Raw genomic sequence first — 56,974 nt, 5'->3', positions numbered from 1 at the left:
TCCCAACCGCCGGGAACGGCTTCTTCGATGGCTGCGGAAATCAGCTTGGCGATGTCGCGGCGGCAGATCGTCAGCCGCTCCTTCATGCCGCGCAGCATCTGGCGGTCGGCGGCGATATCAGCCGCCATCGTCTCGATCTCGCCGGCGCGGGCGAGAAGCGGGGCGAGGCTGAAGCCGTAGGCCTCGTCGATCCCGCCTTCCCGGCCGCGGCGCACATATCGCTTGCCGTTCGGGCTGTCCTTGCGGGAGATGAGGCCGGCTTCGACCAGCACGGCGAGATGCCGGCGCAATGTCGCGGCGGCCATTCCGCGGGCTCTGAGGGAAAGCTGCGCGTTGGAGGGAAAGACCACCAGCGGCTTTTCGCTGAAGAGTTCGTCCTCGGGATAAAATGTCAGCAGCGCATCGAGCACCGTCAGCGCCCGGTCCGTCACCTCGAGCCCTGCCCGCGCCTCGCAGACCGCTCGGAACAGTTTCCATTTGTTGCGCGTCGTTCCGGCCGCGATTGCTTCGCCGCGCCGCTGTTTCAGCAGCATGGCAAGCGACATCGGCCGCCGCCCGAAGGGCGTCGTCACATAGTCACTCTCCATTTCCTTCACCTCTCATCAGGCAAAAGAAATCCGCTCACCGAAACGATGCGAGGAAGAAAAGTGCCGCAGCATCACTTACGCGTCTGAAAAGACGCGGAGGCGCTGCTGGACTCTTGACTGGGATTCGTGAAAATGCGATTCTCTGTCTTGCTTAAGGATGTGAGAAGGGCTTCCACGACTCGTTCGTTTGGGGGCCTTTTTCTTTTGCGGTTTCAGTCTCCTTGTTTGCCCTCCTCGGCGAGGAATTGCTCATAGAGCGCATCCAGCCTGCCGGAGAGAAATCCCCCGAAGCGGCCGGCATTTTTCGCCTTCATCGAGAGCGAGAACGCCTTGCCGTCATTCTTCATTTCCGCCTGCACCGCCTTGTCTAGCGGCTGCCATTTCACCTTCCTCACGGCGACGGTTTTCTTGACCGGCCGCGCGCTTTTGTTGAGCGCCGCATGGAGCGCTTCGAAACGTTTGTCGGAAGGTAGCTGATGAAAGTTGTCGTCTTGCAGGACTTTGGCGACACTTGCCGCATTGGCCGATTTGCCGGCGAGCAGCGAAAGCTCCACCCAGCGCTCGCGGCCGACGCCGGGCGCGGGGCCGATCGCCTGGACGACCTCCGGCGAGATGCGGTCCATGACCGACAGCATCTTCGAGACCGAAGCCGCATTGGCGGCGAGCGCCGTCGAGACGACCTCCCTGTCGTAACCGAGTTCTTCGAGCCGCCTGGCAAAGAGCGCCCGCTCGATGAAGGTGAGGTCGGCGCGGGCCGAATTCTCCTGACCCTGGGCGATGACATGGGTCCGGTCGTCGATCGCCTTGACGACGGCGCGGACATTGCGGCCGAGCGCGCGGGCGGCGCGCAGGCGCCGATGGCCGAAGACGACCTGATAACGCCCTTCGATCCTGGCATGAGGACGCACCAGGATCGGCGTGTCCTGGCCGCGCGCCCGGATCGCTTCCACCAGCGCGTGAAAATCCTCGTCATCCTCGGACAGACGATCCTTGACGAAGGAGGCCTCGACGAGATCGGGGTCGAGATCGACCACCGCCTCGCCCTCCAGGAATTTCTCCGCCTGCTTGGCAAGTTCATCCAGCGAGCGGACGAGCGACCGGCCCGCGCCGCGCATCGGATAATTCGCAGTGCCCGCGTTCTCGTCGGGCATATCGGCCAGCCCTTCCAGCAGATTCTTCCGTGCCATCAGCGTTCTCCGATTGCGGTCATTGCATTGATTTGCTTCAAGGAAACGGCAAATTTGTCAGCCGACAAATTCACCGCCCCCATGCCTGGTGGATGAGGCCGGCGATCTCCGCGTTGACCGCGTCCATCGCCTCCAGAGCGCGATCATAGGTTCCCCGGTTCATCGAGGCGCGTTCGACCTCGTAGAGCGTCTGCTTGGTGATGCCGGCATCCGAGATCGCCGTCGATTTGACCATCTGGTTCTTCAGCATGAATTCGTGGAACATCGTCGACATGAAGCCGACCATCTGCGCCTGCGGCACGTCGGTCGGCTCGTAGCGGGTGATGAGATAGCGATACCAGGAGAGGTTCACCTCGGCGCCGGCGGCGCGGATCGGTTTCAGGATGCCGCCGAGCATGAGCAGGAACTGGCCCATCGACATGACGTCGAGCATCTGCGGATGGATGGTGATCAAGACGCTCGTCGCCGCCGTCAGCGCCGTCAGCGTGAGATAGCCGAGTTGCGGCGGGCAATCGATGACGACGACGTCGTAGCGGTCGTCGACCTCCGCGAGCGCGCGCGAGATGCGGGTGAAGAAGGTCTTGCCGTCATTGCTCGATTTGTCTGCCATGGCGAGCGGCGTATCGTATTCATATTCCTGCAGGTCGAGATTGGCCGGCACGATATCGAGGCCGGGAAAATTCGTCTTGTGGATGATCTCGGAAAGCGGCTTCTTCTCGCCGTCGTAGCGGATCGCTTCATAGAGCGAGGCGGCCTGGTCGAATTCCGGCTGGAAGCCGTGCAGGGAAGAGAGCGAGGCCTGCGGATCGAGATCGACGGCCAGCACGCGATGGCCGGTCAGCGCCAGGTGCTGGGCAAGATGGGCCGCTGTCGTCGTCTTGCCCGAGCCGCCCTTGAAGTTGACGACGGCGATCACCTGCAATTTCTCATGGCCGCGGCGATGGGGCACATACATGCGGCTTTCGGAGCGGCCATGCGCATCGAGATAGCGCCTCAGCTCCAGCATCTGCTCGGCGCTGTAGGAGCGGCGGCCGGAGGGCGAGGTCCGGGGGCAGGGGCCTTTGCCTTCGAGATGCAGTTTCTTCAGCGTGCTCTGCGACGCCCCGACGTAATTGGCGACCTCGGCGAGGGAAAAGCTGCGCAACGTCTTCTTCGCGTTCGGCGGAAAGCGCTGCACGCGGAGCAGATGCAGCTTCTTCGAAATCACGTCGCCGTGCTCGAGAATCTGATCCTCGAAATGCAGCGGCGCGGCCTTCAAGGCGTTCGAATTAGCGTTCATCGGCAGCAATCTCTCGGATAACGATTTTCGGGCTCAAAAGCCCCTGTAAACGTTATTATCCGCGATTCTCCGATACCGGCCAAGAAATTTAAGGTTAACGCATATTAACCTTTTCGGTGCTCGTTCAAGCACTTGGCGCTTGCTGCATGATGTCTGGAATGACCGGGAATTTGGGCCGGGGGCGCTGATAACGCGCCCCCGGCGGTGCCCGGCCGAAGGGGAGGGGTCATTCGGCGGGCTTAACTCAGCGGCGTTTCGCCTGTCGTGATGCGCTGCTCGTCGGCGCCGAACAGGTGAACGGTGTCGTGACCGGGCGCGATCCGCAGCACGTCGCCGGGGGCGGCCCTGATCCGCTCGCGGAAGACGCAGGTCAGCGTCTGCCCTCCGAGCCGCACGAGCACGAGCGTTTCCGAGCCGGTGGGCTCGACGACGATTGTCGTCACCTCGATGCCCTCGGGGTCGAGCATGATATGTTCGGGACGGATGCCGTAGGTCACGGCATCTTTCGGCCGGCGCTCGCTCGGCAGCAGCAGGCCGTCCTCGGTGCGGAACCCGTCCTCGGTCATCGTGCCCTGGATGAAATTCATCGCCGGCGAACCGATGAAGCCGGCGACGAACAGATTGCTCGGGCGGTCGTAGAGTTCGAGCGGCGAGCCGGACTGCTCGATCAGCCCGTCCTTCATGACGACGATCTTGTCGGCCATGGTCATGGCCTCGATCTGGTCGTGGGTGACGTAGATCGTCGTCGTCTGTAAGCGCTGGTGCAGCTCCTTGATTTCCGAGCGCATCTGCACGCGGAGCTTGGCGTCGAGGTTCGACAGCGGTTCGTCGAAGAGGAAGACGGCGGGATCGCGCACGATCGCCCGGCCCATGGCGACGCGCTGCCGCTGGCCGCCCGAAAGCTGCTTGGGATAGCGCTCCAGCAGGCTTTCCAGCCCGAGGATCTTTGCCGCATTGCCGACCCGCTGATCGATCTCCGATCTCGGCATGCGCTTCATCCGCAGCGAGAAGCCCATGTTCTTGGCCACCGTCATATGCGGATAGAGCGCGTAGTTCTGGAACACCATGGCGATGTCGCGATCCTTCGGCGCAAGCTCGTTGACGATGTGCCTGCCGATCTGGATCTTGCCCGAAGTGATGCCTTCAAGGCCGGCGATCATCCTGAGAAGCGTCGATTTCCCGCAGCCGGATGGGCCGACCAGCACGACGAATTCGCCGTCGCCGATATCGACCGACACGCCTTTGATGGCTTTGAACGCGCCGTAATCCTTGCGCGCATTGCTGACCGAAACATGGGCCATGAAACTCCTCCCGAATTCGCCGTCAAAGTCCGTTCAAGACACTCTTGAGATAATCGAGGCCGAGACGCTCGCCCTCTTTGCGGGCGGCCAGGTCCTTGCCAGGCCAGCCGTAAGCGGCATCCTCGTGCTCGATCGACAGCGTGCCGTCGAAACCGTAGCCGCGCGCCTGCCTGAGGAAACGCGGCCAATCGAGCAGACCGAGCCCCGGCAGCTTGTATTGCCACCAGCCCTTGCTGTGATAGCCGAGCGCCTGCAGGGCCTCGGCGTCGATCGCCGTATCCTTGGCATGCAGAATGGCGATGCGGTCCTTGAGCGCCTCCAGCGCCCGATAGGGATCGACGCCGATGCGGATGAGGTGCGAGGGATCGAATTCGAGGCCGAAGCGGCGGTCGGTAATCCGGCGGAAAAGCTCCTGCCATCCCCTCGGCGTCGTCCCGATGAAATTATCTCTGGGACCCGGCCAGTTCTCGATGGCGAAGGTGAGGCCGCTTGCCTGCGACTCTGCGATCAGCCCGTTCGCGAAATCAGCAAAGTCGTCGTAGTTGGCTTCCTCGCTCGCCGTGTCGTCCCGGCCGGGGAAGATCACGAAGATCGGAACGCCGGCGCCGGCGATCGCCTTGGCAAATTCCGTAGTTCTCGCCCGAAGCTCCCGGCGCTTGTCGCGGTCGGCATCGAGCTGGTTGCCGAAAAAAGTGATCGAGGAGACGAAGAGGCTGCGGCTTCTTGCCAGCGTAACGGCGTCCTCCACCCGGTCGGGCGTCTTGATATGGCCGCCGACATCGATCTCGATCGCTTCGAAACCGGCCGAGGCGGCGAAATCCACCACTTCCTCCAACGGGCGGTCATTGAATGTCGAGGTATAGAAGCCGATCTTCACCATATCCTCCCGGGCCTTTCGGCCGTTTCAACTGTTCAGTCGATCCATATTCTTGAGTGGCGAGCGGGTGCGTTGGGCCACATCAGCCGACGCGAGCATCAGCGCTGCCGCCATCGGCATAGCGGCCGCGCCCATGGCCGAAGCGTCCTCGCCGATCGAGGCGCGATGCAGCGAGGGCAGGTTCGTGTCCTCGGCGTCGAGATGTTCGTGCACATAGCGCAGCAATTCATCGACGATGCGGATCGGCAGCCGGCCGCCGACGAGCACGGCATCGGGATCGACGATCATGGCGATATGTTTGACCGCGACGGCCAGATGCGCGCTCATTTCCTTCAGCCATTGCGAAACGAGGCGCTTGCCGCGCGCATCGAGCGTCAGCAGATCCTGCGGGAAATGCACCTCGACGCCGTGCTTTGCCAGGAAATCATAGAGGAAGAACAGCGAGAAGATCTCGCCGAGAAGCTGGACCTTCTGCGCCCCTCCGTCACCATCGGCGATCGGAAGCCAGCCGATCTCGCCGCTGAGGCCCATGGCGCCGCGATGGCCGTTGCCGTCGAGAACGAGGCCGCCGCCCGGGCAGGCATTGACGGCTATATAGAAGAAGCTGCTGCTCTCCGCGCCGAGGCCGTAATCCAGTTCGGCAAGGGCTGCGGCATTGGCTTCGTTTTCGATGAAGACGGGATGCTGCGTCAGGTTTTCAAGCGCTGCGCGCACGTCGAATTCCGTCCATTCCTGATAGGCGTCAGGCTTGCCGAGCAGCGAGATTTCGCCCAGCCAATCCGGCATGGCCAGGCCGATGCCGGCAAGGCGCGCATCGTCGATCAGCCGGCTGCGCTGGAAATGCGAGATCGCATCTGATGTCAGCTGCATGAATTCCGCCGGCAGGATGAAGCGTTTCTCGTGGTGCACGCGGGCGCGCACGTTGCCGACGGCGTCGACGGCGAGGATCGTCAGATGATCGCGGTCGATGTTGATGCCGATCGCGAAATAGGCGTCCGGATTGATTTCGAGCTCGATCGCCGGCTGGCCCCTCAGCCCATGCCGCCGGCGGGCTTCCATGATCAGGCCCTCGTCGAGCAGACGATCGACGATGCGGGCGATCGCCGGTTTGGTGAAGCCGGTACGTCTCGCGATCTCGGCCCGCGAAATCGGCGCCTGGCGGTGGATGCAGCGGAGCACGACGGCCCTGTTGTGTTCGCCCGCGTCTTCGACATTGGCGCCCGTCAGATCGGGAGAGAGCCTGGCGCCGAGTGTCTGGTTCATGCGTTCAATCCTTCCGCATACGTGGAGAGTGAAGCAGACCTCTTCATCCCTTCACCGCGCCGCTGGTCATCGCGCCAAGGATCAGCCTCTGGAGCGACAGGAAGGCCACGATCGCCGGAACGACCGAGATCAGGCAGGCGGCGGCAAGCAGCTGGATGGACGAGTCGGTCTGCATGCCGCGGAAGTTAAAGATTCCGACGCCGATCGGCATCAGGTCATTTTTGGTGAGCAGCAGGAAAGGCACGAGGAATTGCGACCAGCCGGCAATGACCGTGATGATGAAGACGGAAGCGATGCCCGGCGCCGACAGGGGAAGGATGATGCGCCAGAAGACCGAGAAGCGGTTGCAGCCGTCGATCATCGCCGCCTCGTCGAGGCTGCGTGGAATGCCGTCGACCGTGCTTTTCAACAGCCAGGTCGCGAGCGGAACGCCGAGCGCGATATAGACCATGACGACGGCGAAATGCGTGTCCAGCAGGCCGAGGCGGTTCATGTAGCGATAGAGCGGCACCATGATGACGAGCGGCGAGATCATCTGGAAGAGCAGGAGCCCCATCATCGACAGGCCCTTGCCGCGGAACTGGAAGCGGGAGAAGGCGTAAGCCGCGGGCAACGCAACGATCAGCACGCCGAGCCCGCTCAAGGCCGCAAGCTTGAGGCCGTTCCAGAGATAGATCGGGAAATAGCTGTTGTTGAGAACGGTGATGAAATTCTGGATGGTGGGATTGTCGGGAATGTAACGCGCCGCGCCGCGATAGACCTCGCGCTTGTCACGCAGCGCCATCGACAGGAGATAGGTGAGGGGGCCGGCGAAGAAGACGAACATCACCAGCATGAAGAGATAGCTCATGGCATCGCCGAGCCGGCTTCCGGTGCGTCCGCTCATTGCTCTTCCTCCTTCGGCAGGAACGACGCATAGACGAAGGCGAGCCCGAGGCTGATGATCAGCATCAGCACGGAGAGCACGCTGCCGCCGGAGAGATCGTAGTTTCGGAACACGATGTTGAAGACGTAGAGCGAGATCACTTCGGTCGCGCGCCCCGGTCCGCCGCCCGTCAGCGTGATGATCGCATCGAAAGTGTTCACCGTCTGGATTGTGATCAGGATCATGTTGACGAGGATGGCGGCGCGCAGCTGCGGCAGCGTGACGAAGAAGAACTGCTGCGAGGCGCTGGCGCCGTCGACCTCCGCCGCTTCGTAGAGCGAGGGGTCTATCGATTTCAGCGCCGCATACATGACGACCATCGAAAAGGCCGTGCCGCGCCAGATGTTCGAGATCAGCGTCGACCAGGGCGCCATTGCCGGGTCCGAAAGCCAGGCGACGGTCGGCATGTGCATCAGCCTCAGAATGCTGTTCAGCGCACCGTAAGGCGCTTCGGAAAACAGCATCTGCCAGATGATGCCGCCTGCTATGCCCGGCACCACCCAGGCGACGAGCGCTGTCGTCCTCAGGATCGTGGTGCCGAACAACCCGCGCTTTTCGCCGCGAATGACGGTGACGGCGACCGCAAGGCCGAGGATCTGCTGGCCGATGACGCTGCCGCCGACGAAGATCAGCGTCGCCCAGAGAATGTCGGGCAGTTGCGGCGAGCTCAGCGCATTGGCGATCGAGCCCAGCGTATAATCCTGGGTGTCGCCGATCAGCGTCGCATTGGTGAAGGACAGCCGGAAAACATCGATGACGGGATAGAGGTAGAATATGCCGATGACGATGATCACGGGCATGATCCAGGGCAGCGGCGCACCGGCGAACCGGCGCATGAACGTTCTGCTTTGAGGCGGGCTGTCAGCCTCGATGGCAATAGGGCTCATTGGCTTCTCTGTCCCCGTTCGTGCGGATGGCTGCCCCTCACCCTAACCCTCTCCCCGCTCGCGGGGAGAGGGGACGTTGCCCCGCGAGAGGTGGATGGGAACGGAGAGCTTGCGGCATGTTCCCTTCTCCCCGCAAGCGGGGAGAAGGTGGCGGCAGCCGGATGAGGGGCAAGCCGCGATCCCTAACGTCACAGACGCTTGTAAGCCTCCATCGCCGCGCTGAATGCGGCGTCCAGGGCTTCTTCGGGTTTCTTCGTTCCCGAAAGCACGTCGCCCATCATGATCTGGATCTGGTTCGAGATCTCCGGATAGATCGGCACGCCCGGGCGTGCCTGGCCGTCGACCAGCGCATTGGCGAAGGTCTTGTTGGCTTCCGTCGAGAAGACCTCGTACTTGTCGAACAGCGACTTGCGGGTCGGCAATTGCTGCTGCAGGGCGTTGGCCGGTCCCATATAGACCTCGCGCGCCAGGTTGGCGCACATCTCCACCTTGTCCTTGTCCTTGCTGAAGGAGGCGATCGTCCAGCCGCCGGTTCCTGTCGATTTCTGGTCGGCGGTCGGGCCGGGGATCGGCGAGAAGGTCCAGTTCTTGAATTCCTCCTCGTCGAGCGTCGACTTCAACTGCGCATATTGCCAGTTGCCGCCGATGAAGAGCGCCGTCGTCGCGGCTGCCGCCGCCGCGTTCATGTCGTCGTAGTTGGCAATGGTGGTGACGCGCTTGGGGGCCGCGCCGGAATCGACGAGATCCTTGAAGTAGTTCAGCGCCTTCAGGAATTTCTCCTTGTTCTCGCCTTCGCCGAAGACCGGCTTGCCGCTGTCGTCGACGAGCTTGCCGCCGAGCGCCCAATAATTGGCGAGCCAGTCGAAGGTCGTGCCTTCCCATCGCCCGCCGTTGAAGAGCACGCCTTCCATGCCTTCCTTGGTGGAGGCGAGCGCAGCCTTCTTCAGGTCGTCCCAGGTGGCGGGCGCATCCGCGACGACAGACTTGTTGCGGTAGAGCACGCGAAGGTCCGTATCCCACCACCAGGCGCGCACCGTCTGGTCCTTGTCGGTGATGCCGCTGCGGATGAAGGGGAAGAGATCGTCCACTTCTTCCTTGGAGAAATAGGGCGTGAAATCGGCCAGCACCTTGTTGACCATGAACTGCGACAGCACGAAGGAATCGACGGCGGCGCAATCCGGCGCATTGCCGGCCTTGGCCTGCTCCAGCATCTTGGCCTGTTCGGTGCCGATGTCGGAGGACATGAATTGCATCTGCAATTTCCAGTCCGGATGCTTCTTGATGAAATCGACGAAGAGCTTCTGGTAGCCCTCGGCGATGGCGGGATCGGAATTGTTCGGGCTGTCGTTCGTCAGGCGGACGACGAGGGTTTTGGCCGCATCGGCAAGGCCGATCCGGTCTTTGGTGGCAAGTTCCTGGGCAAAAATCGTCGATGCTGAAAATAAGATAGTGCTCAGCGCCAATGCGCTGACGGTTGCGCTCTTCATGATGGGTCTCCTCCCCATTTTGAACGAATACAGCCTGGCGGTCGGTTGACCTCTCCTCATTTCCGTGCTGCATTAATTAGATTAAGTTACTTTGATTTGATGTCAAGCCAGAGCTTGGGAGGTTGAGATGCTGGCGACATTCAACAGCAGCTAGCGCGCGTCCCGGTTTTCGGAAGGGATACGCGCCAAATTAAAGTGATGGGACGTCCAGCAGAGACGCGCGGCGCATCGCCCCCGCAATTTTCCTGAAAAGCACGAGCGATCGCGGATGGCCGCGATGGCGAGGTTTGGTTTTGCCCGGCTGCATGCGGCCGGAAACTGTCCATGGAGGAGAAGATGCGTTTACTCATTCTCGGCACCGGCGGCATGGCTAACCAGCACGCCGCGCGCTTCAAGGCGATCGAAGGCGTCAGCGTCGTCGGCGGCGTCGATGTCGTCCCGGAGCGGCTCGCCGCTTTCTGCACCGAACACGGCATCGCCAACCATTTCACCTCGCTCGAGGAGGCGCTTGCCTGGGGCGAATTCGATGCAGTGGCGAACGTCACGCCCGACAGCATCCACCACCCGACGACGCTTCAGGCGATTGCCGCCGGCAAACATGTCTTCTGCGAAAAGCCGCTCGCCACCGATGCGGTCAAGGCGATGGAAATGACCGAGGCGATCGAGCGGGCCGGCAAGGTCGGCATGGTCAATTTCACCTACCGCAATTCGCCGGCGCTGCAGAAGGGCCGGCAGATGGTGCTCGCCGGCGAGATCGGCGCGGTGCGCCATGTCGAGGCATCGCACCTGCAAAGCTGGCTGGTCGGCCGCCACTGGGGCGACTGGAAGAGCGAAAGCAAATGGCTGTGGAGGCTGAGCAAGAAGCACGGTTCGAACGGCGCGCTCGGCGACATCGGCATCCATATCGTCGATTTCGCCTCCTACGGCTCCGGCCTCGACGTCGCCCATGTCTTCGCGCGGCTGAAAACCTTCAGCAAGGCGCCTGACGATAAGATCGGCGACTATGATCTCGACGCCAATGACAGCTTCACGATGAATGTCGATTTCACCAATGGCGCGATCGGCACGATCCAGGCGACGCGCACGGCGGCCGGCCAGATGGATCAGCTGCGCCTCCGGGTCTACGGCGAAACCGGCTCGATCGAGATGATCTACGATACCGGCAAATCGACGCTGCGCGCCTGTCTCGGCGAAGACGTGCACACCGCGACCTGGCGCGACGTGCCCTTCGATCCCGTCGAGACGAACTACCAGCGTTTCGTCCAGGCCGTGCGGGCGGGCAAGACCCAGGAGCCGTCCTTCCGCCGCGCGGCCAACATCCAGAAAGTGCTCGACAAGGCGCTCGCCTCCGATCTCAGCCACGCCGACGAGGTGCTGACTTGATCATCATGCAGAAGCCGGCGGCAGCAGCAGCGTGTTGAGGAAGGGCAGGAGGGCAGCACCCAGCGCCACGCCGCCGCCGCTGAAGCTTGCCGGCCGCATCGGCGAAATCCACGGCGTCAGCAACGGCCGGGTCGAGGTGTCGCGCCGCTCGACGGAGAGCTGGTGGATCAGCGCTTCGATCACGCCCTGCGGCAGGTCGCCGCCGATCATCACGACGCTCGGGGCGATGAAGCCGGCCATGGCGATGATCGGGTCGAGCAGATGGCCGGCCGCCTCGCGTATCCATTGCGACAGCGACGGCGAGGAGAACTCCTCGCCCTTGAGCAGGCGCGCGAAGTCCTCGTCGCCGATGCGTGAGCGCAGGGAGGAAAAACCGACGACGGTGTTGAGCTGGAGATTATCAGGCCCGGTCAGCATTTCGCCGATGCTGCCCGCCCGTCCATGCACGCCGGAATAGGGAATGCCGCGAATGAGGAAACCGGCCTGCACGTCGTCATCGATGATGATCATCGCGAGCCCGCCCTCCGGCGTCGAGCTGCCGATCGTGCGCTCGGCAAGCAGGCTCGCCGTGCACTCGTTCTCGACGTAGAGGCGCGAGATCGCCGACATCGCGGAGAGCTGCTCGCTCAGCGCATCATTCCAATCGTTGGCGGCGATCCCGAGCCCGACAATCGGCAATGTCGCATGGCGATCCGCCATGTCCCTCACCGCCGCGTGCACCGCGCCGACCCCGTCTTCCGGTTCCACGTCGAAATAGACCCGGTCATGCACCTGGCCGCTGAGATCGATCAGCACGATCTCGCCGCGCGTCCGGCGAAGCTTGACGCCGATCGAAAACGCGCCCTCCGGCCGCAGCGCGAATTCCGTGGCCGTCGCCCCGCCGCCAAGCCCGTTGCGCCGGTTCGACGTCACGAGCTTCTCTTCGGCGAGCCGCCGCAGGATATTGGTAATGCCAGGCCCGGTCAGCCCGCTATGCCGCCCCAGCTCGGTGCGCGTCAGCGGCCCATGCCGGCGGATGGCCTCCAGAATGACGCGAATATTCCGGTCGGCGATCTCCCCCGACCTCAGACCCACCGTTTTGGCGCGCGGCGCGCCCATCTCCTGCGTGTGAAGCCGACGCGGCCCTGACCGAAGATACCGCATGACTGTCTTTCCTAGAGCAACATTTCGGCTGTGTAACACGCTTGTCGGTGTTCGTAACGATTTTCCAATAGACGTGAAGCTAACTAATTCCGTTGGCTGCTTCAGGAGGTCAGAATGGCATCCATACCGACTACGGCCGAGTTGATGTCAACGATCGTTCGCTTAGAGCAGCGTTATCGTGGAGACGATAACGCTGCTCTTTTCGCCGTCTATGAAAAGCTATGCGAGCGTTTCGAAGAAGATTTGACGGAGGAGCGCGATGTCCTGCTCAGCAAGGCGGCTGCATTGATGGTGATAAAATACTGGGTCGAGCAGGCGTCATGAAATGGTTTTCTCATCTGAAACGAGACCTAACCTAAAGATCGATTTCAAACATGACCGATGAACATTCTCCCGCCGCCGGCGACCCGAACACCACCCAGCCAATTCTGGTATTGCGAGGAAGCGTCAGAGCGCTCTTCATGGTCCTTGGCGTCATGGCACTCATTTTCGTCTACCTCGCACTGATCGCCCTTGGGCAGATCGAAATGAGCAGACCTACGAGCGGTGTCGGAGAGGGCCTGTTCGCGATCGTGTTCCTCGGCGTCATCGTTTATGTTGCGCTAAAGGCTCGGCAAGTGGACTTCACGAAGCCCACAATGGTGATCGGGCCCGACGGCATCGCTGGTCAAAGGCTGCCGAAGCTCATCCCTTGGTCAATGATCGAACGGGTCGATATCCCAGAGACCGGGCAGGCGGGATTTATCTATCTGACTGTGAGCAAGGAGGCTGAACCGGAGATGCTTGAACAGTTGCGCAAGCGGCAGCCTCTTGAAAGGACCGTCGCGATACCGCACAAATGGGTGTCGGGGTTCAGTTCAAGCGAAGTCAAGGACATCGTGTATCGCTATTTTGAACGCTCACGACAGAGCTGAGGCGGGATGAAATTTCCGCTTCCGACAGATCATCTCCTGAGCTCGCCGTCGAGCAGCCGTTCCCTCTAATAGCTGCAAGGACGATCGTTGCCGAATCCGGAGCGGCAGGCCGGCCGGAGCGAAAAGTCGGCACTGCCATATCCGACCGAACCGGTCTGAACCCGATCGCTTGAGCTCGTCGTGCAGGATGATAACGACACGGCAACCGCGATGACGGTCGCCACGGCTGCCAATGATTTGCGAATCTGAAGCATCCCACCCTCCCCATCGATGCCCGCGTAATTGCTGGGAAATAGGGCCGATGCGGCGATCCGGTAACTGTCGTTGCCGATCAAGATTTCGTTATTCTTTGAAAGGCCAGTCCGTAGTCCAAAGCAATCATATTTGTCAGGGCACATCTCAAGAGAGCGTTGTCTACAAAGAAGTTCAATCCGCAACCGAATTGAGCAGAATGCTGCTTGACTAGATTTTAACCACCAAGCGCTTTCCCCCAATTCTTAAGCCCGAGCAGCAGCGCAAAAAAAATCGCAATACCCAAGGCCACATGGTCGCCCAATTTGCTGATGATCTGGATAGGAACGGTGTCGATAAGTCGTCGGAGCAAACTGTCCCGCACCCCGCTGGCTTTGAATACCTTAAAGCCCAGGCGTTGCAACTCGCAATAGGCGGAAAATGGATCGGAAGGATCGCCGAGCCATCTCCCGCCTGTCAGCTTTTTGATCTCATCCCAGTTCGGATTATTGGGAGCCATGTATGTAGCGCATTCCTCGCAAACATGGCCGATCAGCACGCCGTTTCGGGTGTTCTCCAATATATCATTGTAGTCAAAGATGCATCCTCGCGAAGGCATATGGGAGCGAGGGGCACCAAACGCCTCGGCAATGCCCTGCTTTATGCACATGTCGACGATGAATTCGAGTAGAGATGGCGGCGCGAAGTATCTCCTCCACGAACCGACCATCATGGTCCGTATTTTGTCGCCGGGTTTGAAAAGATATACCCCGCTTTCTAACTCGCAGTTGCAAAGTGCCAAGTATCGGTCGCAGGGAGTCTGGGGTATGTTCTTGAACAATTCTGATGGCCGCTGCACAATTTCTGCCTCGAAAGACATTATGGCTTGCTTGATGTACGAAGTCCGCACGACACCGCCGTAGCGTGTGCGAGCAACAAACTCGTGGTCCTCAGGAACGTCATACACAATTTCGTATTCGACGAATGATTGAGCAGTGTTGAGTTTCAAAATTGCGTATCGCAGCGCCTTACTATCGTATTCTCCAAGGCAAGCGACGATCACTCCAACTCTTGGCTTTTTCCGATTCAAAGGTGGCGACTTCTGTTTGTCACTCGTCACCGAGGATGTCGTCTCAGTCAAATTGCTTTGCTTCTTGGTCACTCCGCAACCTCCTCTTATCTCGGAATAGACTGGAAATGTCCTCAAAGCGTTCATTCGACTGGCTCTTTCCTACGCCAAACGCTTTCGGCGGACCTGTCAAATTCCGTCAGCTGACCTGGACCTTTTCCGGTTTTTTTCCAGCGCCGCGGACGTTCATGAATTTTGACAGTGTGTCGAACCAGAACGGTGCTCCCAGTGACAGCGCCACGGCCGTAAATAGCCAGCCTATAATCTTGCTGAACATGAGCGGCATGTCGTGGAGGATTGCAGTGAGGTTTCGAGACGAGTCCTTGGCACTCTCCACGGGCGCAGCGGTGGTCCAACCAATGGGGAAGGGACGAGCGGCCGACAAAGCATCGTTCATCGTACGGAGTTGGCAATTCAAATCTGACGCCGCCTGTTTCCCGGCATCCTCAGGCGTCGTCTTTCCCCCGCTATCAGAAGCCCCGCTAGCAGCGGGTGTCTGACCTTCGATATCCTGTTTGGGAGAAGTAGATGCGGCATCCTGCTTGCCAGGATCGGCAGGTGATTTTTGCCCATCCCCGACAGGGCAGGAGACTGGTTTGTCGTTTACATAACTCTCAGCCGCGCTGGCGAGCTGCTGGCGAAGCGCTTGGTCTTTCCAGAGCCTCGTTGCTACATCGACGCTATCGACATTTAAAAGGATGGCGATAAATAGTCCGACGCCGAAGGAAATCCATTTGAGTTGACGCTTGTACTCGCCGCTCAATCGATCCATCGCATTATCAAACCAGGACGCCACTTCATCTCGCAATGCGGTCATATCTTTCGCGCCAGCAGTCAACGCAGCTGATAAGACGTCCTTGATTCCACCTGGAAGATTCGCTGATTTCAGGCTTTGCTCAATGTCTGTGACGGCTGGCACCGGCTTGTCCGGATCTAGACTCCCCAGAAGGGCCATCGCGAAACTCCGGCTATCCATATAGGACGAGTGTCCGTATTTCGTCGGAACACCTGCGACCGGGGCTTTTTTCCATTGAGACGCCGAAATAGCGCCTTTGACGAGACCATTTGCGTAGAACCTGTCGATCAAATCCTGGTTTTCAAGGATTTTGGCGACGCTGACGCTGAGGGAACGACTTCTCAATTTGAGAAGCGTTGCGATGGATTCACATAAGGAGGTGCAAACCAAGCTGATTAAGAGGTACAGAAAAATTAGGCTGACTACGATATCCAGGATGCCGTTGAATGATAGTCCCATCGTATCCCCCAGTCATTATGTCGACGTTTGCCAGGATGCCTGCTCAAAGCAGATGCATGAGTCGCGGTCCGGATAGTTTCGGCGAGCTGTGATCTGCTTTGCTCTCGGTCATCGCGCCTGGAATGCTTGCGAACCCCTTCAAACCCTCGATGGCGGCAGCCGTAACGGACGAGCCTCAAGCGATAAGCGTCTGAGCGATCTTAAAACGCTTCTCAGTCTCTCCTGGCTTGTCCGCAGGCTTCTCGAAGTTGAAGACAAAGATCTCGACTGCCTCATGCAGATTGGCAGTAGCCAAGAAGCGGGCACGGCTTTTCTTCAGGTAAGGCTTCTGGATCTCATCCAGCATGATCTCGATATTTCGATCGGGATCCAGAAGCTCTGCGTCGCTATGACCAGTGCCAACGCCGCCGTTCTGATTCAATTGAAAAAGACCGAAGCTCCGCTCTCCGCGCAGGTTGGTGCTTGAAGGATCCAGCTTGGATTCCCGTATAGCATTTGCGATAGCCGCAATCTGCTGCAGGGTTCCGTATCCTCGCACTGCGAACTTCTCCGCGATCTTCCGTGCGATTGGTTCGCGGGACTTCGGGATCTTGGGCGACGAGAAGTTGATGTCACCGACGGCCGTCGGGGCGAGGTCCGTCAGTTGACGCAGCTTCTTCATGAAGAGCTCGATTTGTTCGCTGATGATGACGTCCACCGATGTGAAGCTTTCATTGAGCTTCGCTTCGATGACTGCCAACATATCTTTGACCGTCGAACCTGTGAGAAGTGCTGCGTCTCGGTTCGTGAGGTTCGAAAGGTCGATACGATCGGTCTGGGCCTGGGCAGGCGTAATGGCTTTAACGAGTGCGGCGGCGTTTTGCTCGTCGTTGCCAAGAGCCTGGCGAGCCGCGATGAGGCCAACGGTTTGGGCGAGCAGGAGCTTGACCATCGATATATCAGTCCCCAGCGCATCACTTAGGGCATCTGCCATCTGAGCTGCCATGATCGCAAAGAGGGTACATTGCGCCCGCCAATCGCGGATCTCAGGTAGGCCATAGGCGATCTCATACTCAGGATGGCTGGCGTTCAGGATCCATTCTTGATCGGTGAACGCGAACAGCCCGCTGGTCTGTAGGCCCTGCACGTCGATAATGTTTGTACGCATCTGTGCGATGGTCATCAGGTAATAGGCATTGCCGCCGTAATTTGCGGCCAGTTCCACGCATTCCGCGGCTACGAGAAGCTTGTCGAGAGGGCCGATGGTGTCGCTGGTCTTATCGATGGCCTCGTCTACTACCCATCCTTTCTCGCCTGTCGCGTCGATAAGGATTTCAGTGAACGGAAGCTTTTTGTCGTCCAGAACCGTAACCTTGGTGCCGGCCGGGACCGATCTCAAGACTGTCGCATCGAGCGACGGTTTATCCCTCAGTACACGAGCGACTTTCATCACAGCCATCGGAATGTTCCCTGGTCGGTTTCAAGTTTGGGCTATTGACTAAGTTTGCCAACAGAGTAGGCGTCAGGGACACCCCGTTCCGCGCACGTCTTTCCTGGGCTTAGTTCAGCGGTAGCCTTCAAAAGCCGGATGTCTGATTCATTGATGCCGCCGGCGGCCAGCACGTCGTTTCTATTATCGCCCCGGCCTTTGTAGAAATCCCGAATTGCTTGACGCGTGGTTGGCCCGAGTGCCCCATCGGCGGGAGCAACGCAAAGAAGGGTTTGAATTGTGCTCCAAGTAACCGGGCCAACTAAGTCTTCCGCCGTCGATTTTTTTGCGGCGCGCCCCCCGGGAAGCGGCCCGGTCACGCTGGGAGGTCGTTCAAATGCGGGAGGCGGCGGCAAATTACCCTCGCTGGCGATCCTGAGGTCGACCCCAGAGCCGCTGGTGGTGGGGCTGGCAACAGCGACTGCCGAGCCGACATGCTCGACAAGTTCACCTTCGATCGTCGCCGGAAGGCACAGGTCAAGATATCCGCGGACATAGCCGTAGGCGGCAGGGGCGCTATCAATGCTGCTCTTTTGCTTCGCGGTGCCATCGCGATACGCGCGAGTGAGTTCACCCACGAACTTTTTCGTCGTTGCGGGAGGGAGTTCATAAAGATATGTGCCCGCGACGACGTCAGTAAGGTTTGACGCCAACCCAAAGGCCTGTGCCACGACGGTCATCGAGAGCTGAGTGGCACCCGTGACGCCAAGAATTGCATTTGTCGTCTGTCCAAAAGCGGATATCCCAGACTTCGTAGCTTCGCGTTGGCGGTTCAGCCTGAAGAGCGAGTCAAAATAGGTGGAGCACCGGTCGTCGACGTAGTTGAAGCCTGCCAAGGTTACGTCATACCAATTCGGCGTTCCGCCATAAGCATACTCAGCGTCTGCTCGAAGCGAGTTCATGATGCTTCGGCGGTCCACGGATTTTTTGGCAACATCACCTGCATTGAGGGTAGGCTCGACAGCCACGGGCGCCGTCGCAGTACAGGAAGTAACCAAGCCGGCGACAATCAGAGTTACGACGAGGTGAAGCCGCGTCCTGATGTGTTTACTTCCTGTCTTGAACCCAACTGATATTTCCATAAGCTACCCTCTGAGGCGCAGGTGTTCCGCTTGCGGAGGTAACAATATCCGCGATCTGTAATAGAGACCGTTTGTATAAAATTCCCACGGTAATTTAAGTCGTGCCAATGACAAGCAATGCCTGCACAGCTACGCCACGGTGTACGGCTGTGGATGAAAGCAATATCAGTGTGTATTTCCCTCTTTTTGGACGGTATTACACGATATAGTTGATTGCAAGATCAAAAAAAGCAATAGCGGCGATAATGAGGAAGATATCAAGATTCTGCATTCCGAAAATATTCTATGATGAGATGATTTTTATTTTCGAAAAGGAATCCGTGTTGTGTCGGAGGCAATTGATGCGCCCATAGAGTAAGCCAAATTCGGATCATCGTAATCCTCTTCTCAGGAGGTATCATCATTTGGCGGGCAGTTTCATTGAACTTCTTCTGCGCGACAACCAAGCATCTAAATAGCCAATTTGAGTGATGACCTTGCGAGCTTTTGCTCGAAGAACTCGACTCTGTCGCTTATCTCTAGGCCGAAGCATACGAGGGTTTTCGACGGCTTTCACGCCTGCGGGGAAGAGTCTTGCTGCGTTCAACCCCCTGCGATCCGCCGCGCCTTCGGCCGCGTTCTAGACGTTTGCTGGCCCAACCGTTGAACGGCGATCTTCAGCTTTCTGGACTGCCAGCTCGGCTATGCGACGTGCCATCGACGCCTCAGCCGCGAGCCTGAGGTGCGCCGAGGAATGCGGTAAGCGGCACTTCTGGAACAAAGCAGAGGCAAAATGGAAAACACTTTGGGGCATCGTCGTATCCGCCCCGCGATGACTCTCTTCCGCACTTGACGCCAAATCAAAGTTACTTAATCTAAGCGTCAGCCGGACCCGCTGGGAGGAGGGGTCGGCATTTGCGATCCCTGTCGCACCATCTTCATCTCCCAAAGCCATGATTCCGGATCGCGCGCCGCCGATTTTTGAACAGGATAAGCCATGCCGCTCACCATTGCCCAACGCCTCGACAGCCTGAAGGTCCGTATCGCCGAGCTCGCGCATTGGCGGGACCGGTACAGCAGCCCGATCGACGGCTGGACCTTCGAGGGCGAGCCGATCGCCCATCATCAGGATTGGCCGCATCGCCAGGGCGTGGTGCATTTTGCCGTCAGCGCCGAGGCGCCGGCGAACTGGCCGCTCGAAGATATCCGCCTGCAGCTCGATCTCGGCGGCGAGAGCCTGATCACGCTGAGCTACCCCGGCGGCGAGAGTGAAACATTCGGTCTCGATCCCTATCATCAGGAATTCCCGGTCAAAGGCCGCCGGTTCTCGATTGCGACGGAAAGCGTCGCCCGCTTTCCGTTCGGCGAGCCGAACCGGGCGCCACGGCTGAACAAGGCCCGGTTTATCTGGCTAGACGGCCCTGCTCATCGCCTGCATCTTCTGTTGAAACAGGTTGTCGAGGCGATCGGCGTACTCGGCGAGCATGAGGTCGTGCCGCATCTGATCGATGCCGCCGAGCAGGCCCTGCGCAGCCTGGACTGGCCGTCGGATACGGCGGCTTACATCTCCCGCACATCAGGCGCCGTGATGCAGCAGAAGATCTGGGAGCTGCCAGAGCTCGAGGCCAACCCGGCGGGCCTCTCCGACGAGCAGAGCGCTTCGGCGGCTTCCGCTTTCGAGGCGCTGACGGCGCGGTTGAAGGAGCTGCAGAAGCGCTTCCCCCCGAATGGCGAACTGCTGCTGACCGGTCATGCGCATATCGACCTTGCCTGGCTCTGGCCCTATCGCGAGACGCGGCGGAAGATGCGGCGCACCTTCAATACGGCGCTGTCGCTGATGGAGCGCTCCGACGATTTCCGCTTCAACCAGTCGACCGCCCACTATTACGCGCAGATGGAAGAGGAAGATCCGGAGCTTCTCGACCGCATCAAGGAGAAGGTCGCGGAAGGAAAGTGGGAAACCGTCGGCGGCATGTGGGTGGAGCCCGACACCAATATGCCCACGGGCGAAAGCCTCGTCCGCCAGGTTCTCTACGGCCAGCGTTATTTCGAAAAGACCTTCGGCGCGCGCCATACGGTGTGCTGGCTGCCGGATTGCTTCGGTTTTTCCGGCGCCCTGCCGCAGATCCTGAGACAGGGCGGCATCGACAGCTTCTTCACGATCAAGGTCAACTGGAGCGAGACCAACCACATCCCCTCCGATCTCTTCTGGTGGAAGGGCCTCGATGGCAGCCAGGTGCTGACCCACACCTTCGACAATCCGATGCAGGGATATAACGGCTTCGTGCAGGCCGACTGCTATGTGCCGACATGGAAGAATTTCCGCGGCAAGGTGCAGCACGATACCTCGCTTCTCGCCGTCGGCTATGGCGACGGCGGCGGCGGCGTGACGCCTGAAATGGTGGAGCGGGAAGTGCAGCTGCGCGATTTTCCGGCGATCCCGCAGGCCCGTTGGGGCACCGTCAAAAGCTTCTACGAGCGGGCGCACAAAACCGCTTCGGAGAAGAAGCTTCCCGTCTGGGACGGCGAAATCTATCTCGAACTGCACCGCGCCACGCTGACGACGCAAAGCGGCGTCAAGCGCAAGCACCGCCAGGCCGAACGCGCGCTGATCACCGCCGAGACCCTCGCGTCGCTCGCCCATCTGCTCGGCGCCGAAAAGCCGCAAAGCCTGGAGGCGGACTGGCGCGTGGTGCTGAAGAACGAGTTCCACGACATCCTGCCGGGTTCGAGCATCCGCGAAGTCTATCAGGATGCGGAGCAGGAGCTCGGCGGCGTCATCGACCATGCCAAGGCCGAGCAGGCCAAGGCCTTGCTGGCGCTGTCAGCCAATCTGCCGAAGGGCGGGGTCGCTGACGCCCTCATCGTCGTCAATCCGTCGCTTGCGGCCCGCCCGGTGAACGCCAGGCTGGCAGACGGCACGGCGCTTTCGGCCGCCGAGATCGTCGCTCCCTTGTCGGTCGCCGTCTTCGACAGGCAGGCGCTGAAGCCGGCGGGCGGGCTGAAGGCCGGCGCCGATCGCCTCGAAAACGATTACCTCTCGGTCGTCATCGGCAGGGACGGCGCCGTTGCCAGCCTCATCCACAAGGCGAGCGGCCGCGAAGCGGTCGCCGGCTCCGCCAACCAGCTCTGGGTCTATCCGGCCGACAAGCCGCGCAACTGGGACGCCTGGGACGTCGATGCCGACTATGCAGAAAAGGGCATCCGTCTCGAAGCGCCTGAGAGCATCAGCCTCGTCGAAAGCGGCCCGCACCGCGCGGCGATCCGCGTCGTCCACCGCTACCGGCATTCGAGCGTCACGCAGACCTATGTGCTGACCGCCAATGCCAAGCGGCTCGACATCGAAACGACGATCGACTGGCACGACCGCCGCACCCTGCTGCGCACCGTCAACCCGGTCGACGTGCAGGCGCGCAAGGCAACCTTCGAATGCGCCTACGGCGTGGTCGAGCGGGCGACGCACACGAACACCTCCTGGGAACAGGCGATGTTCGAGGCCGCCGCCCATCGCTTCGTCGATATCAGCGAGCCGGGCTTCGGCGTGGCCCTCCTCAACAATGCCAAATATGGCCATAGCGCCCGCGGCAATGTGATCGGCATGAGCCTGGTGCGCGGGCCGGTCTACCCCGATCCGCTGGCCGATGAGGGCGAGCAGAGCTTCACCTATGCGCTGATGCCGCATGAAGGCGCCTGGCATGACGGCGGCGTGCTCGACGAGGCGCTCGATCTCAACCAGCCGCTGGTGACGGCCGAAGCGAGCGGCCTCTCCGCCGGCAGTTTCGCACCGCTTGAAGTCGCAGGCACCCCCGTCGCCTTCTCGGGCCTGAAGCCCGCGGAAGAGGGCGAAGGCCTCATCCTGCGCCTCTACGAACCGGCCGGCCGCCGCGGCCGCCTGTCCCTTACCCTACCTTCCGGATGGAGCGCGTCGCAGCCGCTCAGCATTCTCGAAGAGCCGATGGAGCGCAAAGGCCCCGCCGATATCATGCCCTTCGAAATCAGGACCTGGAGGCTGCGGAAGGGCTGACATTCCTTTCTTGGGGATCACGCTCCGCCGCTACAGATAAAATGGGACAAACTGGACAAATTGGCCATTTGAGACTATATCAGTTCCAGGTAAGAACGGAGATGGTTTCATGGCTGGTTCCCAGATGCAGCTTGGCCGCGCTCGTCAGGCTGAGGTCGCCGATCGCGTTGCCGCCAAAGTCGCCGACGTGCTGAAAGCCGATGCCACGTTCGAGTCCGGCTCGGTTGCCTTGTCCGCCAGAATTGCGGGAGCGGCGGCTGCGGCCATTGTCGATCTTCCCGTCAGCGCGCGCCGCGAACTCAGCAGGCGCCAGGGCGAATTGGCCCGGCGCATTCGTGGCCTTGTGGAGGCTTTCAGCGATGCGCCGGATGGCGGCAAGATCGCGCTTGAGATTCCCCAAGCCGTAGAACCCTCCAGCGGCGAGGGGCTTGGGAAGATCGTCACTGCGGAGGAGGGCGAGCGATTGCTGGGCGACCTTGCGGTCGCCCGCAGGCTCGAGGATTGGGCCGGGCCGGTTGCCGGCGCAAGCGAACTCCAGCGCGATTTCGGAATTGCCCGCTCCACCCTCAATCGCTGGCAGCATGCCGGCGAGGTCATCGCATTGCTGAAGGGAACGAAGAAGCACGTCTATCCGATCGAACAATTCATCGACGGACGTCCCGCAAAAGGCATAGGAGCGATCGGCTCTCTCGTGCCCAATCAGCGGGTCGCATGGCTGTGGCTCTGCCAGCCGAATCCGATGCTCGGCGGGCGCAGGCCCATAGACCTTCTGAAACAGGATCGTGCGGACGAGGTCATCGACGCGGCTCAGACCTATTTCGCCGCGCAATGACGCTCGACAAATCAGTTCTGCAACGCCTCGCCGTCCGCGCCGATATGACCGGCTATGTCAGGATCATTGCGCGCGCCCATGCGGCGACGCCGTTGGGCATGGGCTTCGGCAAGACGCGTTTTTCAAGCCCCAAGGATAAGTTCCGGCTGCTCTATCTCGCTCAGGATCCCATGACGGCGGTGGCGGAAACGATTATTCGCGACCGGTTTCAGGGCAAGGCCGAGCGATTGATCCTGCGGGAGGAATTCGACCGCTATTCGATCGCGGCTGTGCGAAATCCCAATCCGCTTTTCCTGCTCGACCTGCGCTACGAAGGGGCAAACCTGCTCGGGGTTGCGACGGATGCCGTTCGGGCAAGGGCGCAGACGAGCGGACGCCGGCTCAGCCAGGAAATCTACGATCGCACCGATTTCGACGGCATCCTCTACATGTCCCGGATCACCAACAAGCAATGCGTTGCCGTCTATGACCGTGCCACGGCGAGCCTCGATGCCGATGGTCCCGCATTGGATCTCATCCGTTTGTCCGCACTTGTGCCCATACTGGATACCTTGCATGTTACCGTTGTAGACGGGAATTGATGTCCAATCGATGAGAAGAGGCTTTCGGCAACACGGAAGAGCGACCGCCAGCCATATCCACTTCCAGCAATCACTATCCCAATTGCGCATCCAAGTTGCGGGCGCGGGAAAAGTGAACTTTTTATTAGATTTTTATTGATCTGTTAGCCGGCTCAGGCATGGCAAAACCGTTCTCCCTCAACGGTAAGGTGATCTCGAAAAGCCGGCCGCAGATGTTTCGGTCGAATGATGTCGGCCGCCTATTCGTAGCCAGCCGGGGATATGAAGACTCCTGTTGCCGCCAAGCAGGAACTATACATGCCCGCAAGCATCTTTTCGCGCATCAGCATCAAATTGGCCACGCTTTCCGGCATCGGTATCTTCCTGGTGGCAGTCATGCTCCTGACCACCTGGCAGGGCGGTCAACACGTCCGCGAACGTGCAAAATATCAGGAAGGTCAGTTGATCGTTTCGCGCGATCTGGTCGATGCCAAGGCTTCACTGCGCGGCCTGCAGGTGGGTGTGCGCGATCTGCGTCTCGCCAAATCCACCGATGACATTGCCAAGGCGACTGACTATATCGCCGCGCGCCATCAATCGGCTATGAAGTACCTCGATGATGCCATGGCTGGGCTGCGTATGCAGGTCAACCGGGATCGGATCGTCAAGCTCAAAGCGCTGAGCGATAGTCTCTTTGCAGCGACCGGCGATATGGCCGAAATCATCAAGGGAAAGCTTGCCCTCAAAGCCGGTGACACTTCTCTCGATGCAAAGGAGAACGACGCACAGGCAAAACTGCTGGCAGTTTCGGGTGACGCGTCCAAGCTGATCGATGAAGGCGTGGAAGCAGTAAAGACGATGGCTGCCAAGGCTGAGGAGGAGGCGAATGCCGCAGCGGCTCTCGTTCTCTACCTCAATCTCGGCATCGGCTTGCTCACCATCATCACGCTGATCGCCGCCGCTGTGTTCGGCGCTCGGACGATTGCAAAGCCGATCAGCGAGATCACCGAAAGCATGAGCGACCTTGCAAAAGGCAATCTCGACGCCGGCATCCCCTTCGCCAGGAGGCGCGACGAAATCGGCCAGATGGCCCGTGCCGTTGAGATCTTCAAGCAGAACGGCATCAAGGTTCGCGAACTCGACGCCGCCGGCGCGGGCAAGCGCGCGAAGGTCGTCGAAATGCAAAGGAACGTCGATGCCGTCATCACCGCGGCTGTTGCTGGCGACTTCACGCACCGCGCCGTCGCGGAATATGGCTACGAGGATCTCAATCAATTCGCATCCGGCGTCAATGAACTCGTCGCCGCAGTCGATCGCGGTATTGCCGAGACCTGCCGCGTGATTGCCGCACTCGCCGATGGCGACCTGGGCGAAAACATGAAGGGCGAATTCCAGGGCGCCTTCGGCGCGCTCAAGGAAAACGTCGATACGACGATGAGCAACCTGCGCTCGGTGCTCGGTGAGGTGCGCGCGGCCGTCGACATCATCAATGGCGGCGCCGGCGAGATGCGGACCGCCTCCGGCGATCTGTCGCAGCGCACCGAGCAGCAGGCGGCCTCGCTCGAGGAAACCTCCTCGGCGCTCGAAGAGATTACCGTCGCGGTGAAGCATTCGACCGAGCGCGCATCGGAAGCCAGCCATATGGTGGACGAGGCGAAGAGAAGCACCGGGCAGTCGAGCGCCGTCGTCAGCCAGGCCGTTTCGGCCATGGGGCGGATCGAGCAGGCCTCGGGCGAAATCGGCAAGATCATCAGCGTCATCGACGAGATCGCCTTCCAGACCAATCTTCTGGCGCTCAATGCCGGTGTCGAGGCGGCGCGCGCCGGCGAGGCCGGCAAGGGTTTTGCCGTCGTCGCCCAGGAGGTGCGCGAACTGGCGCAGCGTTCGGCCAATGCGGCCAAGGATATCAAGGTGCTGATCAACCGCTCCAGCGAAGAAGTCCATACCGGCGTGAAGCTGGTGACGGCGACCGGCGAAGCGCTGGGCGACATCCAGGGCCAGGTCGTCAAGATCGACGAGCATGTACGCTCGATCGCCACGGCCGCACGCGAGCAGTCGACCGGGCTTTCCGAAGTCTCGACCGCCGTCAACCAGATGGATCAGATGACGCAGCAGAACGCGGCGATGGTGGAGGAATCGACGGCGGCGGCAAACCGGCTGGCGGAGGAGGCTGCAAATCTCGCCCGCCTGATTGCCCGCTTCAAGCTCGATGCCGCCCAGACGGCGCCGCGCGCCATCACATCGCAAAGCCGCCCGGCACCCTCGCCGGCGCGCGCCCTCGGCCGCAAACTCGCCGGCGCCTTCGGCTCGAAAGCAGCAACGGCGGCTGCCGCATCGTCGTGGGAGGAGTTCTGAGGAGAGGCGGCCGCGAAGACGGATCAGCGCGACAGACTGGCATCCCGGGGAAAAACCTCGGGTTGTCGACTCCCTACTCCGAGGTTCTTGCTTGACGGCTAATATACTCGACATCAGAATCGCGGGTGTCGAAGATGAGTCGAGTGCACCCGCTTTCACATCGTAGCTCGCCTCAGAAGGATGCGCCGCAGGGGGCTGATTGGCCGTGCGCCGACCAATGCCGTTGGTCGCAGGTTTGCGAGGTGACGCCGTGGGTAAAGTGTTGTCAGCAGTCGGCCTTCCTCGTGGCAGCCCACCCTGGAAGTGGAAGTTCTCATTGCAGAACAGCCGTCGCTGGCTGTTTTGGCCGGCGCTTTTCATCTTCGTTCTGCTCTTCGCAGGCATCGCTGTCTTTTATCGTGAGATCCGTCACTCCGATGCTTCGGTTGGAGCCTTTGAGGATCGGGCTGTCGACAAGACTGCCCGATCACCTGACATAGCCGTCCGCGCCGATCCGCCTGCTCCTTTGCCTCTTCCGCCGATATCCATATCGCGGCATCTGATCGAGCTGCCGAAGCTCGATTTGGCAAGTCAGTTTCTGCGGGTGTGGCTGGTCCCCGGCGCCAATATTTGCGGCGCGCTTCGAGAGGCCGGCATCGAGGTGAGCGAGTGGAAGGCCGCATCGATGCGCAATCGCGATTATGAATGTTATTTCCAGCGCATCTACGAACGAGATGAGGTGCGGCCGCTCAGTTCGACATTCCTCAGGGTTCGCGGAAACGAAATGGGCGATATCGTCGAGATCCGCGCCAAGATCGTCGGGCCGAAGGTGGATGCCGAGGGGCGCCTCGCCCCTGATGTCCTGCGCATTTTCGAGATCATCGTGAAGCACGCGTGCTGGCGTGATTTTGAAGATACGCTTGCATCGATCCGAAGCCTTCGCCATGTCGAAACGGAACGGTTCGGCTCTTATCTCAGCTTCACGCGCGAAGCCGGCAGCGAAAACAGCTTTAATTTTGCCCTTGGCCTCAGGGCGGCTCCAGGTTCGCAGGCAAGAACCAGGGCGTATTTTTCGGCAGACCGCTGGCTGGCGCCGGCAGATTCCCGCATCCCGCAAACATCATCCGCTTCGACCGCATCGGCAGGTCCGAGATCAAGCTGGAACTGTGGCTGAGCGTCAACGCCTCCAGCGTTATGAGCAAGATCAGCGCGACAGGCTGGCCGCGGGCCGAAAGGCGTCGGGCCGGGCGGCGCAGTTTTCGACGACGAAATCCACGAAAGCGCGGACCTTCCGCGAAAGCTGGCGGTTCGACGGCCAGACGAGCGAGAGCGAGCCGAAGGGCACCATGAAGGCGGTGAGGACGGGGATGAGCGACCCTGCCCGCAGGGCGGATTGCGCGACATAAACGGGCAGGTGGGCGAGGCCCAAACCATCCTGTGCTGCCCGCAGCCCCGCATCCGTGTTGTTGAATGTCAGGCTTTTCGGCAGAAGCAGCCGCTCGTACGGCGCGCTGAATGCCCAGGGCGCGACGCGGCCGCTGGAGGGGTATTTGAAGTGAATGCAGGCATGCCTGAAGAGATCGCCCGGCGTCTCAGGCCGTCCATGGCGCTCGAAATAATCGGGACTGCCGCACACGACGAAATGCTGGTCGCCGAGAGGACGGGCGATCAGCCGCGCATCGGCAAGCTCGCCGCTCCGCACCACGACGTCCAGACCCTCCGCAATCAGGTCTATGACCCTGTCTTCGAAATCCACATCCAGTTCGACTTCCGGGAAGCGCTCGGCAAAGGCCGGCAGCATCGGCATCAGCAGATGATGCCCGACGATATGCGGGACGCTGACGCGCAGGCGGCCCCTTGGGCTTTCCCGGCTTTTCGACAGGGTTGCCTCCGCGTCCTGCATATCGTCGATGATGCGCTTGTAGCGCTCGTAGAGGACCACCCCTTCCTCGGTCAGGCTGATGCTGCGGGTCGTGCGGTTGAAGAGCCGCACGCCGAGCCGGCTTTCGAGACGCGCCACCGCTTTGCCGATCGCGGACGGCGAAACGCCGGCAATGCGCGCGGCTCCGACGTAACTCTGCTGTTCAGCCGCATGAACGAAGGCGAAGACGCTCGTGAGACTATCCATGGCAAGATCCGATTGGAGACATTTTGTCCTTTATGTAAGTCCATGCACGGCGATTGATCAACATTGCGTAACAAATATCCTTTGTCTCGGAAAGCAGGACCGGGGATGAAGGAGTGGATGGCATGCGGTACTATGCAAGAGAATTGCCGGAGCATACGGCGAGATATGTCGGAGAGAACGACCTGTTCCTGGAAATCTTCCCCGGGAACGGTGGCCCGGATGAAGCCGGCCGACCGCCTCTGCTCTTTGTCCATGGCGCCTTCACCGGCAGCTGGATGTGGAGCAAATATATCCCGCATTTCATGGCGGCGGGATGGGACTCCTACTGCATCAATCTGCGAGGCCACTACAAAAGCCGGTCGGTCGATTTCACGACGGTCGAATTCGAAGACTATCTGGAAGACATTCGTGAGGCGGTCTCCGCAATCGCCGGGGGATGTGCCGCCGCTCCCATCGTGATCGGATTCAGCATGGGCGGAATCCTCAGCCAGAAACTGGCCGAAAGCCTCGGGATTGCCGGACTGGTGCTGATCGATTCCAGCATCTCCAGGCAAGTGCATGACGAAGTGCCCTATCAGGATCTAGCGCCTGAGGCGCCCGGCCTCGTCGTTCCCGCACCGGTGCGCGACGAGCAATGCAGCGCCGATGAAACACCCGACGATATCGCCTTCCAGCGGAAGTACCTGTCCATGGAATCGGGAAAGGCCTTCGGCGCCTTTTCCTTTCACTTCGGAGCCGAGGGGATTTCCATCGACGGCGGCAAGATCACCTGCCCCAGTCTCGTCATTTCAGCCGTCAATGATGAAGCCGGCGACCGGCGAGGGCAGGCGACGGCCCGGCACATCGGCGGCGAGTATCTCGGTCTTGGGGGCACGACGCATACGGGCTTGTTGGTCGGGCAACGATATCACGAGGCCGTCAGCCGCATCATGATCTGGCTCAGGCGCTTCGATGAAGAGCGAATTCAGCCCTCCAGGCCGAGGCTCGCCAGCAGCCGGCCGACATAGGCTTCCAGGCCGCCGACCATGTCGAAACGATCGGGATCGCGCAGCCAGAGCATCTGCAGGCCGTCCATCACGGCGATCAGTTCGGCGGCCATCGCCTTGCTGTCGATCCTCTTGTCGATCGCGCCATCGGCGATCGCCCGCTCGAAGGTCGCGGCGATATCCTTCTGCATCTCGGTGGCGCGATCCAGAAACCACGCCTTGGCAGGGTGGTCCTTCATCAGGCTTTCGGCGTTCAGGATGGCGAAAGCTCTAATAACCTCGATCATTCCGGCGTTGCGGCGGAAGATTTCGACCATGCCCTTCAGCAGGCCGCGGACATCGGAGCGGTAGTGCCCGATGAAATCGGCGCTATCGAGGTCGCGCTTGGCAAGGATGGCGAGCAGCAGATCGACCTTGGTCGGGAAATGGTGCAGCAGGCCGGGCAGGGACAGGCCGACATCCCGGGCGATATCGCCGATCGCGGCATTCTGGTAGCCGTCCTCGGCAAAGCGCCGCATCGCCGCCGCCAGGATTTCCGCGCGGCGCTCCTCTCCCTTGCGGGAACGGCGCGGTCGTTTTTCCTTCTGTTCTGCCATCGTTTCTCCTGTCGGCCTTTTTAGCGGCGATGCACCGGTCCACAATGCTCCGGCCGATATCCCCTCTGCTCTTTCTTACATCAGCTCCGGCAGCTTGACATCTTAAAAATACCGAGTAATCGGTAGGTTTAACAGGCGCGATGCGCGCGATCTTTGAACGGGAGGTTTGCATGATCGATTCCATTCTCGACAGGATGACGCTCGAAGAGCAGGTCTCCTTGCTGTCAGGTGCCGATTTCTGGACGACCGTTCCCGTCGAGCGTCTCGGCGTGCCGAAGATCAAGGTGACGGACGGGCCGAACGGCGCGCGCGGCGCGGGCTCGCTGGTCGCAGGCGTCAAGGCAACCTGCTTTCCCGTCGCCATCGCGCTCGGCGCCAGCTGGAATCCCGATCTCGTCAGGCAGATGGGGATTGCCCTTGCGCGCCAGGCCAAGAGCAAGGGAGCGGCCGTGCTGCTCGCGCCGACGGTGAATATCCACCGCTCCGGCCTCAACGGCCGCAATTTCGAATGTTATTCCGAAGATCCGATGCTGACATCGGAACTCGCCGTTGCCTATATCGAGGGCGTGCAGGGCGAGGGGATCGCCGCGACGATCAAACACTTCGCCGGCAATGAATCCGAGATCGAGCGGCAGACCATGTCGTCCGACATCGACGAGCGGACGCTGCGCGAAATCTATCTCCCGCCCTTCGAGCAGGCGGTGCGTCGCGCCGGCGTCATGGCCGTCATGTCCTCCTATAACCGGCTCAACGGCACCTATACGAGCGAGCATCACTGGCTGCTGACCAAAGTGCTGCGCGAGGAATGGGGCTTCGACGGCATCGTCATGTCGGACTGGTTCGGTTCGCATTCGACGGCCGAAACGATCAATGCCGGCCTCGATCTCGAAATGCCAGGCCCGGCGCGCGACCGCGGCGAGAAGCTGGTTGCGGCCGTGCGCGAAGGCAAGGTGGAGGCTGCGACGGTGAAGGCTGCGGCGCGGCGCATGCTGCTGCTGCTCGAACGGGTCGGCGCATTCGAGAGCAAACCCGATCTCACGGAGCGGGCGATCGACCTGCCGGAAGACCGGGCGCTGATCCGGCGTCTCGGCGCGGAAGGCGCGGTCCTCCTTAGGAATGACGGCATCCTGCCGCTTGCCAAGACCTCGCTCGACCGGATCGCCGTCATCGGGCCGAATGCGGTGAGCGCACGCGTCATGGGCGGCGGCAGCGCGCAGATCGCGGCGCATTATACGGTGAGCCCGCTCGAAGGCATTCGCGCCGCCCTTTCCAATGCCAACAGCATCAGCCACGCCGTCGGCTGCCGCCATAACCGGCTGATCGATGTGTTCAAGGGAAAGATCACCGTCGAATATTTCAAGGGGCGTGGCTGCAAGGGCAATCCCGTTCATGTCGAGATCGTCGACAAGGGCGAATTCTTCTGGTTCGAGCTGCCGTCGGGCGAACTCGATCCCGCCGATTTCTCGGCCCGGATGGTGATGCAGTATGCGCCGGAGAAGAGCGGCGAACATGTCTTCGGCATGACCAATGCCGGGCTGGCGCGGCTCTTCGTCGATGGTGAGCTCATGGTCGACGGCCATGAGGGCTGGACGCGCGGCGAGAATTATTTCGGCACCGCCAATGACGAACAGCGCGGCACCGTGACGCTCGAAGCGGGCCGGCCTTGCGAAATCACCGTCGAATATGAGCCGTCCACGGCGAGCGAGGAGGGGATCAACCTCATCGCCGTCCGTTTCGGCGTCGAAAAGCCGCTCGGCGAGGCCGATATCGAGGCCGCCGTCGAAACGGCCCGCAATGCCGACGTGGCGCTGCTCTTCGTCGGCCGCGACGGCGAGTGGGATACGGAAGGACTTGACCTGCCCGACATGCGGCTGCCTGGCCGGCAGGAGGAGCTGATCGAGAAGGTCGCCGCCGCTAACGCCAACACAGTGGTCGTGCTGCAAACCGGCGGTCCCATCGAAATGCCCTGGCTCGGCAAGGTCCGCGCCGTGCTGCAAATGTGGTATCCCGGCCAGGAACTCGGCAATGCCGTTGCCGACGTATTGTTCGGCGATGCCGAGCCGGGCGGGCGCCTGCCGCAGACCTTCCCGAAGGCGCTTGCCGACAACTCCGCCATCACGGGCGATCCGTTGGTCTATCCCGGTAGGGACGGGCATGTGCGCTACGGCGAAGGCGTCTTCGTCGGCTACCGCCATCACGATACGCGCGGGGTCGAGCCGCTCTTCCCCTTCGGCTTCGGCCTTGGCTACACGAGTTTCCGCTGGAGCGAGCCGCGGCTCTCGGCACGCGAAATGGGTCCTGAAGGCGTGACCGTCAGGGTCGACGTCACCAATACAGGCGACCGGCCCGGCTCGGAACTGGTGCAGCTCTATGTCAGCTCGCCGAAGGCGAAGGTGGAGCGCCCGGACAAGGAACTGCGCGCCTTCGCCAAGCTCTCGCTGCAACCCGGCGAAACCGGCACCGCCACGCTGAAGATCACCCCGCGCGATCTTACCTATTTCGACATAGAGACCGGCGCCTTCCGAGCAGAAGCGGGGAGCTATCAACTGGTCGTGGCGGCCAATGCGGGAGATATCAGGTCCGTGGTCGAGCTGCCATCGGCGGCGGAGTATGTGCTGCCGAGGTAGTGAGCCACCCCCATCTAATCCGGAAAAGCTCTAAAGCGCGTCGCGATCTTTCAGATTCGCTCCTTGCGCTTTAGGTCCTTGTTTTACGCATGTCGTTGCCGCAAACCCGCTGCACACTTTTGCGCGACATGCTTTAGCCGCGCCGGGATTCGGGAACGCTTACGTATTGCTACGGAAGTCCTGAAGCATCGGCGGGTGTATAAGGCTTTTTCCCCTTGTTGAGCGAATGGGCGATGCGTCGCGGGAGGGCTCGATGGTATCGGATGAGGGAGGAGGAAGCCGTGCACCTCACGACCCCGCAGCCGTCCGCGAGCAGCTCGAGCGTATCCTCGCCAGTCCGGAATTTCATGCTCCCGAGCGCGGCCGGCGTTTCCTGCAATATATCGTCGAGGAGATGCTGGAAGGGCGCAGCGAACAGCTCAAGGCCTATACGATTGCACAGGCGGTTTTCGGACGCGATGCCTCGTTCGACGCGCAGAGCGATCCGGTCGTGCGCATCGAGGCCGGGCGTATTCGCCGCGCGCTCGAACGATATTATCTCGTCAGCGGAAGCAGCGACCCGATCGCGATTACCATCCCCAAAGGGGGCTATTCGCCGCATTTTTTGAGCAGGAAAGACGGTGTGAATCCCGGCGAAGCGGCCGATGTGCAGAACAGCGGCAACAAGCGCGGCAGCCTCGACCGGCCGATCGCCTATCGCGATCTTCTGCTGCCGATCGGCGTGCCCGCCCTGTTCGGCCTGATCGCCGTTCTGGCCATCATCCGCCCGCTGGAGGCCTATCTTTCAACGCCGAAAGTGCCGCCGGCGCCTGCCGCATCGACGCTTGCGAGCAAGGCCAGCATCGTCATCGAGCCTTTCACGGCGCTCGGCGGCACCCGTGAGGGAATGGATTTTGCCAAAGGCCTGGCCGACCAGTTGCTGGCGAAGCTGATGAGGACGGAAAATCTCGTGGTGCTCACGCACGACCGGCCCGGCGCTCAAACGATCGTTCCGGTGTTCAATCTCCAGGGAAGCGTGGTTGTCGAAGGCACCGTCCTTCATCTGCATGTCCGCCTGATCAACGGCGCGGACGGCGCGGTCATATGGGCCAATCAATATGATCGCGAGCTGCGCGGCCGGACCATTCTCGATGTCGAGGACGAGATCGCCATGCAGATCGCGCTGGAGATTTCGAACAGCCGCAGGCAGAGCGCCGCATCGCCCGATCGATGACGACCTTACTTCGCCGGGACCGCGCCGATATCGATCCCCGAGGCGCGCAGTCCGTTCAGGAACCGTTCCTGATCTTCCGGTCGTTGCAGGCGCAGGGAAACCTCCTCGCGGATATCGGTCATCAATGCCGGCGCATGGGTATAAAGCCAATGCTTTTCCAGTTCGGCTTCCGCGGTCTTTCCGGCGGCGCCGAGAATGGACAGCAGCACGAGACGATGGACGGGGTTCGAGCCGAGATCGGACTTTCGCGACCACCGTTCCGCCTGTTCGAGATCGCCTTTCATGAGCGCGCACAGCGCCATGCCGGCCTCATAGTATCCGCTCGGGCCGGCGCCTCTGTTGAGGGCGATCGACAGCAGTTCGCAGCCCGATTGCCATTTCCCGGACAGCGCCAGCCGATAGCCATATTCGCCGGCGACTTCCACATCGCCGGGATTGGCGGCATGGGCTGCCGTGCCGGCCTTCAGGGCCTTGTCGATATCTCCGTGGAAGAAGCCCACCATCATCAGCGCCTGCAGCACCCGGGGATCGCCTGGCGCGAGCGATGCCGCCCGCTCCACCGCCGCGGTCGCCAGTTCGAGCGGCTCGACCGAAGAGGGAGCGCCGAGCTTATGGCGAAACCGCAGCTCGTCGAGATAGACCATCGACAGCAATGCCCAAGACGTCACGTTGTCGGGAAAACGCTGTGTCGCCTTCAGCAGGCATTCCAGTGCGGCGCTGTGGCTTTGCGCGGTCATGGCCTGACGGTAGCTGTAATAGGCGCGGGTACAGGCATAGGCATCCTGGTCGCCATTTTGCGCCGGCCGGGCGATCTTATCCGTCTCGGTTTGAAAGATGGCGCCATAGGGATGTGCGATGGCGCTGGAAATCTGCCGGGAGATATTGCCTTGGATGACGAGTTTGTTCTCGGCATCCAGATCGGCATCGAAGTTCTTGGCCCAGATGACGGCACCGTCCGATTGGCGCACCAGCCTGGCCGCGGCGCGCAACCTGCTTTCGTCGAGCTGGACATTGCCCTGGAGCGCGTAGTCGGCACCGGCGGCACGCTCGCCGCGCAGCGGATCGGCAACCACGACGATGTGGTCGAACCGGGCAAGCTGGCCGATCACGTCGTCCCTCAGCCCGCGCGCTATGTCCGAACCGGGGTCGGCGGAGCCGCTCTCGGCAAAGAACTCGACGACGACTTTCGGCTCGGCGGCCGCAGGCGGCGATGACGCGCTCGGCCGCCCCTGACCAGACAATGCAAATGCAAAGGCCAAGGCGAAAAGAGCAAGGGCCGCGGCTATGACGATTCTGGGGACAGGAACGGCCGAAAGCATCGGAGCGGGCGTCTTTCGACGAGAACCGTCCCGGTCGTCGGGCTCCGCAGCCTGCGTTTCCTCCGGGTCTTCTGGGCCTGCCGGCGGGAGCGGCAGCCCCTGGGCATATTCGAAATGCGGCACATATCCGCCTTTGGGCACGGTGATGATGACCTCGTCCGCGCGGCCCGCGACGAGATAATAACGCTCGAGCGCCTTTCTGATCCGGCCGGCCTCGATCCGGACGACGGGATCATTCTGCGGGTCGAAGGAAGCTTCCCGGCCGAAAACCACGTTTGCTATCGTGAAGGCTTTCAGAAATCCCGATCGGCCGGCGAGCGTCTCGTTGACGACGAATTCGAGAAAGTTCCGCCCACGCTTGGGCGCGTGAAACTCCTCGCTTCCGAGAATTCGCTCGACCTGCCGGCAGATTTCATCAGCTGTCGGCCCAAGACTGCTGAAGGCGTTGACGTTTGCGCTTCTCATGATCGCCCCTACGACAAGTCACGCAACTATCTGAGATAGTTCTAATACATCATAGCGCACGAGCCCACGGTTGCAAGTTTTGCTTTGGAATTGGCATCTAAACCGTGCCGGCGCATCAATTTTCCGAATGGCGAGGCGATTCCGATTGTTCGATACCGCACTAAGTTGCAAATGACGGCTCCCCGTCTGATACTGTTATTGTGACCTCGGGAACAATCCGGCACCTTTCTATTTTCGTATCAGGTGCAGACACGCTTCGAATACGGGGCTAACCCATGAGCCAGGAACGCGGCCGCAGAAAACTGATGTTGCGGCTTCCGGACATCCGCCACCTGCTGGCGGGCATAACCAGCGAGACGCTCGGCGAATTGTTCGAGGCCTACGATCTTGCCGTCGATGCGCTGGATCGGTTCCGGACCCAAAGCCCGAGGGAAGACAAGCTCGTCCAGGAATATGAGGAGCTCTGCCTCGAAATAGAGCAGGAGGTCGTCGTCTACTGTACCAACCGGTAGATCGGCGGAGGATTACCCCGCGCGCCCGGCTTCGGCGTTGAAACCGGGCGCGTGATCCTGTTCGCTTCCCTCCGCGATCGCCGGCGGCCAGGCCCAGGCTCTCAGCAGCTCATAAAAGACGCTGAGCACGACCGGCCCCAGGAAGAGGCCGAGGAGCCCGTGGGAAAGCGTGCCGCCGATGACGCCGATCAGGATCACGGCCATGGGAGTCGAGAGGCCTCTCGCCATCAGGATGGGCTTCAGGATGTTGTCGACGATCGAGATCGGCACCGCAAGGCAGGTAAAGACAAGGGCACTGGCGAACGGCCAGGCGAACCAGGCCCAGATGACGAGGGGCAGGAGCACGAGCGCGGGCCCGAGCTGCATGACGCAGAGCATGAAGACCACGAAGGTCAGCGCTCCGCGCGCCGGGACATCGAAGAAGGCAAAGCACAATCCGCAGAGCAGGGTTTGCAGGAAGGCGACGCCGATGACGCCGCGCGAGACGTTCCGCACAGTGGTTCCCGCCAGCCGGGCAAAACCGACGCCCTTTTCACCCGCGACCCGGCTTGCCAGAACCTGTATCGCCGCCGCCAGGCGCGTCGCCTGGGTGAGAAACACGCCGGAGAGCATGATCGAGACGACGAAACTCAATACGCCGCCACCGATCGAGGCCAGCTTCGTCACGACAACGCCCATGACCTCGCGGATCGGCGCCTGAAACTTCATGATGGTGGAAGCGAGATCGCCGGCAATCCGGTTCCAGGTCTCATGGAGCCGCTCGCCGACGACAGGCCAATCCCGGATGGCGTCGGGCGCCGCGGGCAGCGTGAATTCTCCCGTCCGCAACCTGCCGATCAGCGCCTGCACGGCGTCGGCGAAATTAACCGCGACGAGGGCGAGCGGCGCGATGATCAGGACGAGACAACCGACGACGACGACGATGGCGGCAATCACCGGCCTGTTTCCGATCAGCCGCGAGAGCGCCGCAAACATCGGGAAGAGAGCCACGGCGAGAATGGCCGACCAGATGACGATCAGCGCGAAGGGAGCGATGAGCGTCATCGTCCAATAAGCGAAAAGCCCGATGATGCCCAACCGGACAAGATCGCTCACTCTCGCCTCTATCGAAATCTGACCCGCACCGGTGCCTTGCGCTGTCGTATCGGCTGCCTGCTCCATCGTCGCATCCGCCAGGTTCCAGACCATGCTTTAAAGCGTGTCGTGATCGTAAAACCGCGGCACAGTTTTGCGCGACATCTTCTATGACGTCGTGTCGGGCACGACATGGCGGACGCTGCGATCCTCCACGAAGTCGGACGGCCGCTTCTGGCGTTTTCCGAGATCGGGCTCTTCGAACTTCAGCCGTTCATAGGGGATGGATTGCAGGATGTGCGAGATGCAGTTGATCCGCGCGCGTTTCTTGTCGTCGGAAGGCACGATCCACCATGGCGCATGGTTGCTGTCGGTCATCCGCAGCATCTCGTCGTAGACGCGCGTATAATCCCACCAGCGCTGGTAGGATTCGACGTCCATGGGGCTGAGCTTCCATTGCCGCAGCGGATCGTCGATCCGGCGCCGGAAGCGGCGTTCCTGCTCTTCTTCGCTGACCGTCAGGAAATATTTGAGCAGAATGACGCCGCTTTCGACGATCGCCGCTTCGAAGCGGGGTGCGAGCTCGAGAAAACGCTGCGCTTTCTTTTCGCTGGTGAAGCCCATGACGCGATCGACGCCGGCGCGGTTATACCAGCTGCGGTCGAAGATCACGACTTCGCCGGCTGCCGGCAGATGGGCGATATAACGCTGCATGTAGATCTGCGATTTTTCCCGGTCGGTGGGAGCGGGCAGGGCCACGACGCGGAAAACACGCGGGCTGAGCCTTTCCATGATCCGCTTGATCATGCCTCCCTTGCCGGCGGCGTCGCGCCCCTCGAAGATGATGACGATCCTTGCGCCCGACTTTTTCACCCAGGCCTGAAGATGCGCCAGTTCCACCTGCAGGCGGCCGATCTCCTTGTCGTAATCCCATGATTTCTTTTTCTTTTTATCTTTGCTGCTGCGGCTTGCTTCTACTTCGGCCTGTTTCGGCTCGTAGTTTTCGTCCATGGCTCTCCCTCCTTGTGAAACTAGGATGCAGTGCCGGCGGGGAGGGGGCGGTCGGTCTGGTCGATATCGCCGATCAGCGCCCGCAAGGCTTCTTCCCTGCCGTTGAAAAGATTGTCGGCGCCGATCGTCTTGATGACCCCGGCACGATGGAGAATGGCGCGGCTTTCATCGCTGAGGTCGGCGATCGCGAAGGTGATGTTGCGCTTCGCAAGCAGTTCGGCCACGGCCTCGAGTGCGGTCGCCCCGGTGCTGTCGATATAGGTGATGGCGCTTGCATCGAGCACCAGGCATCTGGTTTCGGCGGGAAGCGCCTTCACGACCGAAATCATCCGCAAGCGCACATAATCGGCGTTGTAAAACAGGATGCTGCCCTGGACCGCAAAGACGGCCGCGCCCTCGATGGGACGGGCTTCCGGAAAACGCTGCATGTCGAAGAAGCCGTGCCGCCCCTCGATGCGGCCGAGAAGGCCGTCGCGCGGAAACATCGTCTGACGCAGGAGATAGGCGAAGGTGGCCGCGATGGCGACGATGACGCCGTTGAGAACGCCGAAGCTGATCGCGCCCCACATGGCGATCAGCGCGAAGATGAATTCGATACGGCTGATGCGCCAGATCTTCCTGAGCTCGTCGACATCGATGAGGCTGATCGCCGCCGTTGCCAGGATGGCCGCCAGCGCCGGGATCGGAAGGATGCGCAGCGCATCGTTCAGGAAAACCAGCGCCGCAACCAGCGTCGCGGCCGAAACCAGCCCTGCAAGCTGGGAAACACCGCCCGCCGACAGGTTTATGGCGGTGCGGGAATCCGACACGCTGATCGGAAACGAACCGAAAAGGCCGGGCGCGATATTGGCGGCGCCAAGTCCGATCAGCTCTTGATTTGCATCGACTTCCTCGCCGGTTCGCGACCCGAAGCTGCGCGCGGCCACGATGCCGGCACCGAAGCTGACGAGAAAGATCGCGGCCGAACCGAGCACGATCTTGTCGAGCGGCATTTGATGAAATGCGGGCAGCGAAAGGGCCGGCAAGCCGCTCGGCAGGTCGCCGACGACGGCGATGCCGTGGCCGCGGAAATCGAAGATCGCCGACAGCACGACCGAGACGACCACCACCAGAACCGGGCCGGGAACCTTCAGATGGAAGGCCCGGACGATCCACAGCAGCGCAAACATGGCAAGGCCGAGGATCAGCGAAGGCCAATGGATCAGGCCGCTCTTGGCGAGCATTTCGACGAGCGGAGCGATCAGTCCGTCGGATTCGATTTTCACGCCCGTGAAGCGGCCGATCTGTCCGACCAGGATCGAAAGCGACACCCCGGCGAAGAACCCGACCAGAATGGGCCGGGACAGGAAGCTCGCGAGAACGCCGAGCCGCAACAGTTTCGCAGCGATGCAGAAGACGCCGACACCGATGGCAAGCGCAGAAGCGATCGCAACCCGGTCGACGGGGGTGCCGGCAGGCATGGCCGCGATGATGGCGCCCATGGCAGCGGCAAGCACCGTCATCGTCGCCGCGTCGGGCCCGACGACCAAGAGCCGCGATGGGCCGAAAATCGCGTAGGCGATCGGCGCCAGGATGCTGGCATAGATGCCGGTCTCCGGCGGCAGGCCGGCGATCGCCGGATAGGCGATGGCGCTCGGCAGGCCGACGGCGGCGACCGACAGCCCGGCGGGGATATCGCTGCGAAGCCAATCCCAGCTGAAACCGCTCAGGCCCCGCAACATCGGAATGCTACCTGTCACCGCTGGCTCCTATGCTCTCACCGTTGGTTCCTCTCGGGGCGCGTCTCGCTGCTTGGCCCGATGACCGGGATCGGCGTCGCCAGGCGTTCGGCAGCGTCCTGATGGTGTGGTTCGTGCGTTGGCGACCGCGTCGCAGGCCATGATGACGACAAGGAAGGCCGGGACGCTCAAGACGAGATAGTCGAAGAACACGGCCGCTCCCTTCCGGCCGGTCTGGCCGAGCCGCTCGATCGCTATCAACAGTCGATATTAGGCCCGTTTCGGCGTTGAGGCTCGTAGCATCGCGTAATCTCTATCGGGTTGCCGGGAGCCACAGCTTCGAGGAGATCTTCTCCGCGCAAGGGCGCAGGAACGCGATCGGCTCGTTTCATGCCATTCCGGCGCTGTGCCGCAAATTCTCCCGGCCCTTCGAAAGCCGGCACCCGTAGGATCGCGTATTTTACGTCAGCCGCCAGTGCGTCTGCTGTATAGTTTTTCACATCTGCTGAGCGCAGTTCGACGGCGGGGGCGGAGATGGCGTCGGGAGAAAAAGGTTCGACATATCTGTCCGCCCTCGAGACGGCTGAGACTTACTTCCCCAACCAGACGCGGCTGATACAGCGGCTTTTCTATGTGAACGAGCCCTTTCATAGCATGTGCGAGGATCTCGCGGATGCCGCACACGCTCTGGCGCAGGTCGAGGGTCTGCCCGAGGCGGTTCGGGAGGCGCGGCGGCTGGAATATGCGGGCCTGGTCGAGGCTCTGCTGAAAGAGATGGGTGAGGCGATCGCCCAGTCGAAAATAGTCATGCTCGGCCGGCCGCCCCTGACCGGTCCGAAGTCTCGATGAAGGCATTCGTATTGTTTGATCCAAGGGAGGTCGATGCGATGAGAGCAATTTCCCGCAAAGCGCTTGCTGGCCAACTCATCACCGGATTGGCGGCTGTGGCGATCATTGCTTTTCAGCCGGCCCTGCCCGCGCGCGCCCAGGCGCCTGCGCCTGCGGCTGCGCCGGCAGCCGCACCAGCCCAGACGAGTGCCGGAGAACCGGCGGCCGCACTTCTTTCCGACGATGAACTGGAAGTGCTCGTGGCGCGCATCGCGCTCTATCCGGACGAACTGGTCGCGGCAATTTCCGCCGCCTCGCTCTTTCCTCTCGAGATCATCGAGGCGCAGCGTTTCCTCGAGGCGAAAAAGAAGAATTCCGACCTCAAGCCGAAAAGCGATTGGGACGGCAGCGTCATTTCGCTGCTCAATTATCCCGACATCGTCAAGATGATGAGCGAGGATCTCGACTGGACCCAATCGCTCGCCGATGCGCTCACCAACCAGCAGAAGGACGTCCTGATCGCCATTCAGCAGCTTCGCGACGAAGCGGTGGAAAAGAACATCATCAAGACGGACGACAAGGTCACTGTCGTCACCGAGAACGACAATATCATCATCCGGCCGACCGATCCCGAGAAGATCTATATCCCGCAATATCCGCCGGAAATGCTCTATGAACCGGGGTATGTTTCGGAGCCGATCTCCTATTATCCCGATTATTACGACAACTATTATTATCCCGGGGCGGGGTTCTTTGCCGCCGCGGTCACCGGGCTGACCTGGGCTGCCATCGTCAACTGGGACGATTGGGGTGTGTGGGGCGGCCGCTGGGACGGCGATATCGACATCGACTGCAACAATTGCCTGAACGACCGCAATTTCAATGGAAAGCTCAAGTGGAACGACGTCGACTGGAGCAATGTCGACCGCAGCAAGTTGAGCATCGGCAAGGACCAGCTCTCGAACTTGGACCGGTCGGCGATCAAATCCGGTCTGCAGGCCGACAATCGCAACCAGTTGCGCAATCGGGCCAACGATATCCAGGCGAGCCAGAGGCCCGGCAATCGCGCCAATTCGGCGCGGGCGGACGATATCCGCAAGAACACGGCGCAGGGGCTGAAGGCCAAGCCTGCGGCCAACAGACCGACCGCGGCCAATCGGCCGGCCGCGTCCCGGCCGGAGGCGCGTCCTCAGAAGGCCGCCAATCGCCCTGCCAAACCCGCTCAAAAGGCTGCCAACAGATCCAATAAGCCGCAGATGGCTGCCAGGCCCGACAATCGCGGACGCCAATCGAGCGCTCTCGGCAGCCCGCAGTCTGGTCGCCGGGAGGCCGTCTCCTCGCAGCGAGGGGCGCAGAGCATGAGCCATCGCCCATCAGCCCGTCCGCCTCAGGCCCGGCCGCGCCCGCAGGGCGGCGGCGGTGGCGGCCGTGGCGGCGGTGGCCGCGGTGGTGGACGGCGTTGAGACCTCTTTCCAGATCAGGGAGCTACATCATGAGACGCCAATCGACCGTCATTCCGCTCATGTTCGCGGCAGCGCTCTGCACGATGCCGGCAACGCCGGCATTCTCGCAAGCGCCGACTAATTTCGCCGAATACAAGGCGGCAGCGCCTTCGCCGAAATTCGACAGCCCGTCGCTTGTGGTCGACAGACTGAAAGCGGTTCTGAGTTCCAACAACATCGACGATCTTGCCGCTCTGCTCGGCCTCAAGGCCGACAAGCTTCGATCCAGCAACGAGGCGATGATCGCTTACGGATTGATCCGCGAGGGCGCGGAGCGGAAGGCGGTTCTGCGGGACGACGGAGATCTCAAGGTCGTTGCGATCGGCGACCGGCTCTGGCCGCTGCCGTTTCCGCTGAGCCAGGACAAGGACGGCAAATGGTTCTTCGATACGCAGCGTGGCCTTGAGGAGATTACCAATCGCCGCATCGGCGAGAACGAGCTCGCCACCATCGACACCATGCATGAATATGTCGTGGCCCAGTATCAGTTCGCATCCGCAGACCGCGACGGCGACGGCATCTATGAGTTCGCAAAGAAGTTGATCAGCAGTCCCGGCAAGCTCGATGGCCTGTACTGGGACCCGAGCGTTTATCCCGAGGAGAGCCCGGCAAGCGGCCTGGTCGAAACGGCCGCCTTCGGCGCCGCCAAACGCGGCGAGGGCTATTTCGGCTATCGCTACCGTATCCTGACATCCCAGGGAGACAATGTCCTTGGCGGCAAGCAAAGCTACGTCGTCAACGGCTATATGACCGCCGGCTTTGCGCTGATCGCCTGGCCGGTCAAATATAGGGTCACAGGCGTGCAGACCTTCATGGTCAACGGGATGAGCGTCATCTATCAGCGCGATCTGGGCCCGGCAACGGAAGAGCGCGCCGCGGCGATCAAGGATTTCAATCCGGATGCGAATTGGACCGTGGTGAGGGATTAGAGCATGTCGCGCAAAAGTGTGCGGCGGTTTGCGATAACGACATGCTTAAAAACAAAGACCTAAAGCGCAAGGAGCGAATCTGAAAGATCGCGACGCGCTTTAGGCCGGCCATCTCGCTCGCCGTTTCGATCCCGGCGAGCGTCAATCCTTGCGGGCGTGGCAATACGCCCGCAGCCGGTCAATCATCGACTGGCGGTTCCCAGGTGAGGAAGAAGCCGACGTCGCCGGGCATGCCGTCGGGGAAGTTGATGATCATCGCCTTGAGCCCGTATCCTTGCGGCTTGGCGACCTCCTCAAACAGTTCATAGAGCTCCTTCGCCTTTCCCTGCAGCGTTTTCTGCCATCCGGCGAGGTTGTTGTTGATGGCACGGCCGCTGTCCGTGCAGAAGGTCGATGGAAAACTGTAGATCAGCGCCTCGTATTTGCCGTCCGCCGCCGCTCTCATCACCAGCCGCTTGATGACGGCGCGTTCGGCTTCTCCGATCTGCTTGCGGAAGAAATCTTCGACGAAATCGGCATGTTTCTTTGCCTCACGCGCCTTGATCTTTTCGCTGCGCTCCATTTCCAGGAGCTGGAGTTCCAAAGCGCGTTTGCGCAGGTCCTCGGCGCTCGTCATGGGATGGGATGTGGACGTTTCAGGTGATGTCATCTCGCCGCCTCCTCCAGAATGCTTGGGCGATGATAGAGCGCGCGGCGAGACGAAGGCAGTAAAATACATGTCCGCTGCGGTAGGATACGGTATCCTACGCCGGTGCGGGCCTATGCGGATCTGTATTGGTGTCCGGCAGGCTGTGAATAAGATTTATCTTAATTAGATTATTCTGTTTAATGACATTGCCGACGTGTCGACGGAGGTCTATCGTCCATGACCGTATGCTGCAGGTTGTTCGCAATCGGGGTCTGGGGGAGCCGATGGCAAATGCAGGCGTTGACAGGGCTGGCGGCGACGTTTCTTCACCCGAAGAGGCGCGGCAGCAACTCGACCGCATTCTGTCCAGCCCGGAGTTCCGTCTTCCGGAGCGGGCGCGGAGGTTCCTCGACTTCGTGGTGACCGAAACGCTTGCCGGCCATCGGGACTATCTGAAGGCATTTACCATCGCACAGGCGGTTTTCGGCCGGGATGCGAGCTTCGACGCGCAGCAGGATCCGTGTGTCCGTATCGAAGCGGGACGGCTGCGCAGGGAACTGGAACATTATTACCTGACCGCCGGCGCCGCGGACCGGATCATCATCACAATTCCCAGAGGCGGCTATGCGCCTGTCTTCGAGGTGAGGCAAGGCGCGGAGCCTGCGGAGATGCAGCAAGCCGGCCAGTCCGCTCCGCCGCCCCCGGGAGACGATGGGCCGCAAGCCGCCGCCCCGGCAGGGGATACGGTCAGCCGGGACAAGGCGATCCGGCGCTTGCCGTGGTCCCGGTACTGGCTTCTCGCGGGAGGTGCTGCGGCTGTCTTGGCCGCCGCCGCGATGTTGCAGCATGTGAGGTCGGTCGATACCGGGAATGAGACGCTGCCGGGAAGCGTCGGCCGCCCGACCATCGTCGTCGAGCGCTTCGAAAGCGCCTCCGGCGGCGGAGCCGCATCCGACATCTCCCAGGGCATCACCGACGACATCATCGAAAAGCTCGTTCCCTTCAACGACATCGTCGTCGCCGCCGCTTTACCGGGCAACAGGGATGGCGAGATTTCGTCGCAACCGATCTATGCCCTGCGGGGAAGCATCAGGCTGGAAGGCGGAACGCTGCGCTCTACGGCGAGGCTCGTGCGGCGCGCCGATGGGATCGTCATCTGGGCGAACAATTACGATGCGGACATGGAAGTCCAGGGCATCCTGAAAACGCAGGCAAGTCTTGCCGAGGAGATCGCGACGGCGGTCGCGCGCCCGTTCGGCGTCATTTTCCAGGCGGACACCGCCAGCATCGCCGGGAGCGCGGACGCTTTTTCCTGCATTCTGGCCTACTACAGCTACCGCAGCGAAATGACCGCGCAGGCGCAGGGCGCGGCAAAATCCTGCCTTCAGCAGGCGGCCGAGCAAATGCCTGACGATTCCAACGTCGTGGCCTTTCTTTCGCTCACCCATCTCGACGAATTCCGCTTTCCATATCAGCTGAACACGAAACCGACGGCTGCCACGCTCGCCACCGCCCGGGAGCTTGCCGAACGCGCCGTGCATCTCGATCCGAAGAATGCGCGTGCGCTTCAGGCGCTGATGCTCGCCAATTTCTTCGGCAACGACCCGGCCGAGGCCCTGCGCGCCGGCGAAGCCGCCTATGCCAGCAATTCGAACGATACCGAAGTGGCGGGCGAATACGGCCTGCGTCTGGCGATGTCGGGAAAATGGGACAGGGGCTGCGAGCTGATTTCGGAGGCCGTCGGCAAGAATGCCGGACCGCAGGGATATTACGAGGTGGGGATGGCGCTCTGCGCCTTCATGCGGGGCGATACGCAAGCCGCGGAATTATGGTCCCGCATGTCGGACCTCAACTACAATCCGATGCACCGCCTCGTCCTGCTTTCGATCCTCGGCACCCTTGGAAAAGCGGCGGAGGCAAAGGAGCAGATCGACTGGATCGAGGCCCGGTCGCCAGGCTTGATCCCGAATGTCAGGCGGGAGGTGGTCTGGCGGCTGGCGCGGATCGAGGACCAGGAACGATTTTTCAACGGGCTGGAGGCTGCCGGTCTGCCTGTGCAAAACGACCCGCCGGGGAATTGACGGCGGCGTGGCCGACAGGCTGCGCTCGCCATCGGCCGAACCAAGCGAAGGGTGCCGTTACCTGTAACATACAGGAACATACATGCCTGCGGCTTCGTCTTTGGCTCAATCTCTTCGATGCGGGCAGGGTCCGACCCGGCAGTATGCGTCAGTGTGGGGAGCAGTGTGAACATCAGCAACATGCGCGGCAGGCAGGCCGCTTTTCGCCAGACGCTTCGACGGCTTCTGGTTTGCGTTACGGTGATCTGCCTGTCGGGCTGCGGCGGGCATCCGAAGGGTGTGCTGACCCCGGTCGCCGAGACCTCTCCTCGCGCCGACCGCGTCGACATGCTGGTCGCCACGACGCGCAGCCGCTCTCCCGTCCCCGGAGAGATGTTCAGCGGCGAGCGCGCCCGCGAGCCCACCTTCGCCGATATCACCGTCTCGATCCCGCCGGGGCGCAAGACCGGCGAAGTCGCCTGGCCGAAGAAGCTGCCGTCCAACCCCAAAACCGATTTCGCGACGCTCAAGGCAGCCGAGATGGATATCGACGGGGCAAAGGCCTGGCTGAGCGCGAGCGTGCGCAAGAGCCCCGACAGGAGCGTCTTCGTCTTCATCCATGGCTACAACACGCGCTTCGAGGATTCCGTCTACCGTTTTGCCCAGATCGTCCATGATTCCGGCGTGCACAGCGCGCCGGTGCTGGTGACATGGCCCTCGCGCGGCCGGCTGCTCGCCTACGGATATGATCGGGAGAGCACGAATTATACCCGCAACGCGCTGGAGAAGCTGTTCCAGTATCTCTACCGCGATCCGGAGATCAAGGAAGTCTCGATCCTCGCCCATTCGATGGGCAATTGGCTCGCCATGGAAGGCCTGCGGCAGATGGCGATCCGCAATGGCCGCCTGCCGGCGAAATTCAAGAACGTCATGCTCGCGGCTCCCGACGTCGATGTCGACGTGTTCCGCCAGCAGATCGGCGACATGGGAAAGCAGCACCCCCAGTTCACGCTCTTCGTGTCCCGTGACGACAAGGCGCTCGCCGTCTCGCGAAGGGTCTGGGGCGATGTCGCCCGCCTCGGCTCCATCGATCCCGAGCAGGCGCCCTACAAGCAGGAGCTCGAGGAAAACGAGATCAACGTCATCGACCTGACGAAGGTGAAGACCAGCGACCGGCTCCACCATGCCAAGTTCGCGGCCTCGCCGGAGATCGTCCAGCTGATCGGCGCCCGTATCTCGGAAGGGCAGACGCTGACCGACAGCCGCGTCGGCCTTGGCGAGAGAATCCTCGTGGCGACGACGGAAACGGCAGCGGCGGCGGGCAGTGCCGCGGGCCTGGTGCTGGCAGCACCCGCCGCCGTCGTCGATCAGGATACGCGCGATGCCTACACCGCCGATGCCGGCGCGCGTGGCGGGCCTGGCGGCGGCCCGAAGCCGGCCTGCGGCAATGCTTTCAGAACGGAATGCCGGCCATAGGGCGCAGCGCCCGACACGCGGGGATTGGGAGGGATCATGCGGATGGTGTCATCAAGGAACGTTCTTCGAACGCTGCTGCTGGCGGTGATGGCATCTCTCGCCGCCGCGCTGATGGCCATGCCCGCAATGTCGCAGACGCCGCCGGCGGCACTGCCGGCCGAACGGATCGAGCAGTTCATAGCGCTCTCCACCGATCCGGCGGTGCAGGACTGGCTGAAGCAGCAGGCGGCGGCGAAAGCCGCTGCCGCGCCCAGCGAGGCGAAGCCGACCGATCCCTCTTTCGCCGAATTCGCCACGCGCTTCCGCCGGCATTCGTCCGATCTGACGAACGCCGCGGCCTCGTTTCCAGCGGCGATGATGACGGCCGCGGCCGTGCTCGAGCGTGATATCCAGGCGAACGGCGGCACCCGGCCGGTGGTCCTGCTGATCGCCTTCATGGCGGCAGGCTTCGCCGCCCAATGGGTTTTCCGGCGGATCAGCGGCGGCTGGCGCGGCTGGATGGAGCGGGCGCCCTTTTCGACCGTCCGGGAGCGGCTTGTCCTTCTCGGCGCGAAGCTTCTCTGGGCCGTATGTCACGTGCTCGCCTTCGCGCTCGGCAGCATCGGCTTCTTCCTCGTCTTCGACTGGCCGCCGCTGGTGCGCGAAATCGTCGTCGGCTACCTCTTCGCTTTCGTCGCCTTCCGCCTCGCGGCCGCGCTCCTGCGCGCTTTGCTCGCGCCTCCGGCCGCCACGGCGCAGCCGGGATTTCGCCTGGTGCCGGTCAGCGATGCGGCAGCCACCCACTGGGCGCGCCGTCTCGGCTATCTCTGCGGTTGGTTCGCCTTCGGCTGGGTGACGGTGCGGCTGCTTGGAACGCTCGGCCTTCCCCCCGCCTCGCGGCAACTGGTCGCCTATACGCTGGGTGTCGTGCTCCTTGCGATCGCAATCGAAAGCCTGTGGCGCCGGCCGGTGGACGCGCCGGCCGAGGGGCAGGCGCCGCGCATCGGCCGGGCGATCCGCAACTGGCTGTGGACCGCCTATTTCATCGGTCTCTGGGCTCTCTGGGTCGTCGGCGCGGTGAAGCTCTTCTGGATCGTTGCGGTGTGCGCGGCATTGCCGGCCATCCTTGCGCTCGTCCGCGTCTCCATCGCCAATATTCTGTCCTCTGCCGCCGGCGAGGAAAAGGCCGAGCGGGCAAGCATCGCCTCCGTGCTGGTGGAGCGCGGTGTGCGGGCAATCGTCATCGTCGGCACCATCCTCCTGCTCGCCCGTGCCCTCGATGTCGAGCTGACCCGGATGACGATGCAGGACACGCCGATGCTGCGCATCGTTCGCGGCATGCTCAGCGCCGGCATCATCCTTCTCGTCATCGATCTCGCCTGGAGCCTGGTGCGCGTCGTCATCGACCGCAAGCTCGGCGAGACCGATACGACCTACGAGGCCGGCAGCGAGAAGGAGCGCCGCCGGGCGCGGGTCCGCACACTGCTGCCGATCCTGCGCAACGTGCTGATGATCCTCTTTGCCGCAATCGCGCTGATGATGGCGCTGTCTTCGCTCGGCGTCGAGATCGGGCCGCTGATCGCCGGCGCCGGCGTCGTCGGCGTTGCGATCGGCTTCGGCGCCCAGACCGTCGTCAAGGACATCATCAGCGGCGTATTCTACCTGCTCGACGATGCCTTCCGCGTCGGCGAATACATCCAGAGCGGCAACTACAAGGGAAGCGTCGAATCCTTCAGCCTTCGATCGGTGAAGCTCAGGCATCACCGCGGCGCCGTCTACATCGTGCCGTTCAGTGAACTCGGCGCGATCCAGAACATGAGCCGCGACTGGGTGATCGAGAAGATGACGATCACCGTGGCCTACGACGCCGATGTCGAAAAGGCCCGCAAGATTATCAAGAAGATCGGCCAGGACCTGTTCGCCGACCCCGAGTTCAAGCCCGTCACGATCGAGCCCTTGAAGATGCAGGGTATCGACAGCCTGGGCGACTCCGGATTGCTGCTGCGCATGAAGTTCATGACGCTGCCCGGAGAGCAGTTCACGCTGAAGCGCCGGGCGCTGCGGATGATCTATCAGGCATTCAATGAAAACGGCATCCGGCTCGCCGTGCCGACCGTCCAGGTCGCCGGCGACAAGGCTGCCGATACGGCCGCAGCGGCGCAGCAGGCCCTGACGGCGCACAAACAGGCGCTGGCGGCAGGCGCCGGCTGACATGGCCCATGCGGCCGGCTGGCAAGCCTGACCACCATGGCGTTCAGGAAAGGAGATTTCGATGGAAGACTATCACTCCGCTCTCACCAACCACGTGCCCGGCTTCATCACCGGACCGGGCCAGACGGATTATTTGTTCGTCGGCGTCATCGTGTTTCTGCTCGTGATGATTCTCGTGATCGGCAACCTCTACTTCCAGCTTCACGCCGTTCCCGAACGCATCGCCCACCACACGAACAAGGTGCAGATGGAGATCGTCGCGGTGCTGGCGCTGATCTCGCTCTTCACCCACAATCATCTCTACTGGATCCTCGGCCTACTCCTGGCCTTCATCCGGTTTCCCGATTTTTCGACGCCGCTTTATTCGATCGCCCGGTCGCTCGCCAGGCTTGCCGGCCGTGATCCGGCCGAACTCGAGGAGGAGGCGCCGGCCGCAGCCGGTCATCCGGAACCGGCCCCTGCGCCTGCGCCGGAACCAGTGGCGGAAGCACCAGCCCGGGCTACCGCCAAGACGTTGCACGAAGAGGGGATCTGATCATGCTCGAATTGATGCTTTGCTCAATGCTGACCATCTTCCCCGACTATCTCTACCGGCGCTATGTCCAGGGCAAGCGCATCGGCCAGGAAATCACCCTTTACAGCATGTGGTACGAACTGCGCTGGGGCATCTCCGCCTGCCTGATCCTGACCGTTTCGCTGATCACCATGATCTTCTATTTCCATCCCTCGACGAAAACCGTCACGGCGGTGTTCCGCACCGTCACGATCCTGCCGGAAGCCTCCGGACGGGTCGATGAAGTCTATGTCGGCGTCAACGAAAAGGTCGCCGCCGGCACGCCGCTCTTCCGGCTCGACGATTCACAGCAGAAGGCGGCCCTTGAGACGGCGCGGCGGCAGATTGCCGAGACCGAGGCGGAAGCGAAGGTTGCCCAGACCGAGCTTGCGAGCATGGACGGCCAGATTCAGGAGGCGGAAGGCGCCCTGAAAGTGGCCGAGGACGAGTTGGAGATGAAGACGCAGCTCCTGAAAAACGATGCCGTTGCCCGCCGCGAGGTGGTCCGCCTCACCAATACGGTCGAAGGCCGCAAAGGCTCGCTCAGCGCCGCGCTCGCCAAGAAAGAGACGCTGCAAACCAAGCTCAGCGTTCTCCTGCCGGCGCAGAAGGCGAGCGCGGAGGCGGCCCAGGCCGAGGCTCAGGTGGAACTCGACAAGACGCTCGTCAGGGCGGGCGTATCGGGCACCGTCCAGCAGTTCACGCTGCGGCCCGGCGATGTGCTGAACACCATGCTGCGGCCTGCCGGCATCCTGGTGCCGAGCGAAGCGGGCCGCGGCACGCTGATCGCCGGCTTCGGGCAGATCGAGGCGCAGGTGATGAAACCCGGAATGGTCGCAGAGGCCGTCTGCGTCGGCAAGCCGTTCACCATCATCCCGCTCGTCGTGACCGAGGTGCAGGACGTGATCGCGGCCGGTCAGCTGCGCCCCACCGACCAGCTGGTCGACGTCCAGCAGATGGCGAAACCCGGCACGCTGACGGTGTTCCTGCAGCCGCTCTTCGCCGGCGGCTTGGATGACGTGCCGCCGGGCAGCAGCTGCATCGCCAATGCCTATACCAACAACCACGATGCGCTCGCCGATCCGAATATCAGCACGCCGCGCTGGGTGTTCCTGCATGTCGTCGACACGGTCGGCGTCGTGCATGCGATGATCCTGCGCATACAGGCGATGCTGCTGCCGGTTCAGACCCTTGTTTTCACCGGGCATTGAACGGGCGATCGAAATGGAACGGTTCCGCTTGCTGCGGGTGAACGCCTCAGAATTGCGGGACCGATTGACTTGCAGCCGCGAAGCACTAAACTTTAAGCATCGCTAACATATTCCGGACGCCAATGGCTGCGGAAGGTGCGAGTGGCTGGGAAACCTTGAGGAGGATGAGGTTTGCCGTGGACGATCGTGTTGTTCTGCTGATTGCCATATCCATCATTGCCCTTTCCCCTGCCGGCGCGGGGGCACAGGAGGGCGATGCGACGGCGGGTGCTGCCGTTTTCAAGAAATGCGCGACCTGTCACGTCGCCGATACCGATACGAACAAGGTCGGCCCGTCGCTGAACGGGCTGTTCGGCCGCACGGCCGGAACGCATCCGGGTTTTGCCTATTCGAGCGGGATGAAGGCGGCCGGCGAGGGCGGCCTCGTCTGGGATGAGGCGACGCTGCGCGATTATCTGCACAATCCGAAAGCGAAGGTGAAGGGCACGAAGATGGCCTTCGTCGGCGTGAAGGACGATCAGGAAATCACCAATCTCGTCGCCTACCTCAAGCAATATTCCAAATGAGAAGCAATACTCCAAATGACGGGGTGCGGCGGTTTAGCGATGCCTAAATCGCCGTAATTGCCGATATTTTCTATCTGTGCGATAATAAATACGGACTTTTTACGGAATGCGGTTTCACGGGTCAACCTGCTCGAGGAGGAGCGGAAATGGCTGTCGTGCTGATCCTCGTCCTGATTGTCGTCGGCTCCGTGCTGTTCCATGTGCTGAGCCCCTGGTGGTGGACGCCGATCGCGTCCAACTGGACCTATATCGACAGCACCCTCGTCATCACCTTCTGGATCACCGGCATCGTCTTCGTGGCGGTGGTTTCCTTCATGGCCTATTGCGTCTACCGCTTCCGCCACAAGCCGGGCAACCGGGCGCATTACGAGCCCGAGAACCGCAGGCTGGAGGTGATGCTCGCCTCGGGAACGGCGGTCGGCGTGGCGGCGATGCTGGCCCCCGGCCTCATCGTCTGGAACCAGTTCATATCGGTGCCGGCCGATGCCGCATCGATCGAAGTCGTCAGCCAGCAATGGCTGTGGAGTTTCCGCCTGCCGGGTGCGGACGGAAAGCTCGGCCGCGCCGAAACGCGCGACGTCACCCCGGAAAATCCGCTCGGCCTCGACAAGAACGATGCAAGCGGCCTCGACGATATCATCGTCGAAGGCGGCGAACTGCATCTGCCCGTCGGCAAGCCGGTGCATATCCTGCTGCGCTCCGTCGATGTGCTTCATGATTTCTATGTGCCGGAGTTCCGCGCCAAGATGGACATGATCCCCGGCATGGTCACCTATTTCTGGCTGACGCCGACGCGCACGGGCACTTTCGAGATCCTCTGCGCCGAACTTTGCGGCGTCGGCCATCCGCAGATGCGCGGCACCGTCGTGGTCGACAACGACGCGGACTATCAGACCTGGCTCGGGCAGCAGCAGACATTCACCCAGTTGACGGCGTCATCGGGAGAGCCGCCGCGGGCAAACTGAACCGGCGGGGAAAGGGAGGAGATATCATGGTCGAGATTCCGTCCGGCGGCGCAGATGTCATCCCGCCCGCCGAAGTCGAGGATGTCGAGCTTTATCATCCGCATAGCTGGTGGACGAAATATGTGTTCAGCCAGGATGCCAAGATCATCGCCGTGCAATATTCGGTGACCGCCATCTCGATCGGCATGGTGGCGCTGGTGCTTTCCTGGCTGATGCGGATTCAGCTCGCCTTTCCCGGCACTTTCACCTTCATCGACGCCGATCACTATTATCAGTTCATCACCATGCACGGCATGATCATGGTGATCTATCTGCTGACCGCGCTCTTCCTCGGCGGCTTCGGCAACTATCTCATTCCGCTGATGGTCGGCGCCCGCGACATGGTGTTTCCCTACGCCAACATGCTGAGCTACTGGATCTATCTGCTCGCCGTTTTGATCCTGGTCGCGGGCTTTTTCGCGCCCGGCGGCCCGACGGGGGCCGGCTGGACGCTTTATCCGCCACAGGCGGTTCTATCAGGCACGCCGGGCGGCAAGGACTGGGGCATCCTGCTGATGCTCTCCTCGCTGATCGTCTTCATCATCGGTTTCACCATGGGCGGGCTGAACTATGTGGTAACAGTGCTGCAGGGGCGGGCGCGAGGCATGACGCTGATGCGCATGCCGCTCACCGTCTGGGGCATCTTCACCGCGACCGTCATGGCGCTGCTTGCCTTTCCCGCGCTCTTCGTCGCCTGCGTCATGATGATGTTCGACCGCCTGCTCGGCACCAGCTTCTTCATGCCCGCCATCGTCGAAATGGGCGAGCAGCTCAAGCACGGCGGCGGCAGCCCGATCCTGTTCCAGCACCTGTTCTGGTTCTTCGGGCATCCGGAGGTCTACATCGTCGCGCTGCCCGCCTTCGGCATCGTTTCCGACCTGATCAGCACCCATGCGCGCAAGAACATCTTCGGCTACCGCATGATGGTCTGGGCGATCGTCATCATCGGCGCACTGAGTTTCGTCGTCTGGGCGCACCACATGTATGTCAGCGGCATGAACCCGGCCTTCGGCTTCTTCTTCGCCACCACGACGCTGATCATCGCCATTCCGACGGCGATCAAGGTCTACAACTGGGTGCTGACGCTCTGGCGCGGCGACATCCATCTGACGCTGCCGATGCTGTTTGCGCTCGCCTTCATCGTCACCTTCGTCAATGGCGGCCTGACCGGCCTCTTCCTCGGCAACGTCGTCGTCGACGTGCCGCTGTCGGATACGATGTTCGTGGTCGCGCATTTCCACATGGTCATGGGCGTGGCGCCGATCCTCGTCATCTTCGGGGCGATCTATCACTGGTATCCGAAGGTCACGGGGCGCATGCTGAACGAGGCGCTCGGCCAGATCCATTTCTGGGTCACTTTCCTCGGCACCTATGCGATCTTCTTTCCGATGCATTACCTCGGCCTGCTCGGCGTGCCGCGCCGTTACTTCGAGCTCGGCGAGATAGCCTTCGTCCCGCCGTCGGCCCATAGTTTGAACGTGTTCATAACGGTCATGGCGCTCATCGTCGGAGCGGCCCAGATCGTCTTCCTGTTCAACCTGGTCTGGAGCCTTTCCCGGGGCAGGGAGGCGGGCGGCAATCCATGGCGGGCGACGACGCTCGAATGGCAGACGCCGCAGACGCCGCCCGCGCACGGCAACTGGGGCAAGGATCTGCCCGTCGTCTACCGCTGGGCCTATGACTACAGCGTGCCCGGCGCGGCCGAGGATTTCATTCCGCAGACGGTGCCGGCAAGCGGGAGCGTAACCCGGGAGAGCCCGGCATGAACGTCACGCTGATCTTCCTCGCGGCAATCGGCGCCATCATCGTCTGGTGGCTTGCCGGACAGCGGCTGACCTCGAAGCCCTGGCTCGAAACCGGCTCGGTGCAGCTGCCGGCTCATGACGGCGCCGACCGGCCGCCGGTGCCGGCGGTCAAGATCGGCCTCTTCGTGTTTCTCGGCGTCGTCGGGGCTCTCTTCAGCCTTGCCGTCAGCGCCTATTTCATGCGCATGGCCTCGGCCGATTGGTGGGGGATGCCGGCTCCCCGCCTTCTCTGGGTGAACACCGCGGCCCTGATCCTAAGCAGTGCCGCGCTGGAATGGGCGAAAGGCGAAGCGCGGCATGGCCGCATGGAACGTCTGCGGCCGGCGCTTGCCGCGGCCTTGGCCCTTGCCGTCTTCTTTCTCGTCGGACAGATCCAGGCCTGGCGGGAGCTCGTGGCGGCCGGCTACGTGCTTGCCGACAATCCCGCCAACAGCTTCTTCTATATGCTGACCGGCCTGCACGGACTGCATATTCTCGGCGGGCTTGCCGTGCTTGCGCACACGACCGTGAAGGCATTCGCGAGCGAGGCTGCGACCGACAGGCTCAGCCTCCGCGTCGATCTATCGGCCGTCTATTCGCATTTCATGCTTGCCGTCTGGTTCCTGCTCTTTGCGCTCTTTGCCGGGTGGGCGAACGATTTCGTCGATCTCTGCCGCACATTGTTGAGCTAGCGGGCTCAACGGAGGAGGTTTGGACATGACACGGATTATCCAGACACATGGCGAGGCCGGCCTCGGGTCGGCGGGCCTGCGCGGTGTCGCGGCCGATTTCAGCTCGGATCAGCGCGCCTTCAAGACCTCCTCCTGGGGCAAGGCGATGATGTGGATCTTTCTCTTGAGCGACACCTTCGTCTTCGGCTGTTTCCTGATCGCCTACATGACCGCCCGCATGTCGACGCCCGTCCCGTGGCCCAATCCGAGCGAGGTCTTCGCGCTCCATATCGGCGGCCAGGACGTTCCGCTGATCCTGATCGCCATCATGACCTTCGTGCTGATCTCGAGCAGCGGCACCATGGCGATGGCGGTCAATTTCGGCTATCGTCGCGACCGCGGGAAGACGGCTGTCCTGATGCTGCTGACGGCGCTTCTCGGGGCGACTTTCGTCGGCATGCAGGCTTTCGAATGGACGAAGCTGATCACCGAAGGCGTGCGCCCCTGGGAAAACCCATGGGGGGCGGCGCAGTTCGGATCGACCTTCTTCATGATCACCGGCTTTCACGGCACCCATGTCACGATCGGCGTCATCTTCCTCCTCATCGTCGCCCGCAAGGTCTGGCGCGGCGATTTCGACGTCGAACGGCGCGGCTTCTTCACCAGCCGGAAAGGCCGCTACGAGGCCGTCGAGATCATGGGTCTCTACTGGCACTTCGTCGACCTGGTCTGGGTCTTCATCTTCGCATTTTTCTATCTGTGGTGAGGGTCGTCATGAGCGAGACAACGGCACACGCGCAAACCCAAACGGTGCATGCACAGGCGCATACCGGGCAGCAGCACCCGATCCGGCTCTATCTCCTCGTCTGGGGCCTGCTCTTCGTGCTCAGCGCCTTTTCCTACATGGTCGATTATCTCGGGATTCAGGGCTATCTCAGATGGACGCTGATCCTCGTGTTCATGATGCTGAAGGCCGGCCTGATCGTCGCCGTCTTCATGCACATGGCCTGGGAGCGGCTGGCGCTGGTCTACGCCATCCTGCTGCCGCCGCTGCTGGTGCTGGTCTTCGTGGCGCTGATGGTTTCGGAAGCGGATTATACGATCTTCACCCGGCTCGCCTTCTTCGGCGCTGCGCCCTGAGGCGGGGTTATATTGTGGATGGCGCCGCCAACGCGTGACGTAGTGCCGGCCTCCTAAAATGCGCGCCGCTACTCGCCGCTGGCTGAAAGCAGGTCGGTCAATGCGCTGAAGTGTTGCCGCGCGCGCTTCAAGACATCGGCGCTGGCGATCGGAAGGTCGATGACGGCTTCCAGTGCGCGCACGACCCGGCGGGCAGCGCGGCGGATTTCGCGGGACGACATATCGCATTTTGCGATCTCCGTCGCCAGGGCGAACTTGGCGCGATAGCTGATCGCGTTTCGGGCGGAGATCTGCCACTGGCGGTATAGCTGTTGCATCACGCTTTAACGCGGCAGCGACCGGAAACGGCTGGCATCATATGCGAAGAGGGTGAATCGCATTTTAACCAAAACTTAAGCGTAAATTAGTGAAAACTTATTAAACTTGGACGTCTCGGCTCTGGCGGCCGGATGACATTGCCCTCTGGCGACGCACTACGCCGGGTTCCGGATCATCGTTTGCCCATGGCGTAATCATGATCGACCATCCTTAGAGCATGTCGCGCAAAAGTGTGCGGCGGTTGTCTAATCGCATTGCCTTAGTCAAGGCTGTTTTGTCATCAGGCATCGACGCCGCTTTTGGGGACGGCGTAGCGAGGGGGATTCGAATGTTTGGGC

49 protein-coding genes (1 of these 49 cut by a window edge) are annotated in these 56,974 nt (G+C 61.6%); 26 read left to right on the top strand and 23 right to left on the bottom strand.

Annotated elements, in window-relative coordinates:
- The 9 genes from repC to ATY78_RS15660 all read right to left on the bottom strand — a co-directional run.
- Window positions 1-587: the 5' end (the start) of a plasmid replication protein RepC gene (gene repC, locus ATY78_RS15705; protein WP_088683239.1), read on the bottom strand. 703 nt of this gene lie to the left of the window's left edge; the window shows 587 of its 1,290 coding nt (coding positions 1-587); it begins with the start codon at window positions 585-587; the stop codon falls past the left edge of the window.
- 212 nt (window positions 588-799) lie between these two features.
- Complete coding sequence (gene repB, locus ATY78_RS15700; RefSeq protein ID WP_088683238.1) at window positions 800-1,774, bottom strand: plasmid partitioning protein RepB; 975 nt, start codon at window positions 1,772-1,774, stop codon at window positions 800-802.
- A gap of 70 nt (window positions 1,775-1,844) precedes the next feature.
- Window positions 1,845-3,053, bottom strand: a complete 1,209-nt coding sequence (repA, locus tag ATY78_RS15695; RefSeq protein ID WP_088683237.1) for a plasmid partitioning protein RepA — start codon at window positions 3,051-3,053, stop codon at window positions 1,845-1,847.
- A 239-nt stretch (window positions 3,054-3,292) separates the two neighbouring features.
- On the bottom strand, window positions 3,293-4,354 hold the full coding sequence (gene ugpC, locus ATY78_RS15690; protein ID WP_088683236.1) for a sn-glycerol-3-phosphate ABC transporter ATP-binding protein UgpC: 1,062 nt from the start codon (window positions 4,352-4,354) through the stop codon (window positions 3,293-3,295).
- A gap of 22 nt (window positions 4,355-4,376) precedes the next feature.
- Window positions 4,377-5,231, bottom strand: coding sequence for a sugar phosphate isomerase/epimerase (locus ATY78_RS15685; protein WP_088683257.1), 855 nt, complete (start codon window positions 5,229-5,231; stop codon window positions 4,377-4,379).
- Window positions 5,232-5,258: 27 nt separating this feature from the next.
- Complete coding sequence (locus ATY78_RS15680; protein ID WP_088683235.1) at window positions 5,259-6,494, bottom strand: ROK family transcriptional regulator; 1,236 nt, start codon at window positions 6,492-6,494, stop codon at window positions 5,259-5,261.
- Window positions 6,495-6,537: 43 nt separating this feature from the next.
- Window positions 6,538-7,380, bottom strand: coding sequence for a carbohydrate ABC transporter permease (locus ATY78_RS15675; protein WP_088683234.1), 843 nt, complete (start codon window positions 7,378-7,380; stop codon window positions 6,538-6,540).
- Window positions 7,377-8,306: a sugar ABC transporter permease gene (locus ATY78_RS15670; RefSeq protein WP_088683233.1), complete on the bottom strand. Its 930-nt coding sequence runs from the start codon at window positions 8,304-8,306 to the stop codon at window positions 7,377-7,379. Before ATY78_RS15670 ends, ATY78_RS15675 begins: the two co-directional genes overlap by 4 nt.
- Window positions 8,307-8,494: 188 nt before the next feature.
- A complete protein-coding gene (locus tag ATY78_RS15660) occupies window positions 8,495-9,793 on the bottom strand; it encodes an ABC transporter substrate-binding protein (RefSeq protein ID WP_088683232.1) in 1,299 nt (432 codons plus the stop codon).
- 336 nt (window positions 9,794-10,129) lie between these two features.
- On the opposite strand from ATY78_RS15660, the gene ATY78_RS15655 reads away from it, so the two are divergent.
- Entirely contained in the window at window positions 10,130-11,176 is a 1,047-nt protein-coding gene (locus ATY78_RS15655; RefSeq protein WP_088683256.1) for a Gfo/Idh/MocA family oxidoreductase, read from the top strand.
- Window positions 11,177-11,179: 3 nt separating this feature from the next.
- Here the strand turns inward: ATY78_RS15655 and ATY78_RS15650 are convergent, their stop codons facing one another.
- A complete protein-coding gene (locus ATY78_RS15650; protein ID WP_088683231.1) occupies window positions 11,180-12,319 on the bottom strand; it encodes an ROK family transcriptional regulator in 1,140 nt (379 codons plus the stop codon).
- Window positions 12,320-12,433: 114 nt separating this feature from the next.
- On the opposite strand from ATY78_RS15650, the gene ATY78_RS15645 reads away from it, so the two are divergent.
- Window positions 12,434-12,643, top strand: a complete 210-nt coding sequence (locus ATY78_RS15645; protein ID WP_088683230.1) for a hypothetical protein — start codon at window positions 12,434-12,436, stop codon at window positions 12,641-12,643.
- Window positions 12,644-12,693: 50 nt separating this feature from the next.
- Window positions 12,694-13,233 carry a hypothetical protein gene (locus tag ATY78_RS15640; RefSeq protein WP_088683229.1) on the top strand — a complete coding sequence of 180 codons (540 nt, stop codon included), beginning with the start codon at window positions 12,694-12,696 and terminating at the stop codon, window positions 13,231-13,233.
- Between the two features lie 65 nt (window positions 13,234-13,298).
- Here the strand turns inward: ATY78_RS15640 and ATY78_RS15635 are convergent, their stop codons facing one another.
- From ATY78_RS15635 to ATY78_RS15615, 5 genes are all read right to left on the bottom strand, one after another.
- The gene (locus tag ATY78_RS15635) at window positions 13,299-13,487 is read right to left on the bottom strand and encodes a hypothetical protein (protein WP_088683228.1); all 189 of its coding nucleotides are present in this window, start codon (window positions 13,485-13,487) and stop codon (window positions 13,299-13,301) included.
- A 215-nt stretch (window positions 13,488-13,702) separates the two neighbouring features.
- Window positions 13,703-14,626: a hypothetical protein gene (locus ATY78_RS15630; protein ID WP_141105645.1), complete on the bottom strand. Its 924-nt coding sequence runs from the start codon at window positions 14,624-14,626 to the stop codon at window positions 13,703-13,705.
- 106 nt (window positions 14,627-14,732) lie between these two features.
- Window positions 14,733-15,848, bottom strand: coding sequence for a hypothetical protein (locus ATY78_RS15625; protein WP_088683226.1), 1,116 nt, complete (start codon window positions 15,846-15,848; stop codon window positions 14,733-14,735).
- 175 nt (window positions 15,849-16,023) lie between these two features.
- A complete protein-coding gene (locus ATY78_RS15620; protein ID WP_088683225.1) occupies window positions 16,024-17,286 on the bottom strand; it encodes a phage tail tip lysozyme in 1,263 nt (420 codons plus the stop codon).
- Window positions 17,287-17,318: 32 nt separating this feature from the next.
- Window positions 17,319-18,398 (bottom strand): hypothetical protein, encoded by a 1,080-nt coding sequence (locus tag ATY78_RS15615; protein WP_088683224.1) that lies wholly within the window; start codon window positions 18,396-18,398, stop codon window positions 17,319-17,321.
- Window positions 18,399-19,374: 976 nt separating this feature from the next.
- Here ATY78_RS15615 and ATY78_RS15610 point away from each other — a divergent pair.
- From ATY78_RS15610 to ATY78_RS15590, 5 genes are all read left to right on the top strand, one after another.
- Complete coding sequence (locus ATY78_RS15610) at window positions 19,375-22,401, top strand: glycoside hydrolase family 38 C-terminal domain-containing protein (protein WP_088683223.1); 3,027 nt, start codon at window positions 19,375-19,377, stop codon at window positions 22,399-22,401.
- 109 nt (window positions 22,402-22,510) lie between these two features.
- Window positions 22,511-23,233, top strand: coding sequence for an antitoxin Xre/MbcA/ParS toxin-binding domain-containing protein (locus ATY78_RS15605; RefSeq protein ID WP_088683222.1), 723 nt, complete (start codon window positions 22,511-22,513; stop codon window positions 23,231-23,233).
- A gap of 98 nt (window positions 23,234-23,331) precedes the next feature.
- Complete coding sequence (locus ATY78_RS15600) at window positions 23,332-23,814, top strand: RES family NAD+ phosphorylase (RefSeq protein WP_245313587.1); 483 nt, start codon at window positions 23,332-23,334, stop codon at window positions 23,812-23,814.
- A 297-nt stretch (window positions 23,815-24,111) separates the two neighbouring features.
- On the top strand, window positions 24,112-26,148 hold the full coding sequence (locus ATY78_RS15595) for a methyl-accepting chemotaxis protein (RefSeq protein WP_088683221.1): 2,037 nt from the start codon (window positions 24,112-24,114) through the stop codon (window positions 26,146-26,148).
- A 316-nt stretch (window positions 26,149-26,464) separates the two neighbouring features.
- A complete protein-coding gene (locus ATY78_RS15590; protein ID WP_088683220.1) occupies window positions 26,465-27,301 on the top strand; it encodes a DUF6030 family protein in 837 nt (278 codons plus the stop codon).
- Window positions 27,302-27,331: 30 nt separating this feature from the next.
- Here ATY78_RS15590 and ATY78_RS15585 read toward each other — a convergent pair whose 3' ends face one another.
- Window positions 27,332-28,255: a LysR family transcriptional regulator gene (locus tag ATY78_RS15585; RefSeq protein ID WP_088683219.1), complete on the bottom strand. Its 924-nt coding sequence runs from the start codon at window positions 28,253-28,255 to the stop codon at window positions 27,332-27,334.
- A gap of 122 nt (window positions 28,256-28,377) precedes the next feature.
- Here ATY78_RS15585 and ATY78_RS15580 point away from each other — a divergent pair, with 122 nt between their 5' ends.
- Entirely contained in the window at window positions 28,378-29,262 is an 885-nt protein-coding gene (locus ATY78_RS15580) for an alpha/beta fold hydrolase (RefSeq protein ID WP_088683218.1), read from the top strand.
- On the opposite strand, the gene ATY78_RS15575 is transcribed toward ATY78_RS15580, so the two are convergent.
- Window positions 29,220-29,837 carry a TetR/AcrR family transcriptional regulator gene (locus ATY78_RS15575; protein ID WP_088683217.1) on the bottom strand — a complete coding sequence of 206 codons (618 nt, stop codon included), beginning with the start codon at window positions 29,835-29,837 and terminating at the stop codon, window positions 29,220-29,222. The two genes, ATY78_RS15580 and ATY78_RS15575, sit on opposite strands and share 43 nt — an antisense overlap.
- A gap of 170 nt (window positions 29,838-30,007) precedes the next feature.
- On the opposite strand from ATY78_RS15575, the gene ATY78_RS15570 reads away from it, so the two are divergent.
- Both ATY78_RS15570 and ATY78_RS15565 read left to right on the top strand, forming a co-directional pair.
- On the top strand, window positions 30,008-32,464 hold the full coding sequence (locus ATY78_RS15570) for a glycoside hydrolase family 3 C-terminal domain-containing protein (protein ID WP_088683216.1): 2,457 nt from the start codon (window positions 30,008-30,010) through the stop codon (window positions 32,462-32,464).
- A gap of 253 nt (window positions 32,465-32,717) precedes the next feature.
- Entirely contained in the window at window positions 32,718-33,677 is a 960-nt protein-coding gene (locus tag ATY78_RS15565) for a hypothetical protein (RefSeq protein WP_088683215.1), read from the top strand.
- A gap of 5 nt (window positions 33,678-33,682) precedes the next feature.
- Here the strand turns inward: ATY78_RS15565 and ATY78_RS15560 are convergent, their stop codons facing one another.
- Window positions 33,683-35,461 carry a hypothetical protein gene (locus tag ATY78_RS15560; RefSeq protein ID WP_088683214.1) on the bottom strand — a complete coding sequence of 593 codons (1,779 nt, stop codon included), beginning with the start codon at window positions 35,459-35,461 and terminating at the stop codon, window positions 33,683-33,685.
- 275 nt (window positions 35,462-35,736) lie between these two features.
- On the opposite strand from ATY78_RS15560, the gene ATY78_RS15555 reads away from it, so the two are divergent.
- Window positions 35,737-35,973 carry a hypothetical protein gene (locus ATY78_RS15555; RefSeq protein ID WP_088683213.1) on the top strand — a complete coding sequence of 79 codons (237 nt, stop codon included), beginning with the start codon at window positions 35,737-35,739 and terminating at the stop codon, window positions 35,971-35,973.
- A gap of 12 nt (window positions 35,974-35,985) precedes the next feature.
- Here the strand turns inward: ATY78_RS15555 and ATY78_RS15550 are convergent, their stop codons facing one another.
- The 3 genes from ATY78_RS15550 to ATY78_RS15540 form a co-directional block, all read right to left on the bottom strand.
- Window positions 35,986-37,134: an AI-2E family transporter gene (locus ATY78_RS15550; RefSeq protein ID WP_088683255.1), complete on the bottom strand. Its 1,149-nt coding sequence runs from the start codon at window positions 37,132-37,134 to the stop codon at window positions 35,986-35,988.
- An 81-nt stretch (window positions 37,135-37,215) separates the two neighbouring features.
- Entirely contained in the window at window positions 37,216-38,058 is an 843-nt protein-coding gene (ppk2, locus tag ATY78_RS15545; protein WP_088683212.1) for a polyphosphate kinase 2, read from the bottom strand.
- A gap of 20 nt (window positions 38,059-38,078) precedes the next feature.
- Window positions 38,079-39,797, bottom strand: a complete 1,719-nt coding sequence (locus ATY78_RS15540; protein ID WP_088683211.1) for a SulP family inorganic anion transporter — start codon at window positions 39,795-39,797, stop codon at window positions 38,079-38,081.
- A 513-nt stretch (window positions 39,798-40,310) separates the two neighbouring features.
- Here ATY78_RS15540 and ATY78_RS15535 point away from each other — a divergent pair.
- From ATY78_RS15535 to ATY78_RS15525, 3 genes are read left to right on the top strand one after another with little or no spacing between them, the layout of a single operon-like run.
- Entirely contained in the window at window positions 40,311-40,625 is a 315-nt protein-coding gene (locus tag ATY78_RS15535; RefSeq protein ID WP_088683210.1) for a hypothetical protein, read from the top strand.
- Window positions 40,626-40,663: 38 nt separating this feature from the next.
- Window positions 40,664-42,067, top strand: coding sequence for a DUF3300 domain-containing protein (locus tag ATY78_RS15530; RefSeq protein WP_088683254.1), 1,404 nt, complete (start codon window positions 40,664-40,666; stop codon window positions 42,065-42,067).
- Between the two features lie 29 nt (window positions 42,068-42,096).
- A complete protein-coding gene (locus ATY78_RS15525) occupies window positions 42,097-43,035 on the top strand; it encodes a DUF2950 family protein (RefSeq protein WP_088683209.1) in 939 nt (312 codons plus the stop codon).
- Window positions 43,036-43,213: 178 nt separating this feature from the next.
- On the opposite strand, the gene ATY78_RS15520 is transcribed toward ATY78_RS15525, so the two are convergent.
- On the bottom strand, window positions 43,214-43,684 hold the full coding sequence (locus ATY78_RS15520; RefSeq protein ID WP_088683208.1) for a hypothetical protein: 471 nt from the start codon (window positions 43,682-43,684) through the stop codon (window positions 43,214-43,216).
- 263 nt (window positions 43,685-43,947) lie between these two features.
- On the opposite strand from ATY78_RS15520, the gene ATY78_RS15515 reads away from it, so the two are divergent.
- The 11 genes from ATY78_RS15515 (at window position 43,948) to ATY78_RS15465 (ending at window position 56,318) form a co-directional block, all read left to right on the top strand.
- Window positions 43,948-45,744: a hypothetical protein gene (locus ATY78_RS15515; RefSeq protein WP_088683253.1), complete on the top strand. Its 1,797-nt coding sequence runs from the start codon at window positions 43,948-43,950 to the stop codon at window positions 45,742-45,744.
- A 243-nt stretch (window positions 45,745-45,987) separates the two neighbouring features.
- Entirely contained in the window at window positions 45,988-47,199 is a 1,212-nt protein-coding gene (locus ATY78_RS15510; RefSeq protein ID WP_348626694.1) for an alpha/beta hydrolase, read from the top strand.
- Between the two features lie 36 nt (window positions 47,200-47,235).
- A complete protein-coding gene (locus ATY78_RS15505; protein WP_088683207.1) occupies window positions 47,236-49,389 on the top strand; it encodes a mechanosensitive ion channel family protein in 2,154 nt (717 codons plus the stop codon).
- A 61-nt stretch (window positions 49,390-49,450) separates the two neighbouring features.
- On the top strand, window positions 49,451-49,924 hold the full coding sequence (locus ATY78_RS15500; protein ID WP_088683206.1) for a hypothetical protein: 474 nt from the start codon (window positions 49,451-49,453) through the stop codon (window positions 49,922-49,924).
- Between the two features lie 2 nt (window positions 49,925-49,926).
- On the top strand, window positions 49,927-51,153 hold the full coding sequence (locus ATY78_RS15495; protein ID WP_088683205.1) for a biotin/lipoyl-binding protein: 1,227 nt from the start codon (window positions 49,927-49,929) through the stop codon (window positions 51,151-51,153).
- 164 nt (window positions 51,154-51,317) lie between these two features.
- The gene (locus ATY78_RS15490) at window positions 51,318-51,719 is read left to right on the top strand and encodes a cytochrome c family protein (protein WP_088683204.1); all 402 of its coding nucleotides are present in this window, start codon (window positions 51,318-51,320) and stop codon (window positions 51,717-51,719) included.
- 146 nt (window positions 51,720-51,865) lie between these two features.
- Window positions 51,866-52,684, top strand: coding sequence for a cytochrome c oxidase subunit II (locus ATY78_RS15485; protein WP_088683203.1), 819 nt, complete (start codon window positions 51,866-51,868; stop codon window positions 52,682-52,684).
- A gap of 26 nt (window positions 52,685-52,710) precedes the next feature.
- Window positions 52,711-54,489: a cytochrome c oxidase subunit I gene (ctaD, locus tag ATY78_RS15480; protein ID WP_088683202.1), complete on the top strand. Its 1,779-nt coding sequence runs from the start codon at window positions 52,711-52,713 to the stop codon at window positions 54,487-54,489.
- Entirely contained in the window at window positions 54,486-55,199 is a 714-nt protein-coding gene (locus ATY78_RS15475; protein WP_088683201.1) for a cytochrome c oxidase subunit 3, read from the top strand. Before ctaD ends, ATY78_RS15475 begins: the two co-directional genes overlap by 4 nt.
- A 25-nt stretch (window positions 55,200-55,224) precedes the next feature.
- Complete coding sequence (locus tag ATY78_RS15470; RefSeq protein ID WP_088683200.1) at window positions 55,225-55,944, top strand: heme-copper oxidase subunit III family protein; 720 nt, start codon at window positions 55,225-55,227, stop codon at window positions 55,942-55,944.
- A gap of 8 nt (window positions 55,945-55,952) precedes the next feature.
- A complete protein-coding gene (locus ATY78_RS15465) occupies window positions 55,953-56,318 on the top strand; it encodes a cytochrome C oxidase subunit IV family protein (protein ID WP_088683199.1) in 366 nt (121 codons plus the stop codon).
- 68 nt (window positions 56,319-56,386) lie between these two features.
- Here ATY78_RS15465 and ATY78_RS15460 read toward each other — a convergent pair whose 3' ends face one another.
- Window positions 56,387-56,635, bottom strand: a complete 249-nt coding sequence (locus tag ATY78_RS15460; protein WP_088683198.1) for a hypothetical protein — start codon at window positions 56,633-56,635, stop codon at window positions 56,387-56,389.
- Between the last annotated feature and the right edge of the window lie 339 nt (window positions 56,636-56,974).

The sequence above is a fragment of the Rhizobium sp. R635 genome (assembly GCF_002211285.1).
In the GTDB taxonomy this organism is placed as follows: Bacteria; Pseudomonadota; Alphaproteobacteria; order Rhizobiales; family Rhizobiaceae; genus Rhizobium.
The sequence above is the reverse complement of the archived record's forward strand: the minus strand, read 5'-3'. Positions and strand labels throughout refer to the sequence as shown.

What these genes read in the sequence shown, in the direction of transcription:
- ATY78_RS15515 (WP_088683253.1), top strand. Translation starts at nt 43,948, where the DNA reads ATGGCAAATGCAGGCGTTGACAGGGCTGGCGGCGACGTTTCTTCACCC.
- ATY78_RS15625 (WP_088683226.1), bottom strand. Translation starts at nt 15,848, where the DNA reads ATGGGACTATCATTCAACGGCATCCTGGATATCGTAGTCAGCCTAATT.
- ATY78_RS15615 (WP_088683224.1), bottom strand. Translation starts at nt 18,398, where the DNA reads ATGGAAATATCAGTTGGGTTCAAGACAGGAAGTAAACACATCAGGACG.
- ATY78_RS15460 (WP_088683198.1), bottom strand. Translation starts at nt 56,635, where the DNA reads ATGCAACAGCTATACCGCCAGTGGCAGATCTCCGCCCGAAACGCGATC.
- ATY78_RS15470 (WP_088683200.1), top strand. Translation starts at nt 55,225, where the DNA reads ATGACACGGATTATCCAGACACATGGCGAGGCCGGCCTCGGGTCGGCG.
- ATY78_RS15530 (WP_088683254.1), top strand. Translation starts at nt 40,664, where the DNA reads ATGAGAGCAATTTCCCGCAAAGCGCTTGCTGGCCAACTCATCACCGGA.
- ATY78_RS15655 (WP_088683256.1), top strand. Translation starts at nt 10,130, where the DNA reads ATGCGTTTACTCATTCTCGGCACCGGCGGCATGGCTAACCAGCACGCC.
- ATY78_RS15570 (WP_088683216.1), top strand. Translation starts at nt 30,008, where the DNA reads ATGATCGATTCCATTCTCGACAGGATGACGCTCGAAGAGCAGGTCTCC.
- ATY78_RS15475 (WP_088683201.1), top strand. Translation starts at nt 54,486, where the DNA reads ATGAACGTCACGCTGATCTTCCTCGCGGCAATCGGCGCCATCATCGTC.
- ATY78_RS15500 (WP_088683206.1), top strand. Translation starts at nt 49,451, where the DNA reads ATGGAAGACTATCACTCCGCTCTCACCAACCACGTGCCCGGCTTCATC.
- repB (WP_088683238.1), bottom strand. Translation starts at nt 1,774, where the DNA reads ATGGCACGGAAGAATCTGCTGGAAGGGCTGGCCGATATGCCCGACGAG.
- ATY78_RS15640 (WP_088683229.1), top strand. Translation starts at nt 12,694, where the DNA reads ATGACCGATGAACATTCTCCCGCCGCCGGCGACCCGAACACCACCCAG.
- ATY78_RS15495 (WP_088683205.1), top strand. Translation starts at nt 49,927, where the DNA reads ATGCTCGAATTGATGCTTTGCTCAATGCTGACCATCTTCCCCGACTAT.
- ATY78_RS15595 (WP_088683221.1), top strand. Translation starts at nt 24,112, where the DNA reads ATGCCCGCAAGCATCTTTTCGCGCATCAGCATCAAATTGGCCACGCTT.
- ATY78_RS15525 (WP_088683209.1), top strand. Translation starts at nt 42,097, where the DNA reads ATGAGACGCCAATCGACCGTCATTCCGCTCATGTTCGCGGCAGCGCTC.
- ATY78_RS15645 (WP_088683230.1), top strand. Translation starts at nt 12,434, where the DNA reads ATGGCATCCATACCGACTACGGCCGAGTTGATGTCAACGATCGTTCGC.
- ATY78_RS15585 (WP_088683219.1), bottom strand. Translation starts at nt 28,255, where the DNA reads ATGGATAGTCTCACGAGCGTCTTCGCCTTCGTTCATGCGGCTGAACAG.
- ctaD (WP_088683202.1), top strand. Translation starts at nt 52,711, where the DNA reads ATGGTCGAGATTCCGTCCGGCGGCGCAGATGTCATCCCGCCCGCCGAA.
- repA (WP_088683237.1), bottom strand. Translation starts at nt 3,053, where the DNA reads ATGAACGCTAATTCGAACGCCTTGAAGGCCGCGCCGCTGCATTTCGAG.
- ATY78_RS15605 (WP_088683222.1), top strand. Translation starts at nt 22,511, where the DNA reads ATGGCTGGTTCCCAGATGCAGCTTGGCCGCGCTCGTCAGGCTGAGGTC.
- ATY78_RS15565 (WP_088683215.1), top strand. Translation starts at nt 32,718, where the DNA reads ATGGTATCGGATGAGGGAGGAGGAAGCCGTGCACCTCACGACCCCGCA.
- ATY78_RS15600 (WP_245313587.1), top strand. Translation starts at nt 23,332, where the DNA reads ATGGGCTTCGGCAAGACGCGTTTTTCAAGCCCCAAGGATAAGTTCCGG.
- ATY78_RS15620 (WP_088683225.1), bottom strand. Translation starts at nt 17,286, where the DNA reads ATGGCTGTGATGAAAGTCGCTCGTGTACTGAGGGATAAACCGTCGCTC.
- ppk2 (WP_088683212.1), bottom strand. Translation starts at nt 38,058, where the DNA reads ATGGACGAAAACTACGAGCCGAAACAGGCCGAAGTAGAAGCAAGCCGC.
- ATY78_RS15575 (WP_088683217.1), bottom strand. Translation starts at nt 29,837, where the DNA reads ATGGCAGAACAGAAGGAAAAACGACCGCGCCGTTCCCGCAAGGGAGAG.
- ATY78_RS15670 (WP_088683233.1), bottom strand. Translation starts at nt 8,306, where the DNA reads ATGAGCCCTATTGCCATCGAGGCTGACAGCCCGCCTCAAAGCAGAACG.
- ATY78_RS15560 (WP_088683214.1), bottom strand. Translation starts at nt 35,461, where the DNA reads ATGAGAAGCGCAAACGTCAACGCCTTCAGCAGTCTTGGGCCGACAGCT.
- ATY78_RS15675 (WP_088683234.1), bottom strand. Translation starts at nt 7,380, where the DNA reads ATGAGCGGACGCACCGGAAGCCGGCTCGGCGATGCCATGAGCTATCTC.
- ATY78_RS15610 (WP_088683223.1), top strand. Translation starts at nt 19,375, where the DNA reads ATGCCGCTCACCATTGCCCAACGCCTCGACAGCCTGAAGGTCCGTATC.
- ATY78_RS15550 (WP_088683255.1), bottom strand. Translation starts at nt 37,134, where the DNA reads ATGGAGCAGGCAGCCGATACGACAGCGCAAGGCACCGGTGCGGGTCAG.
- ATY78_RS15505 (WP_088683207.1), top strand. Translation starts at nt 47,236, where the DNA reads ATGCGGATGGTGTCATCAAGGAACGTTCTTCGAACGCTGCTGCTGGCG.
- ATY78_RS15650 (WP_088683231.1), bottom strand. Translation starts at nt 12,319, where the DNA reads ATGCGGTATCTTCGGTCAGGGCCGCGTCGGCTTCACACGCAGGAGATG.
- ATY78_RS15555 (WP_088683213.1), top strand. Translation starts at nt 35,737, where the DNA reads ATGAGCCAGGAACGCGGCCGCAGAAAACTGATGTTGCGGCTTCCGGAC.
- ATY78_RS15580 (WP_088683218.1), top strand. Translation starts at nt 28,378, where the DNA reads ATGCGGTACTATGCAAGAGAATTGCCGGAGCATACGGCGAGATATGTC.
- ATY78_RS15485 (WP_088683203.1), top strand. Translation starts at nt 51,866, where the DNA reads ATGGCTGTCGTGCTGATCCTCGTCCTGATTGTCGTCGGCTCCGTGCTG.
- ATY78_RS15635 (WP_088683228.1), bottom strand. Translation starts at nt 13,487, where the DNA reads ATGCTTCAGATTCGCAAATCATTGGCAGCCGTGGCGACCGTCATCGCG.
- ugpC (WP_088683236.1), bottom strand. Translation starts at nt 4,354, where the DNA reads ATGGCCCATGTTTCGGTCAGCAATGCGCGCAAGGATTACGGCGCGTTC.
- ATY78_RS15490 (WP_088683204.1), top strand. Translation starts at nt 51,318, where the DNA reads ATGAGGTTTGCCGTGGACGATCGTGTTGTTCTGCTGATTGCCATATCC.
- ATY78_RS15535 (WP_088683210.1), top strand. Translation starts at nt 40,311, where the DNA reads ATGGCGTCGGGAGAAAAAGGTTCGACATATCTGTCCGCCCTCGAGACG.
- ATY78_RS15520 (WP_088683208.1), bottom strand. Translation starts at nt 43,684, where the DNA reads ATGACATCACCTGAAACGTCCACATCCCATCCCATGACGAGCGCCGAG.
- ATY78_RS15660 (WP_088683232.1), bottom strand. Translation starts at nt 9,793, where the DNA reads ATGAAGAGCGCAACCGTCAGCGCATTGGCGCTGAGCACTATCTTATTT.
- ATY78_RS15465 (WP_088683199.1), top strand. Translation starts at nt 55,953, where the DNA reads ATGAGCGAGACAACGGCACACGCGCAAACCCAAACGGTGCATGCACAG.
- ATY78_RS15680 (WP_088683235.1), bottom strand. Translation starts at nt 6,494, where the DNA reads ATGAACCAGACACTCGGCGCCAGGCTCTCTCCCGATCTGACGGGCGCC.